Raw genomic sequence first — 57671 nt, 5'->3', positions numbered from 1 at the left:
GGGTATTTGGGGCATCGTATAGAGGCTTATTTTGGCAATGGGAACCGGTTGGGTTGTCGTATTAATTATATCCAAGAATCAATACCTCTGGGAACCGGGGGGGCATTAAAACAACTTGAAAACAGGATTGATGAGGACTTTTTACTGATTTTTGGAGATGTTTTTTTTGATATAAAATTAGATGACTTTATATCTTTTCACAAATTATCCAAAGGTGTGGCTTCCTTTATTGTTCATCCCTCAGATCATCCCTATGACAGCGACTTGGTTGCGATAAATGAAGATAAACAAATTATAAGCTTTTTATTGAAACCCCACAAAGTTGAATCGTTTGGGAATTTAGGCAATGCCGGAGTTTATATGTTAGCCCCCAAGGTATTTCAATATATAAAAGCCAGTTCAATGTCTGATTTGATGAAAGACATATTCCCAGCCATGCTGGATAAATCGGAAAAAATGTATGCGTACCGAACGGCAGAGTATTTGAAAGATATGGGAACTGTTGACCGATTGGAAAGGGTTAAAAAAGATTATTCTTCAGGCAAAACAGAAAAATTATCAAAAAAAAATAAACGTCCGGCTGTATTTATTGATCGTGACGGAACTTTGATAAAAGATGTCCATCTTTTGCATCGAACCGATCAACTTGAATTATATGATTTTTCAGCTTCTGCCTTGGGCAAAGTTAATCAATCAGACTACTTAAGCATTTTGGTAACAAATCAATCCGTTGTTGCCAGAAATCTTTGTACCATATCCGGTTTAAAAAATATCCATGATAGAATGGAGACATTGTTAGGAGAAAAAGGTGTTTATCTTGATGACATCATGTTCTGTCCCCATCATCCAGACAAAGGGTATATAGAGGAAAATCATCAGTATAAAAGAAAGTGTACCTGCCGAAAACCTGAAATAGGTATGATACAGCAGGCACAAGCCCTTTATAATATTGATTTGGAAAAATCATGGCTAATAGGGGATTCTTCAACCGATGTTCAAACAGGATATAATGCCGGGATAAAAACCATCCTCGTTAGAACAGGTAAGGGCGGACTTGACGGGAAGTGTTTCCAGCCCCCTGATTATTTTTTTAGTGATTTGAATGAAGCTGCGGATTTTATTCTTAAAGGAAAACAAGTCCTTGAGAACACTATTTTACAGATTTTGAAAGGATTGCGTTTTGATGACAAAATGAAAATTATTTTGGTTGGCGGGCTGGCCCGTTCTGGAAAAACAACATTCATAAAATGTCTTCAAAATAGGTTGCAAATACAGGGGATTGATTCCAGACTGTTTTCTATTGATAATTGGCTTGTTGGTGCCGATCAACGGAACGATTCTATGGGCGTTAAAGATAGATATCCATATAATCAGATAGAAAAAGATATTTTTTTGTTTATACAAGGAAAATTAATTATCGGGAAAAAATATGATCCGTATTCCAGAGAAACTTCCCGGAGTGGATCTATACAATATAAAAATGAAAAATGCCTGTTGATTGAAGGTGTTCCCGCTCTTGATATAAAAGGGTTGAGAGATATAGCACACCTTAAAATTTATTATTGCATTGATGAGAAAGAAAGGAAAAACAGGTTTTATTCTTTTTACCGCTGGAAAGGGTTTACTGAGGCGGAGATTGATTGCCTTTATAAAAAACGGATGAAAGATGAACTGCCAACGATAAAAAAAACACGAAAATATGCTGATATTCAGATTATTAATAATAGTATAAAATTGAGCCGAGAATTATGATAATATCTCGAACACCCTTCAGGGTAAGCTTTGCAGGCGGGGGAAGTGACCTGCGTGAGTTTTATTCTCAGCATGGGCATGGCGCGGTCGTTTCAACGGCTATCCAGCAATATATGTATGTTGTGATTCACCCTTATTTCCACGACAAGATTCGTATTAAATATTCAAAAACAGAAGATGTGGAAAATGTTGAGGATATAAAGCATCCCCTTGTAAGGGAATGTTTGAAAAAAGTAGGCATTGACAAAGGAATCGAAATAGCCAGTTTTGCGGATATTGCATCAGGGACAGGGTTGGGTTCGTCAAGTGCGTTTACCGTTGGATTGTTAAATGCACTCTATGCGTATAATGGTAAAATAATATCAAAAGCTGATTTAGCGGAACAAGCCTGTGAAATTGAAATTGATATTTTAAAGGAGCCAATTGGAAAACAGGATCAATATGCAGCTGCATTTGGAAATATCAATATCATTAGATTTAATCGGGACGAATCTGTTAATGTCATCCCTGTTTTGTTGACGGAGAATAATAAAGCTAAAATTGAAAAAACAATTTTGCTTTATTATGTTGGTGGACAAAGAAGAGCATGCGATATATTGAGAGAACAACAAAAAAATATTATCAGCAATAATGAAAAATTTGAATATTTAAAAGGAATGTTCAATCAAGTTGAAAAATGTAAAGATTTGATAGTTGATGGGCAAATTAAGCCTTTGGGAGCATTATTGCACCATGGATGGAAGTCAAAGAAAAAATTGGCAAGCAATATATCCAATTCCATGATAGACCAGCTCTATTCAGATGCCAAAATGCACGGTTCTATGGGTGGAAAATTATTAGGGGCAGGTGGTGCGGGCTTTTTGCTGTTGGTTCATGACGATCATGACAAGCTTTCTCAAAAAATGTCATGCATGACGCTTCCGCTTAAGATTGACCAGGAAGGATCAAAAATTATTTTTTATGAATGATAACCATGATGTATATGGTCTCAAACGCCTGATCACAAGTCACTGGAAAACCAGGATTTCAATATTAATGTTGCGAGAAAATATGTCGAAATTTTTATTGCAGATTGCAAGGGGCTTATGAGGGTTAGAAAATGGTTTTTTATCACCAGCATCAGTGTTAATTTGTGTCTGGCAATCATTTTGTTTACACCACTTACAAAATTCCTATGTCGCCCTCTCATTGTTGACGAAATGGTTGAGAATGCATCTGTGGTCGTTGTTTTGTCAGGCGGTGGTTATTGCTCTGGTCAACTGGATTTTAATACCCTGATAAGATTGAAAAAAGGGGTTGAACTCTATAGAGGCGGCATTGGAAATAAAATTATCTGTGCCGGCGGTGTTTATTTTGAAATGATAGGAAAATCTATCGCTTTATTAATGAAAGAAGAATTGGTCTTTCAACAGATTCCTGAATCAGATATCCTGATTCAAGATGAAACAATTAATACATATAATGATATAACCTATCTGATCAACAAGTTTAAAAATCAATTTAATTTTGACCGAGCTGTTTTTGTTACGTCTGAATATCACACAAGGCGGGTGAAGCTGGTTCTTAAAAAAAAAGGACTTGATGCAAAGGTTGTATCGGCCTATCCCTATCGGCTGGAACCGATAATTTGGCCTGAACGGATGGCTGTATTTCGTGATATTGCCAGAGAATATTTGGCAATATTTTATTTTAAGCTTAATGACTATATATAAAACAAGATAAAGTCCTTCATAGTGTATCGAGTATGGTTTTGCCGGATAGAAAAGTTATTAAAAACAAGTTAATCAAACAGTCTAATAAATAACAGGTATAAAGATATTTATGAAAATAGCACTCATACATCCTAAAATGTATATTCGATCATATTATTTTTTTCCCCTTGGGTTGGGATTTATTGCATCTGCTCTCCAGAGTAGATCGATGAATTTTGCTTTTTATGATATTCATAAAAACTGGACCAAAACCAGTAAGTTCCTAAAAATTGTTGAAAAAGACGGTCCCTTTGATATTTTTGCCATTACCGCTTTGCAGAGTACTTTTTTAAATGCGTCAGACATATGCAATAAATTAAAAGACAAATTTCCAAATGCCATAATTGTATTGGGCGGTAAAATTACAGTCAACAGCACTTCATTTTTATTTGAAAATTTTAATATTGATTATGCGATCAGAGGGGAAGGAGAAGTCGCTTTTCTGGAGCTTCTTGAAGCACTTGAAGGAAAGAGGGAAAAGGCATCTGTAAAAGGATTGTTATATAGAGATGACAATGGGCTTATTCATTCAAATGGTGAATCTGATTTTATTGAGAACATCAATGACTTTATGATTCCTTTTGAAAAATTTGATATGTCAAAGTATGTGGTAAAAAATACCGTACAATCTCCCAATTTACCTTCTTTGAATATGGTCTCTTCCAGAGGGTGCCCATTCGCCTGTACCTTTTGTAATTTTTCAAAATCCCGATATAAAAGAATGCGATATTATGATTTAGAATTACTTGGTAAACAATGGGATTATCTCATTGAAAATTTCGGGCTAAAGCATATTACGTTTAACGATGATATTTTTACTGTAAATAAAAAAAGAACAAAGGAAATTTGTAGCGTTTTAAAAGAAAAAAGACTTTCTTTTTCCTGCTCAACACGGTTGGATGCCTTAAATGAAGAGATCATTAATGTTTTGGAAAAATCCGGATGTAAATATTTGTGCATTGGTATTGAATCTCCATCGCCAACAGTCGCTAAAATAATTGACAAAAGACTTGACCTGGACAGGTATCAAAAAAATATTGATCTTTTAAAAAACACTTCGATTACGGTCAATTTTGGTTTTATGATCGGATATTATGGTGAAACAGAAGAAACCATCGAAGAAACCCGCGAATTTGTAATAAAAAATGGCCTGATTTATTCATCTTTTTTTGCAACTGCTTTTCCGGATACAAAGTTATATGATCTTGTGAGAAACAAGATTCCAGATGAGGAAATATATTTGAAACAGCTATCCCAGGTGGATTTGTCATCTGACTACCTGATAAATATGACCGATATGCCACTAAAAAAGGTTTACAGCCTCCATGACTACCTTGTTGCAGATTCTGTCATAAATGCCATAAGAATAGATTTGCCTTTTAAACGGATCGTTCGTAAACTATTTGTTTTTTATCTTGTGTTTATGCGTAAATACGGCATTAAAAATTCAATGTTTAAAAGGATATTTGAATTTATTAATATTGTAATTGTAAAACCACTGGTTGGAAAAAATAATTAATACTAAAAATCAACTTGCTTTAAGGAGAATTCTATTATGAATGCAAGTCATAAAGATTCTGTGTTCATCACATACGAAGATGACATAAAAAAGATGTATCCAACAAAGGAGGAACAAGAAAAGGTCCTTTATATTCTGTACAAAGCAAAAGAGGAATCCGAAAAAAAGGCTATTAAGAGGATACGGGAAGTTAAACCGTTTTCCATTTTTATAAAACGACTGGGTGTTAAAATTAAGTACGGAATCCATTGGAAGAAACCCTTTTATCCGTTTCGGCTGCTTAGAAATTATTTTTTAACCTATTTGTACAAGTTTCTTGGTATGAAGAAACATGTATTCAGGGGCATTGAATTTGCGATTACATATAAGTGCAACTTCCATTGTACCCATTGCCTTTGTTCCCGAATTGATGAGACAAAATATAGAGATGAACTTACACCTGAAGAATACAAACGGCTTGTTAAAGAAGCCATGAAAATGGGGGCAACGACATTTGGCCTTGAGGGTGGTGAACCTTTGGTTAACAAAGAATGGAGAGAAATAATCAAGTCGTTTATTCCCCATTATAACCATGTCATTATTTCCACCAATGGCTGGCTTTTCTCTGAGGAAACGGTAAAAGAATGTGCAAAGCTTGGGGTCGATACAATCAATTTCAGCTTAGATAGTTCGATCCCCGAACTCCATGACCTTTTTAGGCGGAAAAAGGGTAGCCATGAACGAGTACTGAATGCAATTAAATATTGTAAAAAATATGGCATTAAACCGATTATAAATACAGTGGTTCACAAAGGGAATCTTTATACAAGCGGTTTGTTGAATTTACTTGAATTTGCAGAAGATGAAAAAGTGATGATAAATATGCTTTTTGCCAAAGGCGTAGGTGAATTCAAGTCAAAGGAGTCAATGTTGGACAGAGATGATTTAAATGCATATGGAAAACTCGTTGAACCTTATGCATATTGTAATATTCATCACTCGTTTAAAGAACACAAAGGCACACTAAACTATAACTATGGTTCTGGTGGGTGCCCGGGGGTCTCTGAAATGTTTAATATGACTCCCTATGGAGATGTATTAAATTGCGCCAATATGCATATCTATTTTGGGAATGTCAGAGAAAAATCCCTTAAAGATATTCGTGAGAACACCTATAAAACTTCACCTTTTGGTGATTATCGTCCCTGCTTCCTTACGCTGGATGAACATTTTATGGCTATTTACTACAACTTGCTCGAAGAAAAAACCCATATTACCCTTGAAGAATTCATGGATGTTGTTAAGGCGTATGAGCAAAAGAATAATATTTCATTATATCCTGGTATTCCAATAAAGGAAAAAGAATGAAACTACTATTGATTGAACCAAATATAGAAGGAAGGGTAGGTGAACCTCCTTTTAATATTGCGCTTCTTAAGTCATATATAAAAGAAAAATCATCCCATGAAGCAAAAATTTTAGATTTGACCTTTAAGAAAAAAAACTGGCGAAAAGCGATATCGGAAGAGATGAATTCCACGGACTATGATTTAGTGGGGATCACTTGTTTGATTTTTAATTTTTGGCAAGCGCTTTCTGTTGCAGAATTTATCAAGAATAATTTTGGGACAAAAATTATGTTCGGCGGTGTCCATCCAATTTTAGCACCGGAAGAAGTGATTTCCAACGACTGCATTGATATCGTGTGTATAGGGGAGGGCGAGCAGACGCTATTGGAATTGCTGGACAATGATTTGGAATGCGAAAATTTAGCTGGTATTTATTACAAAAAAGATGGGGAAATCGTTAAGAATTCTCAAAGAAAGCTCATAGAGGACTTAGATGCTCTACCATTTGCGGATTGGGATGATTTCGATTTGAAAAGATATTTCAAGGTGAATGTTAATCACATGTCTATTATGGCATCCCGGGGTTGCCCCTATAATTGTACTTATTGTTGCAGTCACGCTTTAAGAAAAACCCTTGAAGGGAAATGGGTCCGGTTTAGGAGTGCTGAAAATGTTATTGAGGAAGTGAAATATCGGATTGATAGATTTTATGATAAGGGGTTGCGGTTTTTTCAATTTAATGATGATACGTTCATTGCAGATAAAAAATTTGCTTTTAAATTTTGTGAACTTTACAAAAAACATGGATTCCATAAGAAAATTCTATGGACTGCTAATGTACGAGCTAACCTTGTAGACGATGACATTATTAAGGAAATGAAAAGTGCGGGTTGTTATGAAGCCGGTATGGGAGTCGAGTCAGGAGATGATTACATCCGAAATAAAGTCTATAAAAGAAATATGAGTATGGAGCAGATCATGAACGCAGTGAATACCATAAGGAAGCACGGCCTGCAATTGCATGTCCCCATTATTTTGGGCGCACCTTACGATACTGTTGAAATTATGGAAAACAATATTAAATTAGCAAAGAAAATTAATGCCGAATGTACCTTGTTCCCAGTATTAATGCCACTACCGAAGACAGAAATTCGAGATATTTGTGTAAAAGAAGGGTTGATAGAAGACGATAATTTTCAAGAATCTCATGCCATGCACACCAAGCCGGTTATGAAAACAAAGTATGTTGGCTCTAAAGGTGTTGGCAAGATTGTTAAAAAGGCCAGGCGTTATTTAATAAGCAAGTATTTCTTTGAAGGCTTGAAATTAAAAGGTCCCTTTTTTTTATGGGATTTGTTTCTATTTTTTGTTTATTACAAACCAACATTAAAACTTGAAATTGATAATGCCTGGAAATTTACAATTCATAAATATAATCTCGCAAGACATCAAAAAGAAAGAGGGATTCATAACCCTTTGCAATGATTATTTGAGGAACAATGTTGTTAAATTTAAAACCCCATTATGCAAGAGCCTGGATTGATTTAACGCCTGGAGAGATGCTTTGGGCCCTCGGGAAAATTATAGACCCTATAAAAGAGAACGATGGGAGCCTAAAACGGTCTTTTGAAACTGAATTTGCTTGTTTTATTGGCACTCAAGCAGCAATGACCTTTTCAAATTGCCGTTCGGCGCTTTATTTTTCTCTAAAAGCTTTGGAATTTAATGAGGGTGATGAAATAATTCTTCCTGCATTTTCATTTTGGGTTGATACGGCGATGGTTCTTCTTGCTGGGCTTAAGCCCGTATTCGTAGATGTTGATTTTAAAACAATGAATATTGATACCAATAAGATAACTCAAAAAATTACAAGCAGGACGCGGGCAATCATTCCAACCCATCTGAATGGCCGCATCGCTGATATGCATGGAATAATGGAGATTGCAAAAAAACATACTTTAAGAGTTATTGAGGATTGTGCAAGAGCCTGTGGCGGTTTCTTCGGGGGCCAGCGGGCGGGGGCATTTGATATTGGTGTTTTTAGCTTTGGTTATGGGAAAAGTTTTTATGGTTTCGGTGGCGGAATGGTTACGTCGAATGATGGTGTTTTTATAAAAAAGCTTCAGGCAATAAAAAAAAATTTTTTTCAATATGGAAGAAAAGAGAAGGCCGCAAAGCTGCTTAAAGGAATGGTCTTAAAATTTTTGACGAATAAACACGCCTTTGGATGGTTTCTTTTTCCAAAAACTTACGATTATCAGCTTTTAGGTGAGAAAAAATATCAAGATTGGTTTAAATATCAAATGCCTCCATACAATGAAGTACCAAAAGAATTTCAAACTGATATGTTTGACGCACAACTCGCTTTAGGCAGGAAACAGCTGAAAAGAATTGATCAAACAAATGAAAAGAGAATTGAGCATGCAAAAATTTTAAATCGTGAACTTCAACATATCACAGAGATAGTAAGACCACAGAATTCAGAAAATGGTGATAATGTATTTGTGCATTATGCAATATATTATCAGGGCAAGGATGAATTACAAAAATATTTGTTTCAAAATAGAATTGATGCTCAAGACGAATCGGCAATGTGTGTTCCGTCCTTTAAGCGGTTTATAAATTTTGCTTTGGAACCCTATACTTCAGCTGGAAAACTGAACGGGAAAGTGCTTTTTTTGCCAACACATCCTAATTTGACTTATGATGATATCCTGTATGTTGCAGACAGAGTTAAACAGTTTTTCAGGGGTAAAAAATAAATCATGGTGAAAAAGTTTTATATTTTATATCAATCATTACTTTCCTTATATAATTATCGTTTAAAAAAAACGATCGTATCAAATTACCCCACTTATTTTTATGTGGAGCCGACAAATCATTGCAACCTTAGATGCATTATGTGTCCAAATGGGAGGGGCATGACAAAGATTCAAAAAGGGTATATGGATTTTGAATTATACATGCGTATAATTGACCAAATCAAACCATTTACATCAACTGTTCTACTGGCGGTTGGGGGAGAACCTCTTTTACATCCGAAATTTTCTCAAATGGTGCGATATGCCTCAAAAGCCGGCATAAAGACGATGATAAATACAAATGCGACATTATTGACAAAGGAACTATCACATCAGTTGTTGGACGCGAATCTCGATATGATCAGTTTTGCTTTTGATGGACATACAAAAGAAAATTATGAAAGTGCCCGAAGAGGTGCAAATTTTGAGGAAACCCTTGGCAATATCCTTTATTTCTTAAAATTAAAAAATAAAGCAAAAAGTAAAATTCCCCATTGTACGCTTTCCATGCTGATGCTTGATGGCAAAACAGAAATAGATGAAGAGAAAAAGAAATTTTTTGGCCAATTTAAAGGGCTGATAAACAATATTCGGCTAAGAGAAGTTAATTCGTGGGGGGCCAATCTAAAAGAAGATACAAACTTTATATGTCGAGAATCTAAAAATGTTTTTAACCCCTGCGGCAGGTTGTGGTCAATGCTTTGTGTGAAATGGGATGGGGTTGTTGTCCCCTGTATTTGCAACTTTAATAATGAGTATCAGCTGGGCAATCTGCAAACAGATAATATTTTAGATATTTGGAATGGTGAACATTTGGTAGGGCTGCGGCAAGCAATGCTAAAAAACTCTCATCAGGAGATATCACCGATCTGTGAAAATTGTGCCATAACCGATTCAAAAACAATTTTGGGCATTCCGGCAGGGATTAGAGCAATTCTTTCTGATGCTGTCGTTAATTTCTCAGACAATAGATTAGAAGAATATTTATTAAGAATAATGGATTCAAAGAAATAAAGGAAAACTTGAATGAGGAATCGCTTGAAATGGAAGGAACAAGTCGCATTTATTACCGGTGCTTCTTCAGGCCTTGGGCGCTCTCTTGCAATAGAACTATCAAAAAGAAAAACAACTCTTATTCTGCTGGGGCGAAATCCTTCAAGTTTAGATGAACTGAAAAAAAAATGTACGGAAAATGGTTCAGCATCTTATTCTTTAAGGTACGACCTAACTAATCTGGATTCATTTTCTGATGTATATGGAAAGATAATATCCAAGATAAAAAAAAACCCAACCCTGTTGTTCAATTGTGCCGGATATAATCCCCCTGGATTTATTATGGATACACCTGTAAATGTGTTTGAAGAAAATTTCAGGGTTAACACTTTTGCTCCAGTCCTTTTGATTCAGCAAATGTTACCCAAAATGTTGAAGAATAATTTTGGCGTCATTGTAAATATTATGAGTTCAGGGATGTATCACTCGTTTCCGGGAATGGGGTCTTATTGTTCATCCAAAATGGCTCTTGCTGCATTGCACGAAAGTTTAAAAACTGAATTGGATGGAACATCCGTAAGAACTTTATATGTAAATCCTGGAGCCTTTCAGTCAAATTATTTTCAGAATATGAGGCCCCATGGGGCGCTTCAAACCTACAATTTTCAATCAAAGGTAGCTGCTTCTGTAAAAAAACCGGAAATCGTCGTGGAAAAAATAATTTCTGCCATTGAAGACGGTGGAGATGAAATTGATCTTTCTACCTGGAAAGATAAAATAGGTTGTCATCTTAATTACTGGATGCCCCGATTTATTGACAAAATGATAGTTAAAAGCAATAAGGCATTGCTTGAGTACAGGGACAAATATTTTCAGCGCATAAGTCATAAAAAAAATAGCGTTGGAAAAAAGTACCAATAACTTTCAGCCCTTCTTCTTGCTGTGACCATTATCCGAAAACAAAAAGAGAGTTAGTTCATGAGAAAGATAACGCTAATTAATGTTGATGACTCCATTGGTAATTTTGGTATTCGAAAGATAGCAAGCTTTATCAGACAAAATGGATACAGAGTGGATCAAATTTTTTTGGTTTCAAATGATACAACTACATTTAAATATCGCTTTCAAGCAACATTTGGCGCTGAAATAGATGAAGGTGTAAAGAATCAAATTCTGGAAATGGTTAAAGGTAGTGTATGTGTAGGAATGTCATGCATGACCAATCACCACAGAAGAGCGGGGCTCCTATCTAGAGCAATTAAAGAAAAATATCCCGAAAAAAAAGTGGTTCTTGGTGGTGCCCACGCAACTATTGTTCAAGAGGATGCAATTGAAGATTTTGATGCCGTCTGTGTTGGAGAGGGAGAGAAAGCATTTCTGGAATATCTTCAACGACTTGAAATGAATCAGAATGTCTCAACTGTAAAAAATTTTATAGTTAAAGTTGGCGATAAAATTATTAAGAATTCAAACAGACCTCTTTTAAGCAATAAAGAATTAGAAGAAATGCCATTCATGGATTACGGTCTGAAAGATAATTACATCCAGGAAGGCAGTAAAATAATAAAATTTTCAGAAGAACATCAATACAAATACAGTGGACCCCATTACCGAGTAATGTATTCACTGGGGTGCCCATTCCGATGTACATATTGCTCCAATAACATCATGTTTAAAATTGATAAGAATTATTCAAAGCTCAGGCGACCAAGTGTGGATTATTTTATCCAAGGGCTGTTAAATATAAAAAAAACATACCCTGATATCACAACTTTTTTTCTGACTGATGATGCTTTTTTTTCTCTCAGCACAAAGGAGATACAATATTTTGCCGAGCAATTCAGGAATAAAATTGGTCTGAATTTGAAAATTACCGGGGCCATTCCCACCAGTATTACAGAGGAAAAAATACATGTACTAATTGGCGCAGGGCTAAAACATGTAAGGATGGGTATCCAAAGCGGTAATCCAAGAACTCTGGACCTTTATGGAAGAAAAATATCCCCACCAAGAATGATTAAAGCCATGGATACCTTATCCAAATTTAAGAAATATCTTATTCCAACAGAGTGCGATATAATTTTAGATAATCCTTTTGAAACCAGTGACGATCTAAAAGAGACGATTCTCTTCTTGGATAAACTTCCCCGTCCCTATTTTTTAAATACGTTTTCTCTTGAGTATTTACCGAAGACATCTCTTACAAAAAAAGCGATTGATGAAAAATATGTAGAATCTGATAGCAGAAATGATCTTCTTTGTAAGTTTCCAAAAGGAACGTTTCCAAATTTGTTAATATCATTATATGGCGTCTTTAAAATGCCGTCATTTGTTATAAAGTATCTTGTGAACAGTAAAATTATGAATTCAGACATGCAATTTACAGCACTTATAAAGATGCTAAAGTTTTTCAATTTTTCAAAGAGAGCTTTTTATTTTTCATTACATGGAGACTTTTATTTTTTAACTCCCAAATACTGCAAGATGCTAAACCGCCTCCATTATTTAGGAAGAAAAGCCATAAAAAAACTATAGGATGTTTAAACTGTGCTGGCGAGATGTCTTTCCGCTTGATATTTAGAGCCGGAGACTGGGTTTGTTCTTCTTTGATGAAAAAAATAAAAAATAAGCAAATGAGGGAGATTGATTTAAATGAAAGCAATATTGGATAAATATTTAAATGCCAATGAAATAACTTCGCCATTTTTGGATAAATTAAAATTTATGGCTTATAATGCAATTAAAATCCTTTTGTATAAACTGTACTTTAGATCCAATTATAAAAAATATATCATTTTCAAATGTAACCTTATGCATTGCTTATATGTTTTAGGCCGTTACGAAAAAGACCATATGGATTATTTAAAGTATTTGATAAATGATAATAAATCAGGGACAATTTTTGACATAGGCGCAAATTCCGGATTATATACTCGTCATTTCCTAAAGGTTACCAATGAAAAAACAAAGATTATTGCAATAGATCCCGACGTGTATTGCTATGGTTATACCAAAAATAGATTTCAAGACAATAACCGAGTCCAGGTATATCATTTAGCGCTTTTTGATAGGAATCATAAGGATATTTCCTTTTTTATCCCTCAGATATTCTCTTGTCTCCCTGAACCTTCTGGAGCCAGTCTTTTCCATAACAATCAAGGGGATCGACAGGTTAAAGTGGACGTGAAAACATTAGACAGCTTTCATGCAAATGATGTTATTTTTATCAAACTGGATGTTGAAGGAGCAGAAGTTGAGGTTATAAAAGGGGGGCTTGAAACTATAAAAAAATGTCGACCCATTCTTCAGGTCGAAGCTGGGGGGGCCGGTTATGACCATAAATTCAATGGGATATGTAAGCTTGCAGAGTCAATAAATTACCGTGTCTTCAAATTAAAAAATGATAATTTGGAAGAAATTAAGGATTATAAAAATTGTAAGGACATGAATATTTATTTGTTGCCCGGAATCGAAAAAATAACTTGAACAACAAAAAAAATTGGATGTCATGAAAATTATAAAATGGATTCATCGATTAAATAGCAGAAGAATAGCATCACTATTAACTGTTAATTTGATGATCAAGAAACCTCTTTTCATTTTAAGAGTTCTACAGAGGATCGTTTATGAAAAGAGTACGGGAAAATGTAGATTTTGGTCAGTTTTGTTTGCCACACATTACAAGTGTGTTCTTAATTGTGCCCATTGTTACGAGAAATCTTTTTTTAGAACAAACAAAAGCTCCCTTACAACGGATGAAAAAATAAAAATTCTTAAGAATTGCTTAAAGGAAGGGATACTGACCTTTGATTTTATTGGAGGAGAGTCATTTCTTGATAAGGAATTTCCTAAACTTATCAAAAGTTGCAGTCCCCATAAGTCACATATTGCGGTTAGCACAAATGGTTTTCTTCTGGATGAAGAAAAAATAAAAGCATATCAAAGATTGGGAGTGGATAAATTAAATATTTCTTTGGATAGCTGGTTTAGAGTGGAACATGATAAGAATAGAGGCGTTGAAGGCGCTTATGAAAAAGCAATGGCTACCATTGATATATGTCAAAAATGTAATATGAATTTATCCATAAATTTTGTTGTTTATAACGGAACAACAAAGACTGAAAGCTTTCGAAGAATAGTTGATTTTGCAGTTAAAAGAAAAATTAAATTAACTTTTTTAGCAGCGGTTCCTCTGGGAAGATGTGAAAATAAAAAAGAAATTATAATATCGGAAGAAGATAAAGATAATATGCAGCAGTGGCATGAAAAATATCCATTTTTATCACGTAATTGTGTTCAGAAATGTCCGATCTGTCCTGCCTTTTCTAAATTGTTTGCGATTTCTGCATATGGAGATGTGATGCCATGTGATTTTATTCATATTTCTTTCGGTAATTTAAAAAATGAAAGTTTACATTTAATACTAAAAAGAGTGAACGAATTTGATAAGATCAAGGGGAAGGGGATCGGGTGTATTCCGGCAGAGGATATAGATTTTATCAATCGCTATCTTCCTCATATTTGTGCGGCAGATCCATATCCAATAACTGTCCAAGCGCTTCTGGAAAAAAAGGGTAGTGATGTCAATGACAATTGAAAAAAAAAAGTCATTTTATTTTCAATCTGAACGATTTCAAGATGTTAATTTGGAAATATCAAATATTTGTAATTTTAATTGTTGGTTTTGTCCCAGAGGGGCAATGACTCGACCTTTAGGCAAGATGAACTTTGAAAATTTTAAGAAAATTATTGGAAATTTAAAAGAATCAGATGTTATTTCTAATATTAAAATTGCAGGGATTGGAGAGCCAACCCTACATCCGCAATTAATTAAAATGGTCCGTTATATCAAGGAAAATACTAATTTTCGGGTACATTTAACAACAAATGCATCGCGTTTTCAGGATGAGGATTTTCGGAAAATGCTTTTACATGCAAAAATTGATAAAATCACAATAAGCCTAAGGATATCCAATTTCTCTTGGAGTGGTAACAGTGTACCGACATATTTAAAGGAAGAGTCTTATTCCGATTCTGTTATAAAGTTTATTAATGAAAAATATGAGTCCAACTCTCTGTCGGAGGTTGAAATTGCATTTTTTAAATCGTCCTATTATTGCCGGTATATTGTTGGCAAGAAGAATGATGAATATATAGACACAAAAAAATTAAATGCCTTTATAAAAAAGATAGGGCAAAAATTAAATATCACCATTCCTTCCTATGATGAGTTTACGGATAATATAAAATCGAAATTGCAATATTATATTGAGATTCCGATTACCCCGGGTTTGATTTTTCGATTTGATGCGCTCAATAGTTGGACTACAGTGGTCGATAGATACCGTGATAAGAAAAATTGTTACCCTGCAAAATATGGGGCATGTATGGGACTATTGGACCATTTCGCAGTTTTTTGGAATGGCGATGTATCAACATGCTGCCTGGATTTTGATGTCAGAAATAAGCTTGGAAATGCATTGGAAGAAAATATTAAGAAAATATTATATAGTCATAGAGCAATGAGAGTTGCCCATGAACTTAGACGGAAACGGATGCCTACTAAAACCTGTCAAATTTGTCGTGGAGGAAAAACAAGACTTGAAAAACTGGTGAATATTGTAGGAACTATTACTCAAATTAAATAATTCTGATAAGGGTGCAATAGAAAAAAATATAAAATAGCTCAAGATCAAAAGGGGTCTGAAATGGGAGCAAATTTGCAATTTATTAAAAGGGGATTCTATCGATTGGCTGGAAAGCCACTTGCAGTGCCTCATTTTGCTCAAATTGAAATAACAAATATTTGTAATCTGAACTGTAAAAAATGTGTAAGGCGTTATATTGAGGGATTGAAGTTTGAGCATATTGAATTTGAAGTATTTCAAAATATTGTCGATAAATTAAAAGGTGTCCATACCATTGGCCTAACTGGCTTTGGCGAACCGCTCTGTTATCCCCAAATTTTTGATGCCATAAAATATTGCAAAAATAAGGGGTTTGAAGTTCAGTTTACTTCGAATGGGCTTTTATTAAATGAAAAAAAAATTCAAACGCTTATGGAGTCAGGTTTGGATCACATAACATTCTCAGTGGATAGTGTGGATAATGGGCATCCCATGCATCAAAATTATAAAGCCTTGCCATTGATAGAAAAACTTATTAAGGTACGCGACGCATGTCATTCTATTACGCCGAGAGTCACATTACAGGCCGTATTGATCAAGGGATTTGAAAAAGATTTGTTTGATGTCATTGATTGGGCCACAAAGAGAAATGTCTTTAGAGTCAATATTTCTCGTTTAAATCTAAATACAGCCGAACCAGGTGAGCGGTTATCACCCCATGAAGAAAAAGAAATTTTTAAAAAGTTTCAACAGTATCGGAAACGGTATGGTATAAGAATTGACTGTGTACAGGACCAGTTCTATTCAGGTTGGAAAGGAAAACTTTATCATTATATGCGTCCTTTTTTGAGGTTGGAAACGCACTGCCCTCGTCTGGAAGATTTCGTTTATTTTGACCTTGATGGTAATACAAGACCTTGTTGTGCTTTAGCTAAGCATAAGATGGGGAATGTTATAAACCGGTCTTTGAAAGAAATTTGGTTTGGGAAAAAATATTGCAAATTCAGACAAAACTATCGAAAGTTAACCTGGTGCAAAAAATGTGATATTTTAACAATAAAACAAGCCATTGATGATATTTAAAAAGAAGAATTGAAAATTTTATTTTTTAATCCACCTTTTAAAGGTCGATTCTCACGAACCTCCAGAAGTCCTGCTGTAACCAAGGGCGGAACACTCTATTACCCCATTTGGCTGGCATATGCAGCAGGGGTATCAGAGGAGGCCGGGCATGAGGTAAGGCTGATTGATGCACCTGCCAGCGGATTGAGTTTATCCGCGATCACGTCAATGGTAGAGACATTTACTCCCGAATTAATAGTTATTGATACTAGTACACCTAGTATTTACAATGATGTACGTATTGCAGATGAATTAAAACATTGTTTCCCTGAAAGCTTTATTGTTCTGGTTGGAACTCACCCTTCTGCCCTGCCTGATGATACCCTTCAAATAAGTCAATATGTGGATGCTGTGGCTATGGGAGAATATGATTATACCATTTGCCATCTGGCAAACAATCTGGAAAGAAAAATGCCGATTGAAGATGTTAATGGACTGGTTTTCAGAAGAGGTGTTGAAATTGTTCATAATTTGCTTCGAAGCAGGATAAAAAATCTTGATGAGCTTCCTTTTGTTTCAAAAATTTATAATAAATATTTGAACCCAAAGGCGTATTTTTTTGCCGCAGCAAATTATCCAATGGTTATGATTATGACCGGGAGGGGTTGTCCTCATAAGTGTTTTTTTTGTGTGTATCCACAAGTATTTCATGGCAGGTATTACCGGGTTAGGTCTGTTAAAAATGTTGTAGATGAATTTGAATATATCATCAATAATATGCCGGGTATCAGAGAAATAGGGATTGAAGATGATTGTTTTACCGCAAATCCAAATCGAGCTATGGAGATTTGCAACCTGATAATAGAAAGAAATCTTCAGATTAAATGGTATTGCAATGTGCGAGGGGATGTAGATTACAAACTTCTCAAGCGTATGAAACAGGCAGGATGCAGGCTTGTTACGGTAGGCTTTGAGAGCGGCTGCCAGCCAGTTCTGGATGGTATGAATAAAGGCGAACATGTTGAACGGTATTATCAATTTGCCGTTGATGCCCGTCGAGCTGGACTACTGGTTCACGGTTGCATCATGACAGGCAACCCAGGGGATACGCGTGAAACTTTGGAAAAAAGTTATGCCTTTGCCAAAAAAATAAATTGTGACAGCATGCAATTTTATCCATTATATGTATACCCTGGTACAGAAGCATATGAATGGGCGAAAAAAAACGGATATCTAAAAACTGAGGATTTTTCAAGGTGGTTAACGGATGAAGGGCTTCATAATTGTGTTCTAAATACGCCGGAACTCTCATCAGAAGATATGGTCTCATTATGTGATTATTATTTAAGAAAATACCATTTGAGACCAAAATATATTTATCAGAAATTGTTGCAATTAATGTTTTCTCCATCCGAAGGATATAGATCATTGAAATCAGGGTGGGCTTTTTTTCAAAAAATAATTTCAGGTCAGCTGGGAAATTCAAAATAATTATGAATATATCTATTGTTATTCCATGTTTGAACGAGGCTGAAAATATATTGTCTTGTATTTATTCTCTGATTAACCAAGGATATTCCAAAGGTGAATTTGAGGTTCTTGTTGTTGATGGCGGCTCAACAGACAATACCCGAAGCATTGTGGAAGGGGTCAGCAAAAATCACTCCAACGTGCGGTTTATTCTTGAAACTAAAAAAGGTACTGCAGCAGGAAGAAATGCAGGGATTAAATTTTCCAGATACGATTATATCGCCCTGATTGATGCAGATTGCAAAGCACCTCATGATTGGCTGGGCATTCTTGTTGAATATTTTCAGAAGAGTCAAAAGAGTGATCCGGATGTTGTAGCTGTGGGCGGGACAAATATACCTTCTGATGGAGCAAGCGATTTTGTAAAATCGATTGGTGTTGCAATGGATTCATTCCCAGGTAGTTTCAGCAGTGTTCAGGGCCGCAGGTTTAAACATGCCCTATTTGTGGATAGCTTGGCAAATCTGAATGCCTTGTATAAAAAAAAAAATATTGTTGAGATCGGATATTATGATGAGTCTTTGGCAAGTGAAGCAGAAGATGCCGATCTTAATTACCGGCTGAAGCAAACAGGCGCTAAGTTCCTGTTTGTTCCTGAATCATATGTGTGGCACAAAATGCGACCCAATCCAGAACAATGGCTGAAGAACATGTTTCGGTATGGAAGGGGGCGGGCAAGACTTTTAAAACGTTATCCCTGCATGTGGACAATAAGCTTCTGCCTGCCTCTGATTTTTCTTTTTTCCTTTTTGTTCATACCATTTGTTGGGGTTTCCAAATTTTTTTTAATGCCAATTGCTTACTTTCCGGTTTTGATATTGTATTCATTATTTCAATGCACACATAAGAAATGCTCTCACTTGTTATGGCATGTTTTTGTTATATATTTAATTCAGCATTTTGGTTATGCATCTGGTCAGGTGATCGGATTGGTAGACCCCAGGGTGAGATAAGTAATTCTTCTTAGGGAATTTTATACTATGATTGATGGTTATAATAAATTATATGGGGACTGGGAAAAAAGATGGAAAAATTCTCAAGAAAAAGAGCAATTGTCTTTGCTCGGAAGGCGGATGTTTAAATCTAAGATAAAATCCATGGCTGAAATCATTTCAGACATTCCTGTTCAAACGGTTATAGAAGTGGGGTGCGGACTTGGATATACTTTAGATTTTTATTGCCGAAGAGGTTTTGATTGCATAGGAATTGATATCGCTGAAAATGCGGTTGCCTGTTGTAAAAATAAAGGGTTGCCAGTTATCAGGGAAGATCTTGAAAATATTGATGAAAAATATGATCTTGTATCCAGTGATGGTATGCTTGAACATTTTATGGATTTTCAACCTTATGCCAGGCATTTGATGAGAATAAGCCGGAATTATGTTCTATTGATTCAACCAAATCATGATTCATTTGTGGGGAAAACCCTTGTTTATCTGTCCGAGTTAATAAAAGGAGATAAAAATGTTTTTGAATATAATTTTAGAATTAATGATTTTATAACTGTATTTTCCAGGAATGGATTCGATGTCGTCAAGAATATACCTGTTTTTCAAGATGTTTTCAGAATTTTATTATTTCAGAAAAGGCGTTAAAAAAATGAAAAATAGCGAGATCATTATAATGCCTGCATACAATGAAGCAAAAAATATTGTTAAAGTTGTATCCTCAGTTAAATTTCTTTTTCCTGAATATCAGGTTCTTGTAATTAATGACGGGTCCAGTGATAATACATCTGAACTGGCTTCTGAAGCTGGAGCTACCGTGATCGACCATCCTTTTAACATGGGGTATGGTGTAGCCATTCAAACCGGGTATAAATATGCATATCGAAACGGTTACAACTATCTTGTCCAGATGGACAGTGACGGTCAGCACGCTATAGAAGAAATCAGCAAGCTACTTGCGAATGTGACAGACGGCTCATGCGAGATTGTCTTCGGTTCAAGATATATTGAGGAAAACGGTTATAAGAAGTCTATGTTCCGATATATTGGAACGTTGTTTTTTAGAATATTACTGGGCATGATGACTGGAAGAAAAATAACAGATCCGACAACAGGATTTCAAGCGATGAATCGTAATGTTTTGAAAATATTCATTAAGGATTTATTTCCATGTGATTATCCGGATGCTGATATTATGATTTTATTGACGGAAATTGGAATCAAATTTAAAGAGATACCGGTAAAAATGTTTAATAGAAATGATGGTAAATCAATGCACAATAATCCATTTGAAGTTTGCTATTATTTATTTAAGATGAGCCTGTCAATGTGTGTAACAAAAATAAGGAAATATTCATAGCACCATGATTATCAGACAGAAAGTTTTTATAATATTGATAGCCCTTCTATTTTTTATCGTTGTTATTGGTCTTGTCAGGAGCAGGAAACTCAGAGAAGAGTATTCATGGCTCTGGCTTGTCACAGGGTCTGGAATGATTTTCCTTACACTGAACCAAAGTTTTTTGAAATTTATTTCTGCTGTGATGGGAATTGAGACTATTTCGACATTATTTTTATTTGCAATATTGTTCCTCTTGCTGCTTTGCCTTCAATATTCCCTGTATATTAGTGACCTTTCAAACAAAGTGAAAAATCTTACCCAAGAACTGGCATTGCTAAAGGCCGAGAGGGGGGAAAAACAGGAAAAGAGTAAATCAGATTTTTAAACAAGGAGAAAGTTTTCTGATGATCGGTATCGATTTTGATAATACAATTATATGCTATGATGAAGTTTTTAACCAAGTTGCAATTGAAAAAAATCTCATTTCTGCAAAATTACCTTCTGGAAAGAGTTATGTCAGAGATTATCTGCGTAGTATGGGGCAAGAGGAAGAATGGATAAAGCTTCAAGGATATGTTTATGGGACAAGACTTTCAGATGCCCATCCCTTTGAAGGGGTGAAAGATTTTTTTTCATATTGCAAAGAAGAATCCATTGATTTTTGTATCGTAAGTCATAAGACAAAGCATCCCTACAAAGGGTATCCCTATGACCTTCATAGCGCAGCTTATCAATGGCTGGAGCAGGAAAATATAAATTGTAAAATTTTTTTTGAGTTGACAAAAGAAGAGAAGGTAAAACGAATTTTTAATCTGGGATGTACGCATTTTATAGATGATTTACCTGAATTCCTTACTCTTCAGGGATTTTCACAGACTCTTTCTAAAATTCTTTTTGACCCGCTTAGAAATCATGAAGATATTCATAATGACGTCATGAAAGTTGTTACCTCCTGGAAGGATTTGCTTGGTATATTGAAGCAGGGCCTGCTGTGATTTTATATGGACCCGGTAGAAAAACATATCCACAAGTTATCCTCACAACTTGTTCAAAAGACTGGGGATAACAGTACGTTGCAAGGGCTTCAAAAATGTTCAGGTGGTAATAACAAAAGCTGGATAGTCCGTACCAAAGAAAACTCTTATTTTTTAAAACATTATTTTTTTTCAAAAAAAGACAAAAGAGACCGTCTAGGAGCTGAGATATCTTTTGTGGGTTTTGCTGGTCATTCGGGTATCAAAAACATCCCCAGATTATTGGCAATGGATAGAAGAAATTTACTTGGACTATTTCAGTTTATTGAAGGCAGAAAGCCGACAGAGGAGGATATTGAACTTGATTATATCAAACAGGCGCTGGGTTTCATAAGGAAATTGAATTATGGAAATAAGGGTTCAGCCCTACATTCCCTTCCATATGCTTCTGATGCATGTTTCAGTATAGCAGAACATATTGCATCACTGGAGAGACGATTTAAGTCTTTGCAGGATATTGTGCAAACCGATTCTGTATGTTTGGAAGCAAAACAATTTATCAGTGAGGTCTTATATCCTGAATGGAAAGGGTTAAAGCCGGTTATTAAAAAAAAAATAGTGGGAAGCGGTATCAAACTTGAACAAAGGCTCTGCCTTGAAGAAACGATTATCTCCCCTTCTGATTTCGGATTTCATAATTCAATCTTAACCAAAAAGAAGCTTTTTTTTATTGATTTTGAATATGCTGGTTGGGATGATCCTGCAAAAATGATTTGTGATTTTTTTTGTCAGCCTGAAATACCCGTTCCATTGGATTATTTCACTTGTTTTGTCAATGATGTATCATCCATGATTTATGGTAGGAACAAAAAAAATACCCTTACCCGGCGCTCAAAATTGCTTTTTCCTTTGTACCGATTAAAGTGGTGCTGCATTATGCTAAATGATTTTGTTCCAGCTGCTGGAAAAAGAAAAAAGTTTGCATTTTTCGGGGAAGATAGAAGACAGATTCAATTGATTAAAGCGATTTGTTATTTAAAGGCATCCAATTTAAAGGATTGGTTTTAATTTGTCTTCAAGGTTTCAAATGGTAATCAAATAATTTTTTAGTTGAAGGATAATAGTATGGCATATATTGATTTTATTTCCAGTGTTCATAAAAGTACGAAACGGGATTATTTGAAACGTGTGAATGAATTCTCCAAGGCTGAGGCTGCAGAAAAGGCCAAAAAATGGGGGTATGATTACTGGGATGGTGACAGACAGGTCTGTTATGGCGGATATCATTATGACGGCAGGTGGAAAAAGGTGGCTGATGAAATGGTAGAACATTATCAATTGAAATCAGGTGACAGAGTGCTTGATGTAGGGTGCGGAAAAGGATTTCTTTTGTATGAGTTTACCCAGTCCCAGCCAGGATTAGAGGTCGTCGGTTTAGATATTTCAGATTATGCAATTAAAAATGCAAAACCGGAAATAAAGCCCTATTTACAAAAGGGCCATGCAAAAGAACTCCCCTTTGAGGATAATAGTTTTGACTTGGTTGTGTCTGTGACAACCCTGCACAATCTGTACTGCATGGAATTTTTTAGTGCCTTAAAAGAGATCCAGAGGGTGTCAAAAAACAGCTATGTCTGCGTTGAATCTTATCGAAATGAACAGGAAAAGGTAAACCTTCTTTATTGGCAGGTGACATGTGAGATGTTCTGCACTCCTGAAGAATGGGAATGGTGGTTTGATATGGCCGGTTATAAAGGAGATCATTCCTTAATATTTTTTGAATAGGAGTTGTATATATGGAATTTCCAGATTCAATGAGGGCGGCTGTACTTGTGAAGCAAAGTTATCCTCTTCAGATAGAGCATGTTCAACTGCCGGAAAAGCTCAATTATGGACAGGTTCTTGTAAAGGTTCATTATAGTGGGATATGCGGTTCGCAGATTGGAGAAATTGATGGTATAAAAGGTAATGACCCTTTTCTTCCCCACCTTCTTGGGCATGAAGGTTCAGGTGAGGTTTTGGCAGTGGGTCCCTGTGTGAGGCGTATAAAATCCGGAGATAAGGTTGTCATGCATTGGAGAAAGGGAAGCGGAATAGATTCTCCTTTGCCTGAATATCAATGGAATGGTAAAAAATTGAATGCGGGTTTTGTCACTACCTTTAATGAATATGCAGTGGTGTCTGAAAACAGGGTGACAGTAATTCCGGAAAATTTCCCGATGGATATCGCCCCTCTTTTCGGATGTGCCGTTACAACGGGGCTCGGTGTTATTAATAATAATGCAAAACTTAAGATCGGTGAATCCATTGTTGTATTTGGTGCTGGAGGTGTGGGGTTAAACGTCATCCAGGGTGCTGCTATGGTTTCAGCTCATCCTATTATTGCCGTTGACATTTATGATAACAGGCTTGAAAAAGCTGCACAATTTGGTGCCACACATCTGATTAACTCCAGAAAGGAGGATGTAAGGGCTTCAGTACTGAAAATTACAGGGAAAACAGGTGCGGATGCTGTTATTGATAACACAGGGGATACGGATGTGATTAATCTTGGATATGAATTGACATCGGTAAACGGCAGAACCATACTGGTGGGTGTACCTGCGAAAGGGGATAATATTTCCATTTATTCACTTCCGCTTCATTTCGAGAAAAACATATCCGGGTCCCATGGGGGCGAAGCCAATCCATCCATAGATATCCCAAATTATATTAGACTTTACCAGAATGGGAAATTAAATTTGGATCATCTTATAACCGATAGATTTACGCTTGGGGAGATAAATATTGCAATGGATAAAATGCGGTCAGGAAAGATTACTGGTCGTTGCCTTATAAAGATGTAATAGATACAAAAAGATGCAATCTACCCTGACAGTAAGGATGGATGATTGGATACAAAACAGAGTTGAGGTGGTGAATTGTGAATTACTTATCTGAAAAAGCAAAAATAAATATTGAGTGGAATAAACGTGTCTGGGGCGATCGCGATAAATGGTTAGATCGGGAATACGGATATAACTGGTCCAGAGAGAGCGAAAGGCCTCAAAACTATTCTGATGCGAAAAAAATAGTTGAAACCCATCTCTTCCCATTGATTAAAAAAGAGGAAATGGATATTTTGGAATTGTGTCCTGGTGCAGGGAGGGTGACCGTGGAGCTTGTGAGTCGGGCTCGTAATCTTATCCTTGTTGATATGAATCCTGTATGTATAGAAATTTGTAAGGATCGGTTTAAGTATTATGACCATATCTCATATCACGTAAATGATGGGGTCTCTTTGGATATGATTGAGCCTGAATCTCTTGATTTGATTTTCAGCTATGATTCTTTTGTTCATATTGATAAGGAAATTGTTGAACAATATGTGTCCCAATTCAGGAATAAACTCCGTGATGGCGGTATTGCATGGATTCATCATTCAGCCGTGGGAGAGCGGAAAATAGGCAGTAGAAGCAATATGACGGCTCAGCTTATGAAAGATTTTGCTCAAAAACATGGATTGTTGGTTATTGCTCAGTTTTATTCTTATCTGATTCGCAAGCCTACCATGCATTATGCCGATGTATTTACGGTTTTGGAAAAATTGTCGGAAGAAACGGCCAAGTTTTCTTCTCTTTCAGCAGATCAGCTTGAATAGTTATTTGATTTTGGGTCAACGGCCTTTCCGTTCACTTTTTTTTGTACATTTTCAGGGGAGATGAATTTATATGAAAGAACTGCTAACCTCTTGGAATCAGTTCTTTTTCATTTTTTTGTTGTGACAGATCAATCCGTATGGGGTTACTAAGAAGTTATTGATAGCTTTGCATAATTGAAGAGGTGAATTAGGCATTAAATACAAATTCAATGTCATTAATTTAAAAAACCACAATTTCATCGTTTAATGACGTTGGTCGGATACTTGATGATTTTTATGTTGTATTTTTTGACTTTTACTAAGAAATTATAAAAAAACTGACTTACCCCCGTGAAGGGATACCAACTAACAGATTTAATTAATGATTTGAAAGTTGGTAAAGAAACTTTCTATAACGCAGACCGAAATTAATTGGTGAAAAATGATTAAAAACAAGAAGAATTGTGGAAAACCTGGAGAAAAACTAAATGATTTAAAGGAAATCCCACAAGACGCGAATATTTGTATATTTGGTGATGATGAATTGACAAGTGAGGCTGTTCGTTTTATCAAGCGGCATCGACCTGATGTGAATGTTTCTGAAAAATCGGGGCAAAGGTTGATAACTTCATTGACAAATGGTGGAAATGCTTTTGATATTGAGAAAGAAGCCGGTTTTTGTGACTTTGTCATCCTTTGTACTGGGGAGATAGACATACTTGAAGAATGTGTTGCTAAAGTAGGATTTGAAAATTATAAAATTTTTGACTATGGTATTTTCGATAAAAAAATAAATTGGTTTCATATTCTGTTTAAATTTGCACCTATGCTGCTGCTTGTCTGTCTGCTATGGTTAATACAGGTTGTTTTACTGTCTCCGTTTTTATTTCTGGCTAATTTTTTACATAGTCATAAATTTGAAGAACATGAAGAACATGAAGAAGCATTTGATAAAACAAAGGTTAAAATAAAAGATATTGCCATCCAAAAAGGAAAATATGACCGATTGTTTGGTATAGTTAGTTCTGAGATTTCTGATTTTGAACAATTGAGCTATATATCGAGAGTTGTATATGGCTGTCCTAATAAACTTGCTGAATTCTCATATATCTATGGCATTTCTTTAGGAAAATACCCACCTGCTCGTTGGTCAATTTTTAAGAATTCGGTAAAAAATATTTTTTCCGTGACAAAAGAACTTAAACCGAAAGCATTGGAGTTAGGTGCGGGGTGTTTCAGGGAGGCATACGAATTATCTAAACTCGGTTTCGAAGTCGATGCGGTTCAATTGGACTGTCAAGCTATCGATACATACATGAATCATTATGATTGGGAAGCACTTTCCGGTCCTCCCAAATTGATTACTTCATCCATTGATAAAATAGCGATGACAAAAAAATATGATTTAATCACAGCTTTTAACGTACTCGAACATATTCTGGAATTAGATGTTCACCTTGAGGTAATAGGTGAGTTGCTTAAAGATGATGGCTGTTTTTTTGTTTCTGTGCCCAATAAAAAATCCTTGTGCGAAACAATTTGGTATAAGCAGCATTTGGAACTTCGTAAAAATAATTCTATTGACAGAACGGGTAAATCACACGTGCATTTTTTGACACCAGATGAATGGAAATATCTTTTTGAAAAACATGATTTTAATATTGTTTCGCATGAGATGGGAGTGGGTTTTATTGGTTATGATCTCTTCTGGGCTATTTATAGTATGCTTTCACAAAAATTTTTTGAATTTTCTATAAGAAGGTTGACTTGTTTTTTCAATATCAAATATATTCCCAATTCATTTGAAAGAATTTTTTATCCAGGATGGTTGTTGAATTTGACTTGCCGATTAGATATTCTGCTGAAACCTTTTTTTTATGATCGATGGGGAACGAATCACTTCATCTTGAAAAAGCAAAAGCGCAAAGTTTAACTGTATATTAAAATAGAACAATCACTTACAAACCATTCAAAATTATTCGAATTTACAGTTTTTATGTTAAACCGGAATATAGTATTGTGTCGAGAATTTTTTTTGCATGGGCCTGGTTGGAATATTTTTTAGTTGCCTTGTTATATGCTTTTTCAGCAATTTTGTTTCTTTGAGTTTTGTTTTTAAGATAATAACGAACTTTTTTTAATAAATCTTTCTCATCATCAAATTCAACCATTTCTGTTTTCTTATCCAACAAATCAGTGATGGGTGCATCATCTAGTTTGTCAATAAAAGTAATGGTAAAACTTCCTGATCCTATTGCATCAGCTGCTCTCATGTGCCAAGAGGCCATTGGGCTGATATTTAAGACTATTTTACTCTGGTTTAATACTTTATTTAATGGGGCTCCGTTTTTGACAGGTCCCATTGCAGCACGTTCAAATCCTTTTAATTTGTCCCAATGATTCCCAAATACTTTAACATCTATACCATTATTAATTAAAAATTTTACGGGTTTGATTTTAATCATCATTCTCAAGTCACGACAAAAATCTGTTTCTCCTTTTTCATCAACGACTTGAAAATGTTTTAGTAAATTATCTGAGTAGTTTATAGATATATCTCGACAAACATCAATAGCAATCCTTTTATATATCTTTTCGTTGCCAAAATATAAGTGACATAGTTCTCTTAGAGACATTTGAGCTATTTTTTGTGCAAGCTGAGTAAGAAATTGTATATCTCTTGAACAGCCGGTGTTATAATTTTGATTATTTTTTCGAAATTTAAATAGTGTATTTTCATTCAGGTTAGCAACAATATGTGATATGAAAATAACGTCATATTTTTTTTCGATTTTGTTCAATGGGCGATATGTCTTATTATTTATGGGAATAGGCAGGTAGGTTATTGTTTTCTTTTTAAATGCCGCACTGTTATTAAAAAAATCAGGGAAAGTATATTTTGAGAAAGAAAAAATGTGATCTTGATCAGTAATCAATTTCGGGTTGTCTGCATAACGAATATGGGGCATTAAATCCTGTATCCAGATAACAAAAGGAATGCTCTTGGGAAACCATGGGAAGGTAGAGTAACGAAAATGATTAATGGCAAAAATTATATCAGGTTTAAAATTTATTAAATTCTCAATGGTTACATCTATTCTGTTACCCATACCGGAATCTTCATCTTCTATTTGTATAAACGTGTTATGGCCTAATTGTTGAAATCCTGCTGCAATATCACGGGTAGAGTGTTGTAAATAGGTTGTATGCCTTGATGTACACAAAAGAACATTCAGTTTTTGACCTGCTTTTATTTTTTTGATAACCTTGCTTTGGTAATCATCTGGAAATAATTCTGGTAGGAGTTGTTCATATTTCGCAATTCTATTCAATATTTTTTTTTCACACTCTATTATTATCGGATTTACATGGTTTGAAAAATAGTCCGGATCATCCTTTGATAGATATATAATTCTTTCAGCAAAAGGGAGTTTTCTTTCAAGTAAGAGGTGCGTTAGTTGTGGTTTAAGATAGTTTTTGTCAATCAACCTGATAACAAAATCGCAGTCACATAGTGGTGCTAAGTCAATTATTTTAATTGCTTGGCCGAGTAATGAAAAGTCAATAATTACACGGCATTCTTTTTTGATGAATTCGGGATTGTCGGTTTTTATTTGATCAATGAAAACAGAAAAGGATTCAAGTGAGCCACTGTAGATCATTATATCGTTGCCAAGCTGTTCTATTTTTGGTGGTTTTATATTTTTGGCGTATTCAGAAGAGAATATTTTTGACCAAATATTGTCATGTTTAGCGTAAAAATTATCAGATATTTTTAGTATATCGGCTTTCGGAATTTGAGATAGATCACAAGAAAAGAAATGGTCATGATTATTGTCATTTTGGGAAAACGGGTAAATTCTTTTTAGGCAATCCATATTTTGTTTATATAAGTTTTGATTGGCTTCAGCAATTTCTGGCTTTGTTGTAAATTGTAATATTATTTCATCAATAATTGCATGGATTTGACCATGATATTCTTCCATGGTTCTTGCAAGAATTTTATCTCTCAGCAACAATAAACCTTCAATTTCATTCCTTGGAATGAAGGTTTGAAAACATAATTTAATATTGCCGGGAGTCAGGGGGAGTTTGCCGTAGTATTCTCTTGCTTGTTCATAATTGGATTCCATAAAATATGTATCGCCGATCAATTTTTGAATTGGTGGCATCTCTGTAGGGTCTTCCAATGCCTGCATTAAAAATAACAGTATTATCCTTGCCCGGATAATACTGTTTTGTTGAATAGCTTGTTGGGCAAATTCAAATAAGATTTCCCCCATTTTGTCTTCACTCACGCCTTGGTCTGAAAGCCAGTCAATCATGTCGGAAAACTCTTGATTGCTAACCAATGACCAAAATTTTTCATCGGCAATTAACGTATTTTTTGTTTTGGGTGTATCAAGTGTGTTTTTATCCATCCTACCTCTGCCAGATCAAATCAAGTTATTTAAGTGAACCTTTATAAATCGTTGATACTCATATTATTGATGGTAAAATCATTAAGTGATTTTTCAGGAACGGTGTACCCCATATCTTCATAAGTCCTATACACTGAGTCCATACCATTGTCCATAACTGCCTTGTGAAATAGGTACTTGAATGATGCAGGCCAGGAATTATAAATGTCTTCAGGTGGTTCATTTTTAGTATGTGTGTTGATTTTTTCCTTTAAGTTTACTGAATCAATATAAGATTGATCACATTTTATTTTATCTTGGGTAATATATCTGAACAATCTTTCAAATTCCTGTTTCGATGTAACCAGGTCTTCCATTTTGAAATTAAATTCCTTTCCAGCTTCCTGAATACATATAAGATCAAAATATATAAAACTTTTACAATAATGGTAAAATATATTTTCAACTCCACTTATCATTAATTCTCCCTGTTTGTTTCGTCTTGATTTTACTTTATCTAAGTTATGATCGCTTATATATTTATATATCCCAATAGAAGTAGCATTGTTATAATCTTCATGATCCTTGGGAATTATTTCTTTTTTATGGGCGTGGATAAAACAACTGTGTATCCTTTTAATAGGCTGTCTTATGATGGCGGTAAATTTCCCTCCTCTTTCCTCAACCGCTTTTTTACAGCTTATTCCATAAAAGCCATGAGCTGCTCCAAACACTTTTCCGTGACTACTTTCAGAACATGTTATTAATCCGTCAATGAATTGTTCGGGAGACATGTCAGGAACCGTTCCACTGGATTTGGGAGGAATACTTCTTGTTCCGTGAAAACAAACTATTTCCGGGTGTTTCGAAAGTGAAGTCGTTAACCAAGTTGTTGCTGAGTGACCGCGTGATGATATATAAAAAGGAGGGATTTTCATTTTTTATCCTTAATTTGAAATTATATTGATTGCTTTGGCCTTGATCATCGTGTCTATATCACCATCGAATACAGACAATCAATATATAAAAGCTTGAGGTTTGGGTCCATCCTTATTATAAAAAAATACAAAATTTTGTGTGGGATACATCAAGGTAACGATTTTTATTTTGAAAAAATAACGGATTATGATAACGCTTAATTAGTTATAAAAAGGTTATTCATGCATCTTCATAGCGCACAACAGCTTGATTTAATAAAAAAAGAGATCAAATATTATAAACGCATAGTGTTTGTATCGGGTGACTTTAATATTGTTCACCCCGGCCATCTCAGGGTTTTGAAATTTGCGGCGGAATGTGGTGATTATCTTATTGTGGGGGTTAATGGGAATAAACCGGACGGTCATACCCTTCTGGATGAAAAATATAGGCTTGAAGGAATCAAATCAATCACTTGGGTGGATTATGCTTTTGTCCTGAGAGATCCTGCTGAAGGATTTATTAAAGAGTTGAAGCCTGGAATTGTTGTTAAAGGAAAGGAGCATGAAGAACATTATAATCCTGAGTCTGAAGCAGTTAAAGCCTATGGAGGTAAATTGCTTTTCAGTTCAGGTGATATCAGTTTTTCCATTGCGGAACTTCTTCACGATGAATCTAAAAGACTTGTGTCATCCGCTATTATTAAACAGGATGCTTTTATGCAGCGTCATGGTTTTAATAGTGATGGCCTTGGCAAGACCTTGAAAAAGTTTCAAGGTCTTAAAATAGTAGTACTTGGTGATATTATTGTTGATGAATATATCAATTGTGATCCTCTTGGTATGAGCAGGGAAGACCCTACAATTGTAGTAACGCCTGTCGATAGAGAAAAGTATGTTGGAGGGGCTGGAATTGTTGCTGCTCATGCCAAAAAAATGGGAGCAGATGTCTGTTTTTTTTCAGTAGCAGGTTGCGATGAAACAGCAATATTTGCAAAGACAAAACTTGATGAATATTCAGTACAGTCATTTATTATCGAAGATGAAAGCCGCCCTACGATTCTAAAACAGCGGTTCAGAAGTTCCGGGAAGACGCTGTTAAGGGTAAGTCATTTGCGCAGTCACCCTATCAGCAAAGAATTGCAAAAGCAGATGCAAAAAAAAATTTTTGAATTGGTTGATGGAATTGACTTATTAATATTTTCTGATTTTAATTATGGAATTTTACCTCAGCCTTTTGTTGATAGTGTCGTTGAAAGGTGTAGAGAAAAGCAGATTATGATGGTTGCAGACAGTCAGTCTTCATCTCAGGTCGGGGATGTGTCACGATTTAATCATATGTTTTTTTTGACGCCAACGGAAAGAGAGGCAAGGCTTGCTGTAAGAGATTTTGAATCCGGATTGGTTGTCCTTGCTGAAAAACTGAGAAACAAAGCATTGGCTGATAATGTTTTGATTACGCTGGACAAGGATGGAATACTTATCCATGCAGGTGCTTCCAGGCCGGAAAAGTGGGTTACAGACCGGCTTAATGCAATGAATCCGGTAGCTACAGACCCTGCGGGAGCCGGGGATTCCCTTTTAACATGTTCCGCCCTTGCCGCAGCTGCCGGGGCTGATATTTGGCAATGTGCATATCTTGGCTCACTGGCGGCTGCATGTCAGGTGGAACGTACTGGGAATATACCCATTTCCATTGAAGATATGATGGCAAAGATATGAGAGCCCTGCTGTTGTCAGCCGGTTTCGGTACGAGATTAAGACCATTGACTGAATCCGTTCCTAAATGCCTGATACCCATCAACGGAAAACCGCTTATGGAATACTGGCTTGATATGCTTTGCAGAGAAAAAAACATTCCCGTAATGGTTAACCTGCATTATCTTTCCAAACAGGTTGAAGACTATATTGCAATAAGTCCATACAAGCAGTTTGTTACAACCGTATTTGAAGAGTATCTGCTTGGTACGGGCGGTACGCTTTTAAGGAACAGGAATTTCTTTGGCAAGGAGTCGGTTTTCATGGCCCATGGGGATAATCTTTCTTTGTTTGATTTAACGGCTTTTGTGAGAGCGCATTATGAAAGGCCTGGGCACTGCGAGATGACCATGATGACATTTGAAACCGATACGCCCCAAAGTTGTGGTATTGTTGAACTTGATACGGACAATGTGGTTTGTGCTTTTCATGAAAAAGTTGATAATCCTCCCGGAAACCTTGCCAATGGAGCCGTTTATATTCTTGAACCTTCAGTCTTGGATTTTCTTGATAGTCTTGGAAAAGAGGTGATTGATTTCAGTACAGAGGTGTTGCCCTATTATGTCGGGCGGATCAATGCCTTTCATAATGGCCGGTATCATCGAGATATCGGGACCATGGACAGTTACCGGAAAGCTCAAAACGATTTTTTTCAGCCGGATCTATCCGCCATTAAGGACATCCATTTTGAGTTTTAACTGTTGATATGCCGCCCTGGCTGCCTCTAATTGGTCTGTAGCCATATAACAATCGCCTATTTTTTTTAGCAGGTTTATGTTGTCGGGCAGATGCAGAAAACAGTTTTCATAGGCTATGATAGCATCTTCATTTTGACCGCTGTTCCGGAGGCTGTCGCCTATGGTTTCCCAGTAAACTGCAAATTTAGTGTCCAGTTTGATTGCTTTGTTCAGTGCTTTAATAGCCCCATTAAAATCACCGGAGATAAACAGGGTGTCAATGGTAGCGGAATGAATCTCATGGCCATTGGGGGAGTAATCCATGGCCGATTTCAGGTTGGAAAGAGCATCTTGATATTTTTTTTGCGATAAAAACAGTTTTCCTTGATATAGAAAAATATTGCTTACCGGTTTTGCAGGAAGGCTGTTAAATAAATTTTTCTGATCCATTGCATTCAGGTGCCATTCGTTTATTAATTCGGCTGAGTTTTGATAATTACCGGCATCAAAATCTATTTTTATTTTTTCCAGGTCGCTGTTTAAAATCATTTCCAGTTCTTTTTGAAGTTCACCGTGGGCTGGGTGGTATTTGAGGCCTTTTTGAACCATGTATCTCACGCTTAATTCACGTCCTGGTTGGGTTTTGAAATACCTGGCAAACTTCAGGAAGTTGTCCCCTATATTCTGTCTGTATGAGTCAATCTGGAGGGTGAACTTTGGGTTGTATTCCATTGCCGTTTGAAAATAATGGTCTGATTGTTTGAGCATATTCGACTGAGCGGCTAAACAACCAAGATAAAAATAAATTTCTCCGGATTTTGTCATGGTCTTGCAAAGTTCTTCCAGCAAGGGTCTGGCCAGGGAATAATTTTTTGAGTTAATATAGAGTCTGGCAAGGTTTAGTTTGTTTTGTTTAAAATATTTTTGCTCTTTTTGGTGAAATGACATGACAATTTTTAAATTGTCAGATAGCAGTGTCAGGGTTTTTTTTCGAATTTTATTGATGTCAAGTAATCGGTTTAAGTTTTTTGTCAGCCATTCAACATATTTGTCGGGATCATTTTGAAGTAGTGAGATATCCAGTTTTTGGCGTTCACTTTCTTTTAATCCTTCCATGGTTATTTCTTCTGAAATTTTCCAGATGTCCAGAGCATTGTCCAGATTTTTATGGAAGTTATCAATTTTGTTTATTCGTTGTTTTTGTGGGAGGGTAAGCATATCAAAAGATTTGATAAGTTTGCCGCTTTTTTTAATTTTTGTAAATTCTTTAAATAAAGACCTTGTAATTTCATCTGATGCTTTGATGTTTTTTTGTAGTTTTTTAATTTTGCTGAGAGTTCTATTGAACTCAACAAGCATGTTATCCGGGTTGATCGGCTTTGCCGTTGAGTGGAATTCTTTGAGGCGTTGGGTGGTGTCGGTCAGGGTGTTGCAATATTTATCCATGGCATCTTGAAGGGTCAGGATTTTGGTTCCCTCAATGTTTGCTCCGCCTTGAGTAGCATTAATATGGGATCTTTCAGATCTTGCAATGGTGGATTCAAAAATTTTTTTCATGCTTAAAAATGAGCGGTTTGTTCGTAATATTTCTCCATTGATACCGGTAACGGTTTCTCCCTGGACATGATTTGTTACTGTCTCTTTTGGGGCTGTCCCCTGAAGGACCGTTCCTTTTGCATGGGATGCAGGAGCAGAACCTGGATAAGCAAGGTCCTGGCCGATAAATATTATTGGATCACATCCCAGCATGTGTGCGGCAATTAAATTTAAGTGGGCCACAGTACTGGCACCACCTGTCAGGAGTTTCCCTCCCAGCAGAGAATTGAGCCATGCCTCCATGGGCTTGCCTGTAAATGTCCAGAAGATTTGACCGGACGGAAAAACTTTAGGGGTTTTGGGATTTACCCAGGACGTACAGATCAGGGCAATATCTTTAACCTCTGGTATTACATCGGCAAATTTTTCAAACGTAAGGTCATTGGGGTCAATGCATGTAAGGAAGTGCGGATGTACGCCGTTTTTTAGAAGAGCAGGCAATACCGTGTCAACAGCTATAATTACCGCTTTCTCCTGGACTTGTTTCAGTAAATGGATGTTTTTATCTAAAGACGGTCCTCCTGCAACCAGGATGGCGGGAATGCCGTCAAATTTATTTTGTATATGTTCCAATAAGTGCTGATGGTGTATTGTGCAGATGTGTTTAAAACGGTTGTTTAGAAATTTTTTACCAAGGATTCTTGTGGTTGCTCCTTCAACATTCAGGCCGTTTAGGTGGGCATATAGGTCGTCTTTAAGCTTGTTATATCCATCCGGATTAAAGTCGAATGAAGGCAGGTGATGAAAAATATTTGAATCTTCAAGCTGTAGGGTTCGGGTCGCTGTTGACAGAGTTTCAGAAATTTCGTTTTTTGTTCCAATGCCCAGGATAAGGCGTGGGTCTTTCAGTATGGGGGAAAGATCGGTGTATCGAAGTGCCTGGATAAAAATTCTAGGTTCCAGTTCAAAAAGTGCCAGACGCTGAAGAAGAAGCCTTTTGTCTAATATGTTGAGAGCGGAGTAACAAAGCCCCATGCCGAGGATAGCGACAAACCCTTTATGGTCTTTGGGTATTTTTTCCAGGAAGTCGATGCTTTCTTTTTCCGGATTTGCTTCATTGTGCAGAAGAATTGAATTTCCATGGCCATTGGTGACTTTAAGATTGGGATTGCCGTTGGGGGCAAAGGAAATTTCACCGATTGCTTCGGGTTGGTCCTCTGTGATTTGTTTCCATACTGAAGGATGATTTTTTTTAAGTAACTCAAGGTTTGACTCGTAGTAGTTCTTATATTCCTGATTCATTTTAATATCTCCAAAAGCCGTTTGTCCTAAATTTTTTTTATTTGATTTATATTCCGGCTTGCTAAGGCAGGCAAGCTCTTTAAAATTTTTTTTAATTCAGATTATGGAAAAACTGCATTTTTAACCCTGCTGTACAATGATATTATTTACATAATGGATTCTGAAACTGAAATTAACCTCAGATATGCCGATCTTACCACGATTATCCGGCCTGATAAAAGATACGGCAAGATATTTTATGTGTTGATCAAGTTCAAATTTATAAGCTTGAAAAATGCCGGAATCATCGCTGAAGCTGCACGCAAACTGTTCAAGGATAAATTGGCCCGGATTCATGAAATTGTAAAACAGATGGAGGAGTTTGACAATTAGGCACATGCATACGGCAAAGAGCTTGAACAAATGTATGGGAATCTAAAACTTCAGAAATTTGTGGTGGTTGCCCTGGGGTTTGAACGGGTAAATTTTAAAAAATTAAAATGAAATATCCATATGATTTAAAAAAACAGTTGACATTGTTTTCCAAATCATATAGATATCTCGTGTTTTTGATTGATCGGGGCCGTTAACTCAGTCGGTAGAGTATCTGCCTTTTAAGCAGAGAGTCGCTGGTTCGAGCCCAGCACGGCCCACCATGAAAAAAACATTGCGTCCCCATCGTCTAGCCCGGTCCAGGACACCGGCCTTTCACGCCGGCGACAGGGGTTCGAATCCCCTTGGGGACGCCAATTAAAAGAAATAAAGGCTTTCAGCGTTTGCTGAAAGCCTTTTTGCTTTTTAAGGTATGTTGTTTATCTCATTGTTAAAAACATCCAAGCGGTTAAACTGATGATGATCGGCTGTTAAGCGTAAATATTTATTTCCAGGTCTTGTTTTTTTCGGCTGAATTCTTTTTCAAGCCTGCTTTTTTCCTGGAGGTATTCTCTTTCAAGCTGTTGGGTTGCATTTGTGTGATTTTGCTCTACCGCAGTTTTTTCCCTTTGATAGACCTGTTGAAGATCTCTTGCTTTATTGGAAATATTTACGGTATCATTGATATTTTTACGGTTTGAAACAGGAGAACCAGTTGCATGGGATGACGGTTTAGCAGTATTGGATATATTAAGTTGAGCCTGGTATCCAGTTAAATTGTGTATGCCGGATGTGTTGGTCAACATTATTTACCTCGTTAACCTTAATTTTATAAGGTCGTTGTGTTAACAATCGGGCAGATTTTATAGGGCTACACCCAATTTTTTATAGAATAAATTTTTATAAAAAAAGTGTCAATAATTTTTATTTGTGGACTAATCAGATTAATGGAGTCAGACCCTTCTCATGGTAGATGTTGTGACCAAATTACAAAATGAAGACAATCTTTACAGACACCGTCATTACTATTTATAAATAATTCAATATATTGTATAAACTGATAAATAAGTTGGTTTAATTTTTTGGAGGTTAAAACATGAAACCGGTTGTGGCCCTTCTGGGCAGGCCCAATGTGGGGAAATCCACATTATTTAACAGGATCATTCGTTCAAGACAGGCGCTTGTTGATGATTTTCCGGGTGTAACAAGAGACAGGCACTATGCAGATGCACAGTGGAATGACATTGACTTTACAGTGATTGATACGGGCGGATTTTTAAGTTCGGATGATGATTATTTTGCCTCCCAGATTAAAGAGCAATTGACGGCTGCGGCGGATCAGGCGGACGTTCTTGTTTTTATTCTGGATGGTCGGGCCGGATTGTCTCCCTATGATAGGGAACTGGCGGATTTTTTACGCCGAATGTCCAAGCCGGTTTTTTATTTGGTCAATAAAATTGAAAACTACAAACAGCATGACGACCTTGCTGAGTTTTATTCACTGGGTATTGATCATTTTTATGAGATTTCAGCCGAACACGGCATCGGGGTGGGTGATTTTTTAGATGACCTTATTCAAACCCTGCCGGAATATGATCAGGCCCAAGACGAGGGTGAGACACCTATCAGGATAGCCATTGTGGGCCGACCCAATGTGGGAAAATCTTCTCTTGCAAACCGGCTGTTTGGCGAACAGCGTGTAGTGGTCAATGAAAAGGCCGGCACCACCCGGGATGCCATCGAATTGTCGGTTGAATATAAAGGAAGACAATTTGTCCTTGTGGATACGGCCGGTATTCGTCGCAAGGGCAAGGTCACTCAGAAACTTGAAAAATTTTCCATTTTAAAATCATTGAAGAGCCTTGATGACTGTGATGTGGCATTGATTCTGATTGATTCGGAAGAAGGCATTACAGATCAGGATATTACCATTGCCGGATATGCCGAGGACCGGGGATGCGGTGCCATGTTTTTGTTAAACAAATGGGATCTTCTGGATAAAGAACGTAAAAACGTAAAAAAATACATGGAGGATTTAAGGTACAAGTCAAAATTTTTGTCCTATGCTCCTGCCATGACCATATCCGCTCTGACCGGGCAGCGGTGCCATAAGATTCTGGATGAAGTGGTCAAAATTCATAAGGAATATTGCAACAGGATTAATACCGGTGTGTTGAACCGGATTATTGAGGATGCGGTTTACAGAACAGAACCATCCCTGTACAAAGGAAAACGACTAAAATTTTTCTATGCCACCCAGGTGGCGACAAGACCCCCCTGTTTTGTCTGTTTTGTTAATTTTCCCAAAGCAGTTCATTTTTCTTATGAGAGATATTTGCTCAATCAGTTGCGCCAGATGATTCCGCTTTCAAAAACTCCAATCAAACTTTATTTCAGGGAAAAAACGGGAAAAATTAAATTTTCAGGTGGATCAAGAGAAGATGAGCGGATCTTTCAGAAAAAGAAACGACAGATCACCAAAAAACAAAAACAGAGAAAAGAACAGAGTAAGAAAAAAAGACAAAGGGATACGGATATCGCTTAAAAACAATGGATCTTTTTGAATCTCACAGTTCTCGGGACAAATCCCTGACCCGCCCCCTGGCTGACAGAATGCGCCCCAAATCTCTTGATGAGCTGGAGGGTCAAAAACACCTTACAGCTAAAGGCAGTCTGCTCCAAAAAGCAATTGAAGATGACCGGGTTTTCTCCATCCTTCTCTGGGGACCGCCCGGATGTGGGAAGACAACCCTGGCAGGGATTATAGCCAATGAGACAAAATCTGAATTTGTAGAAATATCAGCTGTTTTGTCCGGGGTAAAAGAGATCCGGCAGATTATTGAACAGGCCAAAAAAAGACAGGCCCTGTATCAAAAACGAACCATTCTGTTTGTGGATGAAATTCACAGGTTTAACAAGGCCCAGCAGGACGCTTTTTTACATCATGTGGAAAAAGGGCTGATAACTCTTGTGGGGGCCACCACCCAAAATCCGTCCTTTGAGGTTATTCCGGCCCTGGTATCCCGATGCCGGGTGTTTACCCTTAAAAGCCTTGAACAAGAAAATATTTTAACAATTTTGATCCGGGCGCTGACAGATAAAAAAAATGGGATGGGGATTGAAAAAGAGCAATTGACCCATGAGGCATTGGAACATATTGCAAGGGTGGCCGACGGTGATGCCAGGATTGCCTTAGCCAATCTTGAAACAGCAGTGCTTCATTTTTCTCAAAAAGACAGGATTTCTATTCAGGATGTTGAAACTGCCATTGAGAAAAAATCACTTTTATACGATAAGGCGGGTGAAGAACATTTTAACCTGATTTCAGCTTTTATCAAGAGCATGCGTGGCAGCGACCCTGATGCGGCGATTTACTGGCTGGAACGCATGCTCATGGCAGGGGATGATCCTTATTATATGCTCAGAAGAATGATCCGGTTTGCCACCGAGGATATCGGCATGGCTGATCCTGGAGCCTTGACCATGGCCTTGAATGCCGGTGAATCCTTTCGGATTTTAGGCCGTCCCGAAGGAGACGATGTTTTGTTCCAGGCAGCTATTTATCTTGCCACAGCTCCCAAAAGCAATGCTGTGTATATGGCCCGCAAACAGGTTAAAAAAACGGTTCAGGAAGCCGGATATGAACCGGTCCCGCTTCATATCCGGAATGCCCCGACAAAGCTTATGAAAAACTTGAATTACGGCAAAGGGTACAAGTATGCCCATGACTATAAGGGCGGCTATATCCCTCAGTCCTATTTGCCGGAAACGCTTTGCGATCATCGTTTTTACCTGCCAACTGACCGGGGATATGAGAAAACTGTGAAACAGCGGCTTGATGCATGGATTAACCTGAAGCAGTAAAAGAAAAGAATCCTGTCGATTATAGCTCAGCTTATTCGGAACAGGTCAGGCGCTTTAAGATACGAGATAACTCAGACACAACGCTTTCCATGGTTTGGGGTCTCAGATCCGGGTCATCTGACAGCATGGCATTGAGCAGGGCGGCAAGTTCAGGGTCTGGACTGTCCAGTTCATCCACTGTTGAGGAATTGATATTTTGGTTTGAGTCTGCGGTTAACAGCTCAATAAATACTTTCCCAAGTGACCATATTCCACTTCTAAAATCAATGGCCCGCTGGTTTATGATATCAGGATGGCAGTCAAGTGCTTTTTGAAGCATGGGGCCGTTATGGGTAGCTCTTGCATTTAAAAATCTTGAAAGTTTGTAATTGAGTTTTATGTGGAGATTTTTTGTTTTTTCTTTGGGGATCATAAGATCATAAAGAATAAGATAGGGCATAAAATGATCATGTTTATTCAAAATATCAAGTATTGACGCGATATTATGAAAAAGGGTGACCATCCTGGGCAGGGAATCCAATATCCCGGACCTAAAGACAGAATTCCAATCTGCGGCATCCATCCATTCGCTGATCTTGTACCAGGGTCCGTCACTGCTTTTTTTGATTTCATAATGCCGTAAAAAATATTCGTCCGGCAGTTTTTTGAGTTTTTCAAGTTCGTTTTTAAATCGTTTGGCCACACGCTCATCCATACCGGATTTTTCCGTAAATATTCTGATGGTTACAGGTGAGGTATCTTTGTTTTTTGCAGCTTTGCAGACAATTGAAGTGCGGTCCTCATAAATAATGGTTTGAATTTTGTATTCATCAATAAATTTCAGAGGGCCTGAATTGTTTATGCCGCAGACCGGGCACATAGTAATTGTCTGGGAGACAATTTTTCCACATCCGTTGCATTGTTTCATGATCGGCACCCTTTATCAATTTTTCAAGTCTGTCTGAAGATGGATGACACCCTTGGGTTACCATATACAATATAAGGTGTTTATCCCATATAATAGGTCGGTTGATAGAATTAGTCAAGAAAGGCTTGACCCGGACCCTTCCCAGATAAACCGGCGGTCGTTGTATGTCAGCGTATCTTGAGGATCATAGGTTCGTTCCGTGATTTCGATTGTTCCGTTTTGATCCATAAGCATTACAGTGGAGGATCTTGTGCCATATGTATCGCTATGGATAAATAAGGAAGACAGCGTTCTTTCCCATTCAAGTCCCACTCCGGTTTGAGGAAGCTGATCATCATCAGGAATTGATTGGTCCGTCAGTATGGAGAAAAGAGATTCAAATGTGATGGTGCCGCAGATGATATCCTGCAATGCTTTTTTGCCGGATTCCACTTTAGGCCATGGGGTGTCCAGAAACCGGTTGGAAAGTCCGTGAATGCCGGGGGCTATTTTTTCAATGGTGTTTTTAAGGTTGGAGAACCAGAATATATCATCTTTGCTGCCAAACAACAGATTAAATCCATTGTAGGGATTTTGTTTTTCTTTAAGATGATTAAAATGGGTTTTAGGCGGTTTCTTGGATTTGAGAAAATCAACAATAATTTCACCCCTTGAAGGGGCATCCGGACGGATTGAGGAAGGATCACGGTAATTGGTAAGGGCTGCAAAGGTTCCGTTTTTGTGGACCCCGAACCATGTGCCGCCCTGTTCAAGGTCTTTTCCCGCAAGAATAGCAGGGGTGGTTTTCCATAAATGCATGGGGGCTGTGGGTCTTTGATAAAATTCATCCCGGTTGGCGGCAAAGATTAAAGGATATTTGTTTGAAACTTTATATCCAAAGAGGATTAAACACATGTATAATTCCTTGTTTTTTAGTTGTCTCTTTGTTATTGAATCTAATGGCGTATTTAAAATGTAACTATTAATAATTTATATTAGTGTTAAAATATAGCTGCTAATAATTTATGGCAGTTTTAAAATGTAGCTGCTAATAGCGAAAAAATCAATATTGATGGAGGCTTTAAATGAAAAATGTTGTTATCGTCAGTGGTTCTAGAACTCCTGTAGGGTCTTTTGGTGGTTCCCTGAAAAGCGTACCCGTAGTTGAACTTGGCTCTTATGTAATGAAAGATGTTTTAAAAAGAGCTGGTTTGAAACCTGTTGTGGATGCATCCCAGGATGAATTTTCTCCTGATACGTTAAAAGATCAGGGCGTGATTGATCTTGAAAAAAAAGGATATGATTATGATGATTCATTAAACCCTGTGTTTATTGATGAAGTTATCATGGGTAATGTCCTTCAGGCAGGACAGGGCCAGAACACAGCCCGGCAGGCAATGATTGCTGCGGGTATTTCAAGACAGACAACTGCTTTTACAGTAAATAAAATCTGCGGTTCAGGACTCAAAGCCATTGCTCTTGGTGCCCAGTCCATTATGGCAGGTCAGGCAGAAGTGGTTCTTGCAGGTGGTCAGGAAAGCATGAGCAATGCCCCCATGGCATTGAACAAGGCAAGATGGGGACATCGAATGGAACTTACCGGTATAGGACCAGTCCATGATTTGATGGTATTTGACGGATTATATGAAATTTTTTACGGATACCACATGGGACTTACGGCAGAAAATATTGTAGAAAAATACGGTATTACAAGAGAAGAACAGGACAAGCTGTCCTTAATAAGCCACAATAGAGCGTTTGCTGCGGTAAACGACGGTACTTTTGCTGAAGAAATCATCCCGGTTGTGATCAAATCCCGCAGAGGCGATACCATTGTTGATAAAGATGAACGCCCCATGGAAACCAGCATGGAAAAAATGGCAAAACTTCGTCCGGCATTTAAAAAAGACGGAAGTGTTACAGCAGGAAATGCATCCGGAATCAATGATGCAGCAGCAGCCGTTCTGTTGATGACCGAAGAAAAAGCTGATGAACTTGGTCTTGAAAAACTGGCAAAAATTAAAGCTTTTTCATCCGGCGGACTTGATCCTGCATACATGGGCCTAGGTCCTGTACCGGCAATTAGAAAAGTGCTGAAACAGACCGGTATGGGGATTGAAGACATTGACATGATTGAACTGAACGAAGCCTTTGCCGCTCAAGCCATTGGATGCATGAGAGAACTCAATATTGATGTGGAAAAACCCAATGAACTGGGATCAGCCATCTCAATCGGTCATCCCATTGGTTGTACAGGTGCAAGACAGATGGTTACAGCCATTAACCAGATGAAAAGAAAATCATACTCCACAGGTTTGATCTCCATGTGTATCGGCGGTGGTATGGGCATGGCCATGATTATCGAAAGATAAGTTTTTTCCTTTACTTGGAACCATTAAAATGGTAGAAATGCCTATGTTTTTAATGGGGTTAAAATATTTGAAATAAAATGCATAAAGGAGTGTTTTTATTATGGATATTCCTAGAAAATTAGGCATGTTAATCTTTACGGCAGTGCCGGCTATTGTTGGCGGCGGTATTGTATACCATTTTTTTGGAAGCTTTCTTCAAGTCATTATATTTGAGATACTTCTTGTTCTGGCAGCCCTTGGACTGATCAGAAACTAAAACAAGAAGACTCTTGGATTTATGTAAAGCCGTATTTGTGCAAGCCTTTTTGCATATTACGGCTTTACATGGTTTTTTAACCCTTTTCATTTCTTTGTACCTTGACTGAATAGATTGGTGAAATCTTGGAGCAAAATATTTCTCAAAGAGCAGTGTTTGTATTTTTTATTGTGCTGTTCTGTATTTCGATTCTGCTTGCAGGTAAGCTGATTGCCCCGTTTTTTGCCATTATCATCTTAGGGGTCGTCTCCACAGGAATTTTTAATTCGGTTTTCAGGTTTTTTTCAAAGAAACTGTCCCCCAAAGCTGCTTCGGTTCTTACCTGTATTCTGATTTTTTTTGTTGTCTTTATTCCGGTTGTTTTTTTTATCGGGGTGCTTTCCAGGGAAGCCTTTAATCTTTATACCATGGCCAAAGATGCGGTTTTTTCCAATCAATTAAAAGACTTGTTTGAAAATACGCATGCCTTGGAACGATTCAATGACCTGCTGGTCAGGGCAGGTATCGAAAAAGAGGTGACCTGGGATGAATTGGTCAGCCCCATTTCAGAACTTGGAAAGGCCGTGGGATTATCATTGTTTGAACAGGCCCGTTTTATTACATCCAATGTGTTTAATCTGGTGTTGTATTTTGGTCTGATGTTAATCGTGGTATTTTACATGTTTATCGATGGGGATAAGTTTATAAAATATATGTATGACCTGTCTCCTTTACCGGATGAACATGATGAAAAACTTTTTGAAAAATTTATGGACATGGCAGGTGCAGTCCTTATCGGAAATGGCCTTGGCGGATTGATTCAGGGAATTGCAGGCGGTTTGCTTTTCTGGTTGTTAGGGTGGAATTCTCCTTTCCTATGGGGTGTTATCATGGGATTTCTGGCTTTTTTGCCCATTGTGGGGATCGGTATTGTCATGGTCCCTGCCGCAGTGATCCTGATGCTGAAATTAAAATTTTTTTCAGGGATTTTTGTCCTTGTTTTTTATGCCGTGCTGTCCTGGGGGATTGAGTATATCTTTAAACCCAGGGTAGTGGGAAATAGAGTCAGTATGCATCCGTTAATCGTATTCTTTGCTATTATCGGCGGGTTAAAAGCCTATGGCATTCTGGGTATTATTTACGGTCCATTGATCGCAACCCTGTTTTTAACCCTTGCAGACATATATTTTTCAAGTTTTCAGTTTATGGTTGAACCCGGAAAGGTTCTTAAAGAGAAATAATTGGAGTCGTAAAGTTGATTATTAATACAGACAATAATGTGACCAGCATTGAGAAGGAGATGAAACAATCCTATCTTGAATATGCCATGAGTGTCATTATCGGAAGGGCGCTGCCCGATGTTCGTGATGGCCTGAAGCCGGTTCACCGGCGGGTTTTGTATGCCATGCAGCAGTTGAGAAACGACTGGAATAAATCCTATAAAAAATCTGCCCGTATTGTTGGTGATGTGATTGGTAAGTATCATCCTCATGGGGATTCTGCCGTTTATGATACCATTGTTAGAATGGCCCAGGATTTTTCACTTCGATATATGTTGGTGGATGGTCAGGGTAACTTTGGATCTGTGGATGGTGATTCTGCTGCGGCAATGAGGTATACCGAGATTCGTATGCGCAAGATTTCCCATCAGATGCTTGCAGATCTTGAAAAACAAACTGTTGATTTTATTCCCAATTATGACGAAACCCTTGAAGAACCTTCTGTTTTACCCACAAAATTTCCCGCATTGCTGGTAAATGGCTCCTCAGGTATTGCCGTTGGAATGACAACCAATATTCCTCCCCATAACATCAAAGAGGTTGTTTGTGCGTTAACCCAATTGATTGACAATCCTGAAATGGATATTCAGGATTTAATGGAATACATTCCAGGCCCTGATTTTCCGACTTTTGGTCATATTTATGGTACCAAGGGTATCTATGAGGCCTATAGCACAGGACGTGGTATTATTACGCTGCGGGCAAAGGTAACGGTTGAGGAAAATAAAAAGAACGGTCAGGAAACAATTATTGTGACCGAACTGCCCTACCAGGTAAACAAGGCAAAGGTCGTTGAAAAAATAGCAGAACTCATGCGGGACAAGGTCATTACAGGTGCTTCCTTTGTCCGGGATGAATCAGACCGTGATGGAATGAGAATGGCTATCGGCCTTAAAAGGGATCAGATTGCAGAGGTTGTGATTAACCAGCTGTACAAGCATACCAATATGCAGACAAGTTTTGGTATTATTTTGCTTGCCGTTGTCAATAACCGCCCGCAGCTTTTGACTTTAAAAGAAATTTTGAATCATTTTATTGAACATCGCATAAATGTTATTATCCGCAGAACACAATTTGATTTAAAAAAGGCGCAAGAAAGGGCACATATTTTAGAAGGCTTAAAAATTGCTCTTGATCATCTGGATGAGGTGGTGGCTCTTATTCGTGCTTCAAATTCTCCTGAAGAGGCCAAAAACGGATTGATATCCAGGTTCAGTTTGACAGCCATTCAGGCCCAGGCAATACTTGATATGCGTTTGCAAAGGCTTACAGGACTTGAAAGAGAAAAAATCATCAGTGAATATAATGCCCTTTTAAAGGATATTGCCTGGTATAATGAGATCCTTTCAAGTGATGAAGTGGTCAGAGGGCTGATCAAGGACGAATTGGCCGAGCTGAATGAAGAATTTGGTGATCCGCGGCGTACCCAAATCGTTGAGAGTACGGCTGAAATCAGTATTGAAGATCTGATTGCCCAAGAAGACATGGTGGTGACTGTCAGCAGAAGCGGGTATATCAAGCGCAACCCCATTACATTGTATTCAAGTCAGCACAGGGGCGGGAAAGGCAAAACCGCAATGGGAACAAAGACGGATGATTTTGTGGAACACCTTTTTGTCGCATCCACCCACTCCACCTTTTTATTTATCACCAATTTGGGCAAGGTTTACCAGGCAAAGGTGTATGAATTGCCCATGGCAGGTCGCTCAAGTCTTGGAAAGGCCATTGTAAATCTGTTGAATTTTGATGAGGGTGAAAAGCTTGCCACTGTATTAACCGTTGATGAGTTTGTTGAGGATAGATATGTGGTCATGGCCACTAAAAAAGGCCGGGTGAAAAAAACCGATTTGATGGCCTATTCCAGGAGAAGATCCGGCGGCTTGATCGGGGTGAAGCTGGCTGAGGGAGACGAGTTGATTGCGGCAAGAATCACCGACGGTAATATGGATGTTTTTCTTGGCTCGGAAGGGGGCAAGGTTATCCGCTTTAATGAGAAAAATGTTCGTGCAACAGCCAGGGGTTCTATGGGGGTTCGGGGAATGAGAATAGACCCGGATGCAAAGGTTGTCGGCATGGAGGTTCTGGAATCAGAAGATACTTTGCTTACCGTGACTGAAAACGGATATGGAAAACGTTCTTCTATTGAAGAGTACAGGACCCAGACCCGTGGCGGCAAAGGTGTTTTTTCCATTAAAACATCAAAACGCAATGGCAAAATGGTCTCATTGCTTTTGGTGGATGACAATGACGAGTTGATGATGGTTACGGATAAAGGAAAATTGATTCGAACATCCATTGAAGGTATTAATGTTATCAGCAGGAATACCCAGGGGGTTAAATTGATTAACCTGTCTGCCAAAGAAACCCTTATAGGTATTGCACGGCTTCCCGAGGAAGAAGATCAGGCAGAAGATCAGGCCGGACAGGATGAACCGGAAGATGATAATCTGAAAGAATTTCCTGTTGATGAGGAGAATGTTGACAAGACAGACGACCCAACTGATTCATAAGGGAGAGGGCCACAGAAAAAGGCTTAAGGATAGATTTCTTAAAAACGGTCTTCAAGGATTTCATGATTATGAAGTCATTGAGTTGCTGCTTTCTTTGAATACCCCGAGAAAAGACTGCAAACAGAGCGCAAAATTGCTGTTAAAGAGGTTTAAGACTTTTCAGAGGGTTCTGGAGGCAAGTCATGAATCGCTGTGTGAAATTAAAGGAGTAGGGCCGTCAAGCAGTCTGGGTATCCGGTTGATTAAACAAGTGTCTGACAGGTACCTTGAAAGCAAAATCATATCAAAAGATGTGGTTCAAAATCCCCGGGATTTGATGGAATATTTGAACCAGACCATTGGACATAAAACAAAAGAAGTGTTTGCCGGAATTTTTCTTGATGCCAAAAACAGGGTATTGACCTGTCAAATTCTTTTTACCGGAACTTTGACGACCAGTTCTGTTTATCCGCGGGAAGTTATTATCAGTGCCTTGCAACATAATGCCGCAGCCGTTATTTTTGCGCACAATCACCCTTCGGGGGATGTTGAGCCTTCTAAAAGTGATATCCGGATCACAAGACAATTGTTATTTGCACTCAAATATGTGGGAATTGTTTTGCATGAGCATATGATTATTGGAAATAACGGGGCATACAGTTTTGCAGCCCAAGGCTTAATATCAAAGTTTAATACGGAATTTGAACAAACAAATTATTAATAAAGAAACAAATGAACAAAGAAAATGACACGCCTGAATGTTTTGGTATCCTTGAAAAAGTATTTCCCATGACCGATAAGGGATTGAGGCAGACACCGGATGAGTGCTTTTATCACTGTCCTTTAAAAACTAATTGTCTGCAACATGCCATGGCCACTAAAGCTGGTGTTCAAGTGGAAGAAGAGATTATTGAAAGGGGAACCCAATCGGGTGTCATGAATTTTTTTGAACGCTGGTCCCGTAAAAAACAGGTTCACAGAAAAAAGAAAAAATAATGTTGGAGAAGCCGATGAAATTAATAAAAGATATTGATGTGACATCAAAAAGAGTGTTTGTCAGGGTTGATTATAATGTGCCAATGGATGAAAATCTTAATATTACAGACGATAACCGGATCACAGCCACCCTGGATCTTATTTCATACTTGTTGGAGCAAGATGCAAAAATCATTCTGGCCTCTCACATGGGCAGACCAAATGGCAAGCGGGACCCAAAATTCAGTCTGGCACCGGTTTGTAAAAGGCTGTCTCAATTATTAAATAAACAGGTTTTGTTTGCAGAAGATTGCGTTGGTGAAGCAGTTGAAAAAAGAGTAAGCCAACTTACTAACGGTCAGATCCTGATGCTGGAAAATTTAAGATTCCATAAAGAGGAAAAAGACAATAATGACGGATTTTCACAAAAGCTTGCCAATCTTTGTGATGTATATGTGAACAATGCCTTTGCGGTTTCCCACCGGGATCAGGCATCTGTTACGGGTATTGTCAAATTCGCAGAAGAATCTGCAGCTGGATTTTTACTTGAAAAAGAAGTTCAATCTTATTACGATTCGGTTGAAAATCCTCAAAGACCTTTGGTGGCAGTCATTGGTGGTGCAAAAGTATCCGGCAAACTGGCTGCTTTGGAAAATATGCTCAAATTTGTTGATACATTGATTATTGGCGGTGCCATGGCCAACACGTTTTTAAAAAGCCAGGGGATTGATACCAGGGCTTCCGTGATTGAAAACGACCTTTTACAGACTGCATCCGGTATCGTTCAAAAAGCAAAAGAAAAAGGGATAGACTTTCTTCTTCCAAAAGATCTGGTTTGTGCGGATAAATTTGATAAAAATGCCAGTGTAAAAGTCTGTGAACTGGATCAGATTCCGGATCAATGGATGGCCTTAGATATTGGTCCCAGAACAGCCAAAGAATATGCCACAGCCGTGAAGAAAGCAGGAACAATTGTATGGAACGGTCCTATGGGGGTTTTTGAAATGGAAAAATTCATGTCCGGAACACAGATTATAGCAGATGCTATTGCCGCATCAGATGCTTTTTCCATTGTTGGCGGAGGGGATACCGGGCTTGCTGCAAAAAAATGCAATGTGGCAGACAAGGTAAGTTATATTTCAACCGGTGGCGGTGCTTTTTTGCACTTAATGGAAGGCAAAAAACTCCCCGGTGTGGTTGCCTTGGAAAAAAAGGAATAGAGTACAAAAAAAGGGGGATACGGTTATGTCCTGCAAGGATAGAGAATGCTTAAGCCGGGAAGAACGGCTCAGAAGGTCTTACTATGAGGTGTTGCGCGATGAATTGGACCAATTTGTTATAGGGTATTCTCTTGTGGGCTCTTATAATAATTTTCTCAGGTTACGGACTCCCTATCCATTTGTGGAATTAAGGGAACTCAAGCCTCGTGCCCGGATTCCATCGGTTGAGTTTGATGCACAGAATTCATTTTTGATTATTTTTTCCGAAGATACTATTGATAAAAAACATAAAAAATACATTCGGTATTTTGATGCCAATAAAATAACAAAAACCAATTTATTGACGCATAAATATTTTCCTGATGTGGAAAATTTTAACCGTAACCTTAAATTTTTTGATACCAGTGATTTTTTTTCATTTTTAAGATCGTTGCTCCCCATTGATTATGCTTTGTTGATTCAAAGAAATCAACAAAGCAAGGTAAGATATGGACTGACCCATTTCCATGTAAGGATAGACTGGCCCATTACCGATGCCTCGGAAGCACTTGCCAGGGATTTGAGGTATATTTCAAAAGATCTGTATGAAAAAGGGGATAAATATGCTGAAGATTTTCAAAAAAAATTTTTTGAATATTATGGGGTTCCGGTTCTGTCCGGAGGAAGAAGAACAGCAGCAATTGTGGCTGCCCAATATTTCAAACAGCTGCCCGGGATTACAACCATTTATGTTTCTTCCAGTGAATCCAGAACTCTTTTAAGGATTGATGAAGGCGGGGTATCCACGTCTGTATTGGTTAAATTGCCTGAAGATGAAACAAAAAAACTGGCTGAAGCTGCCGGCATCAACCAGGATTGTTTTATCAAAAATTATGTGGTAGCAAGGCACCGGGAAAAGTTTGTGTGTATTTTAAATGTTAAATATGATTATACAAGTCATGCATTGCCGTCAGAGGGAGGAAGACTTCGGGAATTAAACCCAGACACCAACTGGCTTACGGTCTCCCGGGAGCATATCCTGCCAAAGCCATCCGTACTCATATATTCGCCCATTCCTTATAAAATGGTGTACTTATAATTTTTTAAGCATGGCAATTTCGTCACAATTTGGAAAATTAACACACCCGATACAATCTGACCATACCTTAATTGGAAGTTCATTTTTATCAATGATTGAAAATTCAAACCGTTCAAAAAAGGTTGGCCGATAGGTCAGGGTGAAAAGATCCGTTATTTTAAAATATACGGCTTCTTGAATGGTTCTTTCCGTAAGAACCGTGCCGATTCCCTGACCTGTAAAATCAGTGTCAACTGCAAGAGATCGGATTTCAGCCATATTTTCCCAGCAAAATTGCAATGCACAGCAGCCAACCACTTTATTTTGCCTGGGATCTTCAAATACCCAGAAGTCTCTTAAATGGTCGTATAGTTTGCTCAGTGGCCTTGCTAAAAGTTCACCGGTTTTGTGATAGAATTGAAGCAAGGCATGGATATGTTTGACATCATCTAATACAGCTTTTCTTATCATTTATTGTCCTTTATTTTAATCAATGCTTTTACTGTTCCGGAAATTTGTTCTCTGCTGATTTTACCAGTATTGGGGTTCATATATATCATTTTTGTTCCATCCGGTATATCAAAATATTGACAAGAGTTAGTTGAAAGAAAGTGTTTCATATAATCAATCCATATGGGCAGGGCGGCTTTTGCACCGGTCTCATATTTTCCAAGAGAGGTAGAATCATCATTGCCCACCCAGACACCCACGGCAATATCCGGATTGAATCCAATAAAAAGAGCATCTTTATAATTGTCGGTTGTCCCGGATTTCCCGGCAATATCCTTTTGAATGATCATGGCCTTTTTACCGGTTCCTTCAAGTATAACAGCTTTTAACAGGTCAGACATAATGGCTGCGTTTTGTCTGGACATGATGGATTGCTTCTGTATTGAGGTTTGATACATAATCCGGAAATCTGAATCCGTAATTTTAATGATGGAAAAGGGGGCCACTTTAAATCCCATATTGGCAAACGGAATATACGCTGTTGTCAGCTCCATCAGGCTGACCTCTGAAGTTCCTAAGGCCAGAGAAAGATTGGGATGAAGTTTGGATGACACTCCGGCTTTTTGAGCAAACTCAATCACCTTGGCAGGACCGATTGCCTCTATAAGCCTTACAACAGGTGTGTTTTTTGACAATGCCAGTGCTTTACGAAGGGTGATTTCGCCTGAATACGTTTTTGAAAAATTATTCACCTGCCATGTTTGATTGTTTTCCAATTTATATGATAAGGGTGCATCAAGCAGGGTGTCATTTTGTGAAAATCCCCGGGTTATTGCAGTGGCATAAACAAATGGTTTAAAAGCTGAACCAGGTTGTCGTTTAGCATAGACAGCCCTGTTAAAGGAACTTTTATTAAAATTGACTCCTCCGGCCATACTTAAAATTGCACCGGTTTTAATATCAATTGCAACCAGTGCGCATTCGAGTTTTGAGTAAGGCTTCCCATGTTTTTTTACCCGGGTTTCAAGTTGTGCCATTCGATTTGAAACAGAATTATTTGCTGCCAATTGAAGATCTAAATTAAGTGTTGTATATATATTGAGTCCGTTTGAATAGATGTTTTCCAAATCAAATTGCTGTTTTAAAACTGTTTTTATATATTCAATAAAATAAGCAGCCGGATTCATATTTTTTTGGGGAAGAGGGGCTTCAATTTTTGTTGCTTTGGCTAAATTGTATTCCTGTGTTGTGATGATGTTTGTATCCAGCATTTGCCGGAGAACAATATTTCTTCTTTTTTGGGCCAAATCAGGATTTTTGATTGGTGAGTACACGGAAGGGGCTTTGGGAAGCCCGGCAATCAAGGCTGCCTGGTCCAGTGTAAGGTCACTTACGGATTTGTTAAAATAGGTTTGTGATGCGGCCTCAACACCATATGCCCCTGATCCCAGGTAAATCAGGTTTAAATATAATTCCAGTATTTCATTTTTCGTATACCGCCGTTCGATCTGAAGTGTTAAAATAGCCTCTTTGATTTTTCTGACAATTGATTTTTCAGAAGTAAGATACAGAGTTTTTGCCAGTTGCTGGGTTAAGGTGCTGGCACCTTGTTTGAATTTTCCGGCCTTTAAATCATGGATGATGGCTCTGGCAATGGCTTTTAAGTTGACACCGGAATGCTTATAAAATGTCCTGTCTTCTATGGTCAAAATGGCATTGATCAGGTTTTTTGGGATTTTATCAATGGATACGGGAAATCTTTTTTCAATATAAAATTTGGCCAGAATTTGTTTGTCCGATGAAAAAACAGTTGTAACAGAGGAGGGTTTAAACTGCTTAAGGCTGTTTATTTGCGGTAAATCATGAAAGAGGCTGAAAAAAGCCCCGGCAGGAATTCCGAAAAAAATTCCAACAAGGGCAATGGATAATAAAATAGAATTTCGTTTCAGCATTATGGTTATAAAAATCCACTTGTGTCTTTATTTGTCAGAATTATGTGACAAATTTTATGATGGAAATGGTTGTAACTGCTGACTAAAAGCGGATAATTGACAAAGAAAAATGGATCTATTTTATATTTTTCGAACAATATCATTGGATCGGCATTGCATTTCAAGCTTAAGAATAGCGATTGTATTTGGCTGGGCACTTTCAATGCAATTTTTATTTATATCAAGGATTGTTTTAATTTTTGTTCTTTTTGGACTTCCTGTTGGCGAAAGTACTTCAATCATATCACCGACACTGAGTTTGTTTCTAATACCAATCGTGTATTCTTGTTTTGTTATGTGGCTGTTGTTTTTCGTGTGATCCTGATTTTGTATTTTTTTTGTGCAATTAATAATTTTTCCGATAAAGCTATGGATTTTGCCTTGATGAATATTTTTATAATTAGGCAATTGTTCATCAGGTTTATTAAAATAAAAGCCGGTACAGTATTCCCTGTGAAACACCTGATAAAGCTCGGCTAACCATTCCGGGTTGGTTTCATATGTGTCTGGTTTATCAAAATAGGCATCAATAGCGTTCCTGTATGTTTTAACAACAGAAGCAAGATAGTTGATGCCCTTCATTCGGCCTTCTATCTTTAACGAGGTTATATTGGCATCAATAAGATCAGGAATATGCTTGATCATGCACAGATCTTTCGAGTTGAATATATATGAACCCCTGTCATCTTCCATAAGAGAATGATATTCGTTGGGTCGAAGTTCTTCCACCACCGAGTATTTCCATCGGCAGGGATGACTGCAAAGCCCCCTGTTGCTATCCCTGCCGCTTAAAAAACTACTGAGCAGGCATCGGCCTGAATAGGATACACACATGGCACCGTGAACAAATGTTTCTGTTTCTATTTTACAATCTGAACTGATTTGCTTTATCTCATTTATGGACAATTCCCTTGCAAGGTTAACTCTTTTTATGCCCATGTCCTGCCAGAACATGGCGGCATTCAGGTTGGTTGTATTGGCCTGGGTGCTTAGGTGGATATCCATATTCGGAAGAATTTTTTTTGCCAGATAAATGATTCCAGGATCAGATATAATAATGGCATCAGGACCTATCCGGCCTGTTTTGGTTAAAAAGGCTTCAAGCTGTTTTTGTTCATGATTTCTTGAGTAGATGTTGCAGGCAAGGTATACTTTTACATTGTGCTGATGGGCAAGGGTAACTGCATCAAACAGTTGAGCATCTGTAAAGTTTCCTGAAAAATTTCTCAGGCTGAAATCTTTACCTGCCAGGTAGACCGCATCCGCACCATAGTGAATGGCGATTTCCAGTTTTTCAAAATTGCCTGCAGGTGCTAACAGTTCAGGTTTAAAGGGTTTTGTGTGCTGAATGTCGTGTGCTGTATACTGGGTGTTGAGTGTTAACAGTTCGGGTTTTGAAGGGTGTTTTTTCATAAGGTCTGCATATGTGTGGTGCCCCCGGCAGGAATCGAACCTGCGCTCAAGGATTAGGAATCCTATGCTCTATCCACTGAGCTACGGGGGCATAAATTATTCGATAATTAATTTTTGACCGGGAAAGATCTTACTTCTTTTATTCAAATGATTCAAGGCCAGAAGTCGATTTAAATCCATTTTATATTTTTTTGCAATTGAAAAAGGGCTGTCACCCGATTTTACCCTGTATGAAAAACTCTTGTTGCGTTGAGAACTGCTTTTTTTTGAACTATCTGATTTCGCAAGAATTAATTGTTTTTTGGAAGTAATATAAAGGGTTTGACCAATGTTCAAGTTAGTGCAGGATAACCGGTTTGTCGTCATTATATTTTTTGTGGTCGTACCGAATTTCCTGGCAATATTCCAAAGATTGTCTCCGCGCCGGACCGTGTATGTGAGAGTTTGTCCGGGTTTTAATTGAGGAGATGTAGCCGTACTGGCAATTGAACCATTGTTCCTGCCGGGTATTTTTAGTACCTTGCCGGCAAATATTTTGTGACTTTTATGGATGTTGTTGGCAACTGATATGGCACGGATTGATGTTTTATATTTGTTGGCAATGCCTGATAATGTTTCACCCCTTCTAACGCGGTGAAATACATACATTGGAGGAGGGGCAACCGTTGTTTTTAATTCATCAATTGTTGAAAGAAATAATTGGGCTTTTTCTTTCGGTATTTTTAACATATAAGGTTCCGGAGGCAACAGTGCATATCTAAGTTCAGGATTAAGTTCTTTTAAAGTTGCCGTATCCATTCCGATTTTTTTGGCAATATCTTTAAGTCTGACCTGTTTTTTGATCTCACATACTTGAAAATCAAAAGGCATTGAGGGAGTGTCAATTTTGATATTGTATTTGTCAAGATTATTAACAATGTGAAGTGTGGCTAAAAATCTAGGAACATATCGTGATGTTTCCCTTGGCAGATTCTGGTAAAGATCCCAGAAATTATCAAGGTAATTTATCCTTTGATTTCTAATGATTCTTAGAACCCTTGATTCTCCGCAATTATATGCAGCAAGTGCGGTTGTCCAGTCTCCAAAAAGATTATGAAGTTCTCTTAAATAAGCAATGGCTGCTCTCGTTGCTTTTTCAGGGTCTAAACGTTCGTCAATATAATAATTGCGGTTTAATCCGAATTTGTATCCGGTCGAAGGTATGAATTGCCATAAACCAAGGGCTCTTGCAGGGGATAATGCCCTGATCTTAAAGCCGCTTTCAATTAAAGGGAGCCAGGAAAGATCTTCGGGTAATCCTGCTTTTTTTAATTCGGAAACAATAAACGGCCTATACCGTTGTGCCCGTTCAAGCGACTGGATAAAAAATTTTTTTTCAGGCCCTGTCAGCCTTTTTATCTCTTTTTTTACATGAGTATTCAGGGTAATGGGTATCTCATCGTGCTGACCGGTAACTACAATCTGGCGGGATGCGTAAATTTCAAGAATCCTTTTGGATATAAGGAATCTGATATCTTCTTTTTGCTGATTGAATTCAGGATAAATGTCAGGATCAATTTCAAGTATGGAATAATAAGCCGAATCAAGGTTGATTAATGCTTCTTCCAATTTGCCTTTTTCCCACATCTGCTGGGCATAATTACAAAGATCCAACGCCTGGTCAATTTTTTCCTGGGCTGAGAGATCGGATTCTTTTTCAAGATCGGATTCATTTGGATCAGTTTTGGTTTTAACCTGATTTTGTAAACAAAAATTTGAGGTGGTGCGGTTCAATTTGGATTTACTTGATTTTTCAAGGGAGTTTGTAATCAATTTAGTGTCGTTTAAACTATTATCGTTTACAATTGATTTTCCAGGCTCATTGATTGTTTTTAAAATATCTGAGGAGCTATTTTTATTGTGCGTATATTGACAACCTGCTGTGATCCAAAGAATAATCAATATTAGAGCAAGTTTTGTCTGCTGAGCCATTTGTCTCCTTGATTTTTACAATGATTTTTAATTTGCTCTAATTATAAAATTAATAAGAGGATGTCAAGGATATATGAATTATTTATCCAATGGGTGTATCCCTGATTTTAAACAGTTTTTTTTACTCAGTAGGGTTAACGAATAGATGATTTGATCAAATCGGAAGTTAAGGTTAGAAAATAGAAGCAAAAAGGAGTTAATTTGAGATTAAGCTTGTTTTTTTGGCTAATATACCCTTAAAGCTCTGTAAATTGAGAGTTGATTATCATGAGTTGCTCTGCTATTATCTCCCGGTCTTTTTGATGTGACAAAATGTTGCAAATTTAAGGTAAGCCGATATAGCTCAGTTGGTAGAGCATCTCACTTGTAATGAGAATGTCCTCCGTTCGATTCGGGGTATCGGCTCCAAAAAAATGGTGGGGTTCCCGAGTGGTCAAAGGGATCAGACTGTAAATCTGACGGCTCAGCCTTCGGAGGTTCAAATCCTCCCCCCACCACCAGTATGTTGTGTAGGAGATCTTAAAGCGTTGTTTTGGTGGATCGTTACTACATGGCTAATTATAATGGTTAGCTATTTTAGTTCATTATTTGCGGGAGTAGCTCAGTTGGTAGAGCTTCAGCCTTCCAAGCTGAATGTCGCGAGTTCGAATCTCGTCTCCCGCTCCACTTCTTTCGATCTTCACTTGAATAATGGTTTGAGTTAAAATTAAATTAATTTGAATCGCCTTTTCGGGCCCATGTAGCTCAGTCGGTAGAGCGCTTCCTTGGTAAGGAAGAGGTTCACCAGTTCGATTCTGGTCATGGGCTCCAAAACAACGGCAGAAGGAGCTAATTTAGGATGGCTAAAGAAAAATTTGAGCGGACCAAGCCGCATGTGAACATAGGAACAATCGGTCATATTGACCATGGAAAGACTACGCTTACAGCAGCGATCACCAAACTTGCAGCAATGGGTGGTCATGGTACATATGTCCCGTTTGATGAGATTGACAAGGCGCCCGAGGAAAGAGAGCGTGGTATTACAATAGCAACAGCTCATGTGGAATACGAGACAGCCAATCGTCACTACGCACATGTGGACTGTCCCGGCCATGCTGACTATATCAAGAACATGATCACAGGGGCAGCCCAGATGGATGGTGCGGTTCTTGTGGTAAGTGCTGATGACGGTCCAATGCCGCAGACAAGAGAGCATATTCTTCTTGCCCGGCAGGTAGGTGTTCCCTCGATTGTTGTGTTTTTGAACAAATGCGACATGGTGGATGACGAAGAATTGATTGAG

Annotated in this window: 49 protein-coding genes and 7 tRNA genes (1 of these 56 running past the window's edge); 45 read left to right on the top strand and 11 right to left on the bottom strand. The window is 37.6% G+C overall.

All coding sequences use genetic code 11. The features are described 5' to 3' along the window. The 25 genes from BLT94_RS02765 to BLT94_RS02645 form a co-directional block, all read left to right on the top strand. A protein-coding gene (locus BLT94_RS02765) for an HAD-IIIA family hydrolase (RefSeq protein WP_092230188.1) crosses the window boundary here: on the top strand, nucleotides 1-1752 show its 3' portion. It extends 159 nt beyond the left edge of the window; the window shows 1752 of its 1911 coding nt (coding positions 160-1911); the start codon falls outside the window, past its left edge; its stop codon occupies nucleotides 1750-1752. Nucleotides 1753-1976: 224 nt separating this feature from the next. Next, entirely contained in the window at nucleotides 1977-2720 is a 744-nt protein-coding gene (locus BLT94_RS02760; protein WP_217641221.1) for a GHMP family kinase ATP-binding protein, read from the top strand. A 117-nt stretch (nucleotides 2721-2837) separates the two neighbouring features. After that, nucleotides 2838-3464, top strand: a complete 627-nt coding sequence (locus BLT94_RS02755) for a YdcF family protein (protein WP_092230184.1) — start codon at nucleotides 2838-2840, stop codon at nucleotides 3462-3464. Nucleotides 3465-3573: 109 nt separating this feature from the next. Then, the gene (locus tag BLT94_RS02750) at nucleotides 3574-5022 is read left to right on the top strand and encodes a B12-binding domain-containing radical SAM protein (RefSeq protein ID WP_092230182.1); all 1449 of its coding nucleotides are present in this window, start codon (nucleotides 3574-3576) and stop codon (nucleotides 5020-5022) included. A 36-nt stretch (nucleotides 5023-5058) separates the two neighbouring features. Continuing rightward, nucleotides 5059-6369: a radical SAM/SPASM domain-containing protein gene (locus BLT94_RS02745; RefSeq protein WP_092230180.1), complete on the top strand. Its 1311-nt coding sequence runs from the start codon at nucleotides 5059-5061 to the stop codon at nucleotides 6367-6369. Then, nucleotides 6366-7835 (top strand): B12-binding domain-containing radical SAM protein, encoded by a 1470-nt coding sequence (locus BLT94_RS02740; protein ID WP_092230178.1) that lies wholly within the window; start codon nucleotides 6366-6368, stop codon nucleotides 7833-7835. The genes BLT94_RS02745 and BLT94_RS02740 overlap by 4 nt, the downstream gene beginning before the upstream one ends. A 14-nt stretch (nucleotides 7836-7849) precedes the next feature. Beyond that, nucleotides 7850-9112, top strand: coding sequence for a DegT/DnrJ/EryC1/StrS family aminotransferase (locus BLT94_RS02735; RefSeq protein WP_092230176.1), 1263 nt, complete (start codon nucleotides 7850-7852; stop codon nucleotides 9110-9112). Between the two features lie 3 nt (nucleotides 9113-9115). Beyond that, on the top strand, nucleotides 9116-10165 hold the full coding sequence (locus BLT94_RS02730) for a radical SAM/SPASM domain-containing protein (RefSeq protein ID WP_092230174.1): 1050 nt from the start codon (nucleotides 9116-9118) through the stop codon (nucleotides 10163-10165). Between the two features lie 12 nt (nucleotides 10166-10177). Further along, the gene (locus BLT94_RS02725) at nucleotides 10178-11065 is read left to right on the top strand and encodes an SDR family NAD(P)-dependent oxidoreductase (RefSeq protein ID WP_092230172.1); all 888 of its coding nucleotides are present in this window, start codon (nucleotides 10178-10180) and stop codon (nucleotides 11063-11065) included. Between the two features lie 57 nt (nucleotides 11066-11122). After that, on the top strand, nucleotides 11123-12679 hold the full coding sequence (locus BLT94_RS02720; protein ID WP_092230170.1) for a B12-binding domain-containing radical SAM protein: 1557 nt from the start codon (nucleotides 11123-11125) through the stop codon (nucleotides 12677-12679). A 117-nt stretch (nucleotides 12680-12796) separates the two neighbouring features. Then, nucleotides 12797-13630: an FkbM family methyltransferase gene (locus BLT94_RS02715; protein ID WP_092230168.1), complete on the top strand. Its 834-nt coding sequence runs from the start codon at nucleotides 12797-12799 to the stop codon at nucleotides 13628-13630. 22 nt (nucleotides 13631-13652) lie between these two features. Further along, nucleotides 13653-14741, top strand: a complete 1089-nt coding sequence (locus BLT94_RS02710) for a radical SAM protein (RefSeq protein WP_092230166.1) — start codon at nucleotides 13653-13655, stop codon at nucleotides 14739-14741. Next, a complete protein-coding gene (locus BLT94_RS02705) occupies nucleotides 14731-15792 on the top strand; it encodes a radical SAM protein (protein WP_175530253.1) in 1062 nt (353 codons plus the stop codon). Before BLT94_RS02710 ends, BLT94_RS02705 begins: the two co-directional genes overlap by 11 nt. Before the next feature lie 60 nt (nucleotides 15793-15852). Continuing rightward, a complete protein-coding gene (locus BLT94_RS02700; RefSeq protein ID WP_092230162.1) occupies nucleotides 15853-16854 on the top strand; it encodes a radical SAM protein in 1002 nt (333 codons plus the stop codon). Nucleotides 16855-16863: 9 nt separating this feature from the next. Next, entirely contained in the window at nucleotides 16864-18324 is a 1461-nt protein-coding gene (locus BLT94_RS02695) for a B12-binding domain-containing radical SAM protein (protein ID WP_092230160.1), read from the top strand. Between the two features lie 2 nt (nucleotides 18325-18326). Beyond that, nucleotides 18327-19316, top strand: a complete 990-nt coding sequence (locus BLT94_RS02690) for a glycosyltransferase (RefSeq protein ID WP_139168971.1) — start codon at nucleotides 18327-18329, stop codon at nucleotides 19314-19316. 27 nt (nucleotides 19317-19343) lie between these two features. After that, on the top strand, nucleotides 19344-19958 hold the full coding sequence (locus BLT94_RS02685; RefSeq protein ID WP_092230156.1) for a class I SAM-dependent methyltransferase: 615 nt from the start codon (nucleotides 19344-19346) through the stop codon (nucleotides 19956-19958). 4 nt (nucleotides 19959-19962) lie between these two features. Continuing rightward, the gene (locus BLT94_RS02680; protein ID WP_092231082.1) at nucleotides 19963-20670 is read left to right on the top strand and encodes a glycosyltransferase family 2 protein; all 708 of its coding nucleotides are present in this window, start codon (nucleotides 19963-19965) and stop codon (nucleotides 20668-20670) included. Between the two features lie 4 nt (nucleotides 20671-20674). After that, on the top strand, nucleotides 20675-21037 hold the full coding sequence (locus BLT94_RS02675) for a DUF2304 domain-containing protein (RefSeq protein ID WP_092230154.1): 363 nt from the start codon (nucleotides 20675-20677) through the stop codon (nucleotides 21035-21037). 19 nt (nucleotides 21038-21056) lie between these two features. Continuing rightward, nucleotides 21057-21647, top strand: coding sequence for an HAD family hydrolase (locus BLT94_RS02670; protein WP_092230152.1), 591 nt, complete (start codon nucleotides 21057-21059; stop codon nucleotides 21645-21647). Between the two features lie 216 nt (nucleotides 21648-21863). Then, entirely contained in the window at nucleotides 21864-22694 is an 831-nt protein-coding gene (locus BLT94_RS02665) for a protein kinase family protein (protein WP_407641547.1), read from the top strand. A gap of 57 nt (nucleotides 22695-22751) precedes the next feature. Next, a complete protein-coding gene (locus BLT94_RS02660) occupies nucleotides 22752-23411 on the top strand; it encodes a class I SAM-dependent methyltransferase (protein WP_092230148.1) in 660 nt (219 codons plus the stop codon). Nucleotides 23412-23422: 11 nt separating this feature from the next. Next, entirely contained in the window at nucleotides 23423-24472 is a 1050-nt protein-coding gene (locus BLT94_RS02655; protein WP_092230146.1) for a zinc-binding dehydrogenase, read from the top strand. Between the two features lie 77 nt (nucleotides 24473-24549). Beyond that, nucleotides 24550-25266, top strand: a complete 717-nt coding sequence (locus BLT94_RS02650; protein WP_092230144.1) for a class I SAM-dependent methyltransferase — start codon at nucleotides 24550-24552, stop codon at nucleotides 25264-25266. Between the two features lie 421 nt (nucleotides 25267-25687). Continuing rightward, nucleotides 25688-27178: a class I SAM-dependent methyltransferase gene (locus BLT94_RS02645; protein ID WP_092230142.1), complete on the top strand. Its 1491-nt coding sequence runs from the start codon at nucleotides 25688-25690 to the stop codon at nucleotides 27176-27178. A 61-nt stretch (nucleotides 27179-27239) separates the two neighbouring features. Here the strand turns inward: BLT94_RS02645 and BLT94_RS02640 are convergent, their stop codons facing one another. Both BLT94_RS02640 and BLT94_RS02635 read right to left on the bottom strand, forming a co-directional pair. Further along, the gene (locus tag BLT94_RS02640; protein WP_092230140.1) at nucleotides 27240-29666 is read right to left on the bottom strand and encodes a glycosyltransferase family protein; all 2427 of its coding nucleotides are present in this window, start codon (nucleotides 29664-29666) and stop codon (nucleotides 27240-27242) included. Nucleotides 29667-29707: 41 nt separating this feature from the next. Continuing rightward, nucleotides 29708-30583: a hypothetical protein gene (locus BLT94_RS02635; RefSeq protein WP_092230138.1), complete on the bottom strand. Its 876-nt coding sequence runs from the start codon at nucleotides 30581-30583 to the stop codon at nucleotides 29708-29710. Between the two features lie 222 nt (nucleotides 30584-30805). Here BLT94_RS02635 and BLT94_RS02630 point away from each other — a divergent pair, with 222 nt between their 5' ends. Continuing rightward, nucleotides 30806-32284, top strand: a complete 1479-nt coding sequence (locus tag BLT94_RS02630) for a PfkB family carbohydrate kinase (protein WP_092230136.1) — start codon at nucleotides 30806-30808, stop codon at nucleotides 32282-32284. Next, on the top strand, nucleotides 32281-33018 hold the full coding sequence (locus BLT94_RS02625) for a nucleotidyltransferase family protein (RefSeq protein WP_092230131.1): 738 nt from the start codon (nucleotides 32281-32283) through the stop codon (nucleotides 33016-33018). Before BLT94_RS02630 ends, BLT94_RS02625 begins: the two co-directional genes overlap by 4 nt. Here BLT94_RS02625 and BLT94_RS02620 read toward each other — a convergent pair. After that, nucleotides 32983-35835, bottom strand: coding sequence for a 6-hydroxymethylpterin diphosphokinase MptE-like protein (locus BLT94_RS02620; RefSeq protein ID WP_092230129.1), 2853 nt, complete (start codon nucleotides 35833-35835; stop codon nucleotides 32983-32985). The genes BLT94_RS02625 and BLT94_RS02620 overlap by 36 nt on opposite strands. 153 nt (nucleotides 35836-35988) lie before the next feature. Here BLT94_RS02620 and BLT94_RS02615 point away from each other — a divergent pair, with 153 nt between their 5' ends. The 3 genes from BLT94_RS02615 to BLT94_RS02605 all read left to right on the top strand — a co-directional run bounded on the left by BLT94_RS02615 (nucleotide 35989) and on the right by BLT94_RS02605 (nucleotide 36563). Next, nucleotides 35989-36207, top strand: coding sequence for a hypothetical protein (locus BLT94_RS02615; protein ID WP_092230127.1), 219 nt, complete (start codon nucleotides 35989-35991; stop codon nucleotides 36205-36207). A 187-nt stretch (nucleotides 36208-36394) separates the two neighbouring features. Next, nucleotides 36395-36470, top strand: a tRNA-Lys gene (locus BLT94_RS02610). 15 nt (nucleotides 36471-36485) lie between these two features. Beyond that, nucleotides 36486-36563: transfer RNA gene (locus tag BLT94_RS02605), tRNA-Glu, on the top strand. A gap of 114 nt (nucleotides 36564-36677) precedes the next feature. Here the strand turns inward: BLT94_RS02605 and BLT94_RS02600 are convergent. After that, nucleotides 36678-36992 carry a hypothetical protein gene (locus BLT94_RS02600; protein ID WP_092230125.1) on the bottom strand — a complete coding sequence of 105 codons (315 nt, stop codon included), beginning with the start codon at nucleotides 36990-36992 and terminating at the stop codon, nucleotides 36678-36680. Nucleotides 36993-37282: 290 nt separating this feature from the next. Here BLT94_RS02600 and der point away from each other — a divergent pair, with 290 nt between their 5' ends. Both der and BLT94_RS02590 read left to right on the top strand, forming a co-directional pair. Then, nucleotides 37283-38731, top strand: a complete 1449-nt coding sequence (gene der, locus BLT94_RS02595) for a ribosome biogenesis GTPase Der (protein WP_092230123.1) — start codon at nucleotides 37283-37285, stop codon at nucleotides 38729-38731. 5 nt (nucleotides 38732-38736) lie between these two features. Continuing rightward, complete coding sequence (locus BLT94_RS02590) at nucleotides 38737-40050, top strand: replication-associated recombination protein A (RefSeq protein WP_092230121.1); 1314 nt, start codon at nucleotides 38737-38739, stop codon at nucleotides 40048-40050. 31 nt (nucleotides 40051-40081) lie between these two features. Here the strand turns inward: BLT94_RS02590 and BLT94_RS02585 are convergent, their stop codons facing one another. Then, a complete protein-coding gene (locus tag BLT94_RS02585) occupies nucleotides 40082-40957 on the bottom strand; it encodes a protein kinase family protein (protein WP_092230119.1) in 876 nt (291 codons plus the stop codon). 114 nt (nucleotides 40958-41071) lie between these two features. Continuing rightward, the gene (locus BLT94_RS02580) at nucleotides 41072-41851 is read right to left on the bottom strand and encodes an NRDE family protein (RefSeq protein ID WP_092230117.1); all 780 of its coding nucleotides are present in this window, start codon (nucleotides 41849-41851) and stop codon (nucleotides 41072-41074) included. A gap of 170 nt (nucleotides 41852-42021) precedes the next feature. On the opposite strand from BLT94_RS02580, the gene BLT94_RS02575 reads away from it, so the two are divergent. The 8 genes from BLT94_RS02575 to BLT94_RS02545 all read left to right on the top strand — a co-directional run bounded on the left by BLT94_RS02575 (nucleotide 42022) and on the right by BLT94_RS02545 (nucleotide 50585). Continuing rightward, on the top strand, nucleotides 42022-43308 hold the full coding sequence (locus BLT94_RS02575; protein WP_014958852.1) for a thiolase family protein: 1287 nt from the start codon (nucleotides 42022-42024) through the stop codon (nucleotides 43306-43308). Between the two features lie 100 nt (nucleotides 43309-43408). Then, nucleotides 43409-43564, top strand: coding sequence for a hypothetical protein (locus BLT94_RS21915; protein WP_173391129.1), 156 nt, complete (start codon nucleotides 43409-43411; stop codon nucleotides 43562-43564). 125 nt (nucleotides 43565-43689) lie between these two features. After that, the gene (locus tag BLT94_RS02570) at nucleotides 43690-44784 is read left to right on the top strand and encodes an AI-2E family transporter (protein WP_014958851.1); all 1095 of its coding nucleotides are present in this window, start codon (nucleotides 43690-43692) and stop codon (nucleotides 44782-44784) included. A 14-nt stretch (nucleotides 44785-44798) separates the two neighbouring features. Beyond that, the gene (gyrA, locus tag BLT94_RS02565) at nucleotides 44799-47333 is read left to right on the top strand and encodes a DNA gyrase subunit A (protein WP_217641220.1); all 2535 of its coding nucleotides are present in this window, start codon (nucleotides 44799-44801) and stop codon (nucleotides 47331-47333) included. Further along, nucleotides 47299-48033 carry a RadC family protein gene (gene radC, locus BLT94_RS02560; RefSeq protein ID WP_092230115.1) on the top strand — a complete coding sequence of 245 codons (735 nt, stop codon included), beginning with the start codon at nucleotides 47299-47301 and terminating at the stop codon, nucleotides 48031-48033. Before gyrA ends, radC begins: the two co-directional genes overlap by 35 nt. 11 nt (nucleotides 48034-48044) lie before the next feature. Further along, nucleotides 48045-48308, top strand: coding sequence for a hypothetical protein (locus BLT94_RS02555; RefSeq protein ID WP_014958848.1), 264 nt, complete (start codon nucleotides 48045-48047; stop codon nucleotides 48306-48308). A 14-nt stretch (nucleotides 48309-48322) separates the two neighbouring features. Further along, nucleotides 48323-49507 carry a phosphoglycerate kinase gene (locus BLT94_RS02550; protein ID WP_014958847.1) on the top strand — a complete coding sequence of 395 codons (1185 nt, stop codon included), beginning with the start codon at nucleotides 48323-48325 and terminating at the stop codon, nucleotides 49505-49507. Nucleotides 49508-49532: 25 nt separating this feature from the next. Beyond that, nucleotides 49533-50585: a hypothetical protein gene (locus BLT94_RS02545; RefSeq protein WP_014958846.1), complete on the top strand. Its 1053-nt coding sequence runs from the start codon at nucleotides 49533-49535 to the stop codon at nucleotides 50583-50585. On the opposite strand, the gene BLT94_RS02540 is transcribed toward BLT94_RS02545, so the two are convergent. The 5 genes from BLT94_RS02540 to BLT94_RS02520 form a co-directional block, all read right to left on the bottom strand. After that, nucleotides 50580-51035, bottom strand: coding sequence for an N-acetyltransferase (locus tag BLT94_RS02540; protein ID WP_092230113.1), 456 nt, complete (start codon nucleotides 51033-51035; stop codon nucleotides 50580-50582). The genes BLT94_RS02545 and BLT94_RS02540 overlap by 6 nt on opposite strands. Beyond that, on the bottom strand, nucleotides 51032-52966 hold the full coding sequence (locus BLT94_RS02535; protein WP_092230111.1) for a penicillin-binding protein 1A: 1935 nt from the start codon (nucleotides 52964-52966) through the stop codon (nucleotides 51032-51034). The genes BLT94_RS02540 and BLT94_RS02535 overlap by 4 nt, the downstream gene beginning before the upstream one ends. A 120-nt stretch (nucleotides 52967-53086) precedes the next feature. Continuing rightward, the gene (locus BLT94_RS02530; protein WP_092230109.1) at nucleotides 53087-54418 is read right to left on the bottom strand and encodes a peptidase U32 family protein; all 1332 of its coding nucleotides are present in this window, start codon (nucleotides 54416-54418) and stop codon (nucleotides 53087-53089) included. Between the two features lie 16 nt (nucleotides 54419-54434). Continuing rightward, a tRNA-Arg gene (locus BLT94_RS02525) sits at nucleotides 54435-54509 on the bottom strand. A gap of 5 nt (nucleotides 54510-54514) precedes the next feature. After that, complete coding sequence (locus BLT94_RS02520; protein WP_092230107.1) at nucleotides 54515-56389, bottom strand: LysM peptidoglycan-binding domain-containing protein; 1875 nt, start codon at nucleotides 56387-56389, stop codon at nucleotides 54515-54517. 332 nt (nucleotides 56390-56721) lie between these two features. Here BLT94_RS02520 and BLT94_RS02515 point away from each other — a divergent pair. From BLT94_RS02515 to BLT94_RS02495, 5 genes are all read left to right on the top strand, one after another. Then, nucleotides 56722-56797 (top strand) — tRNA-Thr (locus BLT94_RS02515). A 7-nt stretch (nucleotides 56798-56804) separates the two neighbouring features. Further along, nucleotides 56805-56889 (top strand) — tRNA-Tyr (locus BLT94_RS02510). A gap of 90 nt (nucleotides 56890-56979) precedes the next feature. Further along, a tRNA-Gly gene (locus tag BLT94_RS02505) sits at nucleotides 56980-57055 on the top strand. Nucleotides 57056-57122: 67 nt separating this feature from the next. Then, nucleotides 57123-57199 (top strand) — tRNA-Thr (locus BLT94_RS02500). 28 nt (nucleotides 57200-57227) lie between these two features. Next, the coding region (locus tag BLT94_RS02495; RefSeq protein WP_139168969.1) for a GTP-binding protein at nucleotides 57228-57671 on the top strand (444 nt) is incomplete at its 3' end.

This window comes from Desulfobacula phenolica (assembly GCF_900105645.1).
In the GTDB taxonomy this organism is placed as follows: domain Bacteria; phylum Desulfobacterota; class Desulfobacteria; order Desulfobacterales; family Desulfobacteraceae; genus Desulfobacula; species Desulfobacula toluolica.
The sequence above is the reverse complement of the archived record's forward strand: the minus strand, read 5'-3'. Positions and strand labels throughout refer to the sequence as shown.

What these genes read in the sequence shown, in the direction of transcription:
- BLT94_RS02755 (WP_092230184.1), top strand. Translation starts at nt 2,838, where the DNA reads ATGAGGGTTAGAAAATGGTTTTTTATCACCAGCATCAGTGTTAATTTG.
- BLT94_RS02750 (WP_092230182.1), top strand. Translation starts at nt 3,574, where the DNA reads ATGAAAATAGCACTCATACATCCTAAAATGTATATTCGATCATATTAT.
- BLT94_RS02745 (WP_092230180.1), top strand. Translation starts at nt 5,059, where the DNA reads ATGAATGCAAGTCATAAAGATTCTGTGTTCATCACATACGAAGATGAC.
- BLT94_RS02740 (WP_092230178.1), top strand. Translation starts at nt 6,366, where the DNA reads ATGAAACTACTATTGATTGAACCAAATATAGAAGGAAGGGTAGGTGAA.
- BLT94_RS02735 (WP_092230176.1), top strand. Translation starts at nt 7,850, where the DNA reads ATGTTGTTAAATTTAAAACCCCATTATGCAAGAGCCTGGATTGATTTA.
- BLT94_RS02730 (WP_092230174.1), top strand. Translation starts at nt 9,116, where the DNA reads ATGGTGAAAAAGTTTTATATTTTATATCAATCATTACTTTCCTTATAT.
- BLT94_RS02725 (WP_092230172.1), top strand. Translation starts at nt 10,178, where the DNA reads ATGAGGAATCGCTTGAAATGGAAGGAACAAGTCGCATTTATTACCGGT.
- BLT94_RS02720 (WP_092230170.1), top strand. Translation starts at nt 11,123, where the DNA reads ATGAGAAAGATAACGCTAATTAATGTTGATGACTCCATTGGTAATTTT.
- BLT94_RS02715 (WP_092230168.1), top strand. Translation starts at nt 12,797, where the DNA reads ATGAAAGCAATATTGGATAAATATTTAAATGCCAATGAAATAACTTCG.
- BLT94_RS02710 (WP_092230166.1), top strand. Translation starts at nt 13,653, where the DNA reads ATGAAAATTATAAAATGGATTCATCGATTAAATAGCAGAAGAATAGCA.
- BLT94_RS02705 (WP_175530253.1), top strand. Translation starts at nt 14,731, where the DNA reads ATGACAATTGAAAAAAAAAAGTCATTTTATTTTCAATCTGAACGATTT.
- BLT94_RS02700 (WP_092230162.1), top strand. Translation starts at nt 15,853, where the DNA reads ATGGGAGCAAATTTGCAATTTATTAAAAGGGGATTCTATCGATTGGCT.
- BLT94_RS02690 (WP_139168971.1), top strand. Translation starts at nt 18,327, where the DNA reads ATGAATATATCTATTGTTATTCCATGTTTGAACGAGGCTGAAAATATA.
- BLT94_RS02685 (WP_092230156.1), top strand. Translation starts at nt 19,344, where the DNA reads ATGATTGATGGTTATAATAAATTATATGGGGACTGGGAAAAAAGATGG.
- BLT94_RS02680 (WP_092231082.1), top strand. Translation starts at nt 19,963, where the DNA reads ATGAAAAATAGCGAGATCATTATAATGCCTGCATACAATGAAGCAAAA.
- BLT94_RS02675 (WP_092230154.1), top strand. Translation starts at nt 20,675, where the DNA reads ATGATTATCAGACAGAAAGTTTTTATAATATTGATAGCCCTTCTATTT.
- BLT94_RS02670 (WP_092230152.1), top strand. Translation starts at nt 21,057, where the DNA reads ATGATCGGTATCGATTTTGATAATACAATTATATGCTATGATGAAGTT.
- BLT94_RS02660 (WP_092230148.1), top strand. Translation starts at nt 22,752, where the DNA reads ATGGCATATATTGATTTTATTTCCAGTGTTCATAAAAGTACGAAACGG.
- BLT94_RS02655 (WP_092230146.1), top strand. Translation starts at nt 23,423, where the DNA reads ATGGAATTTCCAGATTCAATGAGGGCGGCTGTACTTGTGAAGCAAAGT.
- BLT94_RS02645 (WP_092230142.1), top strand. Translation starts at nt 25,688, where the DNA reads ATGATTAAAAACAAGAAGAATTGTGGAAAACCTGGAGAAAAACTAAAT.
- BLT94_RS02640 (WP_092230140.1), bottom strand. Translation starts at nt 29,666, where the DNA reads ATGGATAAAAACACACTTGATACACCCAAAACAAAAAATACGTTAATT.
- BLT94_RS02635 (WP_092230138.1), bottom strand. Translation starts at nt 30,583, where the DNA reads ATGAAAATCCCTCCTTTTTATATATCATCACGCGGTCACTCAGCAACA.
- BLT94_RS02630 (WP_092230136.1), top strand. Translation starts at nt 30,806, where the DNA reads ATGCATCTTCATAGCGCACAACAGCTTGATTTAATAAAAAAAGAGATC.
- BLT94_RS02625 (WP_092230131.1), top strand. Translation starts at nt 32,281, where the DNA reads ATGAGAGCCCTGCTGTTGTCAGCCGGTTTCGGTACGAGATTAAGACCA.
- BLT94_RS02620 (WP_092230129.1), bottom strand. Translation starts at nt 35,835, where the DNA reads ATGAATCAGGAATATAAGAACTACTACGAGTCAAACCTTGAGTTACTT.
- BLT94_RS02615 (WP_092230127.1), top strand. Translation starts at nt 35,989, where the DNA reads ATGGATTCTGAAACTGAAATTAACCTCAGATATGCCGATCTTACCACG.
- BLT94_RS02600 (WP_092230125.1), bottom strand. Translation starts at nt 36,992, where the DNA reads ATGTTGACCAACACATCCGGCATACACAATTTAACTGGATACCAGGCT.
- der (WP_092230123.1), top strand. Translation starts at nt 37,283, where the DNA reads ATGAAACCGGTTGTGGCCCTTCTGGGCAGGCCCAATGTGGGGAAATCC.
- BLT94_RS02590 (WP_092230121.1), top strand. Translation starts at nt 38,737, where the DNA reads ATGGATCTTTTTGAATCTCACAGTTCTCGGGACAAATCCCTGACCCGC.
- BLT94_RS02585 (WP_092230119.1), bottom strand. Translation starts at nt 40,957, where the DNA reads ATGAAACAATGCAACGGATGTGGAAAAATTGTCTCCCAGACAATTACT.
- BLT94_RS02580 (WP_092230117.1), bottom strand. Translation starts at nt 41,851, where the DNA reads ATGTGTTTAATCCTCTTTGGATATAAAGTTTCAAACAAATATCCTTTA.
- BLT94_RS02575 (WP_014958852.1), top strand. Translation starts at nt 42,022, where the DNA reads ATGAAAAATGTTGTTATCGTCAGTGGTTCTAGAACTCCTGTAGGGTCT.
- BLT94_RS21915 (WP_173391129.1), top strand. Translation starts at nt 43,409, where the DNA reads ATGGATATTCCTAGAAAATTAGGCATGTTAATCTTTACGGCAGTGCCG.
- radC (WP_092230115.1), top strand. Translation starts at nt 47,299, where the DNA reads ATGTTGACAAGACAGACGACCCAACTGATTCATAAGGGAGAGGGCCAC.
- BLT94_RS02555 (WP_014958848.1), top strand. Translation starts at nt 48,045, where the DNA reads ATGAACAAAGAAAATGACACGCCTGAATGTTTTGGTATCCTTGAAAAA.
- BLT94_RS02550 (WP_014958847.1), top strand. Translation starts at nt 48,323, where the DNA reads ATGAAATTAATAAAAGATATTGATGTGACATCAAAAAGAGTGTTTGTC.
- BLT94_RS02545 (WP_014958846.1), top strand. Translation starts at nt 49,533, where the DNA reads ATGTCCTGCAAGGATAGAGAATGCTTAAGCCGGGAAGAACGGCTCAGA.
- BLT94_RS02540 (WP_092230113.1), bottom strand. Translation starts at nt 51,035, where the DNA reads ATGATAAGAAAAGCTGTATTAGATGATGTCAAACATATCCATGCCTTG.
- BLT94_RS02535 (WP_092230111.1), bottom strand. Translation starts at nt 52,966, where the DNA reads ATGCTGAAACGAAATTCTATTTTATTATCCATTGCCCTTGTTGGAATT.
- BLT94_RS02530 (WP_092230109.1), bottom strand. Translation starts at nt 54,418, where the DNA reads ATGAAAAAACACCCTTCAAAACCCGAACTGTTAACACTCAACACCCAG.
- BLT94_RS02520 (WP_092230107.1), bottom strand. Translation starts at nt 56,389, where the DNA reads ATGGCTCAGCAGACAAAACTTGCTCTAATATTGATTATTCTTTGGATC.